This window comes from Rhodococcus sp. NS-SX18 (genome assembly GCF_057367935.1).
Map to the genome: position 1 here is coordinate 4,849,314 of NZ_CM170633.1, position 56,531 is coordinate 4,905,844.

Consider the following 56,531-nt stretch of genomic DNA (forward strand, 5'->3'; position numbering starts at 1 on the left):
CGAACTGCGAGCCCGGGTCACGCGGATCACCGCCGAGCGCGAGCTGCTGCGGGACGCGTTGCGGCAGAACGGGGTGCAGGTGCCCCGCAGCCACGCCAATTTCCTCTTCCTGGGCGGGCCGCGCACCGCACCGGCGCTGCAGCGAGCCGGCATCGTGGCCAAGTCCTACGCCGACGGCAGTGCCCGCATCGCGGTGGGCGACCGCGCTGCCGGCCGCGCGGTGCTGCGGACACTGCGAAAGCTGTGAGGTCTGCGTATGTCCACGATGCGGCCGCGCGCTGCGCGGATCCGTGCGGCCGGACGCGGAGCCGTTCGCACCGTCACCGCCGGCGCCGATCCCGATCGATACTTCCGGTGGCGGCGGGACCGTGACGGCGACCCGTTCGAGGTCCGGTTTCCCGGCTTTGCACCGATCCTGTTCACCGGCCATCCCGAGGGTGCCCGCGACATCTTCCGTGCGCCCGTCGATCTGGTGGAACCCCCGACACCGAATCCGATTGCGCCGATGGTCGGGGATTCGTCGCTGATTCTGATATCCGGAGAGCGGCACCGCCGGGAACGGAAATTGCTGACCCCGCCGTTGCACGGGGAACGGATGCGGGCGTACGGCGAGATCATCCGCGATTCGACGCTGGACGAGATCGCCGACTGGACTCCGGGACGCACCGTCGACTCGCGGGCTGCCCTGCGGGCCATCACCCTGCGCGTGATCCTGGAGGCAGTGTTCGGGCTCTCCGACGCCGACAGGTCGGCCGCATACACGCGGGTGGTCGCCGACTTCCTCGCCGCCTATACCGGTCCGCTGATGCTGGTTCCGCTGCTGCGCCACGGCATGTTCGGACGCGCCCCCTGGGACCGGTTCGTCCGCGCCCGCGACGAGTTCGATGCGCTGCTGACCGAAGACATCGCGCGCCGGCGCGCCGGACCCGAGGACGGCCGGCCGGACATCCTGAGCATGTTGCTCACCGCCACCTACGACGACGGGTCGCGGATGGACGATGCCGAACTGCGCGAGGAACTGCGCACATTGCTGGTCGCCGGCCACGAGACCACCGCGACCTCGGTGTGCTGGGCGTTGTTCCATCTGCACCGCCACCCCGACGTCCGCGCGCGGGTGATGGCCGAGGTGCGGAACCTGGGCTCGACGGCCACACCCGAGCAACTCGCGCGATTGCCGTACCTCACCGCGGTGTGCAACGAGACGCTGCGGTTGCATCCGCCGGTGCCGATCGTGCTGCGTCGGCTGACCGGGCCGCTGCACGTGCGTGGCGTCCCGGTAGCCCCGGGCGCGACGGTCGGTATCGCCTTGCCGCTTCTGCATTCGCATCCGGGCGTCTGGGAGCGGCCCGACCGGTTCGATCCCGGGCGCTTCGTCGGACGGCGTTACAGCCCGTTCGAGTTCGCACCGTTCGGCGGGGCGCATCGACGGTGCATCGGGTCCGCCCTTGCGGATTACGAGATGCCGATCGTGCTGGCGACCATCCTGTCGCGGGTCCGGCTGGCCCTGCCGGAACGGGACCGACGCCGTCGACCGCCGGTGTCGGTCCCGCACAACATCGCCACCGGACCGCGCCGGCCGATCATGCTCGACGTGTTGGGCCCGCGGCATGCGCAGGACCGTTCGGTCCGACGACCGGTCCCCCGTGGTACGGCGCCATGCTGACACAGCTCGCTACCCGCATCGTCGACCATCCGCGCCGAGTTCTCGCCATCGCACTGACGTTCATGGTGCTCGCCGGTGTACTCGGCACGGGGGTCTCCGCCGAACTGAAGGTCGGCGGTTTCAACGACCCCGACTCGGAATCATCCCTGGCCGAAAGCTTCCTCGACGAGCGCTTCGGCGGCTCGACACCGAACCTGATACTTCAGGTCACCGCCCGCTCCGGCGACGTGAACAATCCTGAGGTGATGGTGGCGGCGCAGCGGCTCGAGCGGCGGATCGCGGCGGAGCCGGAAGTGACCGTGGTCGGCTCCTACTGGACGACGCAGCTGCCGGATCTGCGCAGCGCCGACAGCCGGTCGGCGCTGGTGCTGCTGCACGTCGGCGGCAGCGCGGAACAGGCTGCACGGCACACCACGGCGATCCTCGCGGCGCTGCCCGCCGAGGACCCGGCGGTGCGGGTGGCGGCCGGTGGCAGGCTGGGGCTGACCGACGCCCTCGAGACCCAGGTGGCACAGGACCTGAAGTTGGCCGAATCGATCGCGCTGCCTGCGACGCTGCTGTTGCTGATCGTCGCGTTCGGCAGCGTGGTGGCGGCGCTGCTGCCGCTGAGCCTGGGCGTGGTTTCGATTCTGGCGACGATGCTGGTGCTGTTCGTGCTGGCCAAGATCACCGACGTGTCCGTCTACGCCCTGACTGTGGCCACGGCGTTCGGACTCGGCCTGGCTATCGACTTCGGGTTGCTGCTGGTGTCTCGGTTCCGTGAGGAGCGGGCCGCTGGAAAACTGCCGCGGGAAGCGGTGATCGAGTCGGTTGCGACGGCCGGCCGCACCATCTTGTTCAGCGCGGCCACCGTGACGGTGGCGATGGGTGGAATGCTCGTGTTCCCCCTCTACTTCCTGCGGTCGGTCGGGCTCGCGGCGATGGTGGTGGTGGGGACGGCGGCGGTGAGCGCGGTGGTGGTGCTGCCGGCGATCCTGGCATTGCTCGGTGGGCGAATCGACTCGTTGACGGTGCGGCGCCGCCGCGACCGTCTGGCGACGGATTCGCCGTTCTGGCGTCGCACCGCGGCGGCAGTGATGCGCCGACCGGTACGGGCCGCACTGCCGGTGCTGGTGCTGTTGCTGTTGCTGGGCACCCCAGCCCTGCATGCGCAGTTCGCAACCCCGGACGCGCGGGCCCTGCCGGCGGATTCGCCCGCGCGTGAGGTCACTACCGCGATCCGGGACGACTACGCCGCCGACAGCTCGGACGCGGCGACCGTGGTAGCGCGCGACGACGCGGCGGCGCTCGAGCGAGTGGCCCGCGAGGTGTCCGCGCTCGACGAGGTGGCTCGGGTGGACGGTGCCTTCGGCCGCTACCGACACGGGATGCCGGTGGCCGGTCCGGGCCCGCACAGCGCGCGCTTCACCGCCGGCGACGCGGGGTACATCCTGGTCGAACCGACGGCGGAGGCACACTCGGAATCGGCCCAGGACCTGGTGCGCCGGATCCGGACGCTGCCGACGGTGACCGAGAACCACTTCGCCGTCGGTGGTCCGACGGCGACGCTGATCGACAGCAATTCCGCAATCACCGCGCGGCTGCCGTTGGCGCTGACACTGCTGGCCGCGTCGACCTTCGTGCTGTTGTTCCTGTTCACCGGCAGCGTGATCGTGCCGATCAAGGCGTTGCTGCTCAACGTGTGCGTGCTCGTCGCGGTGACCGGGGTGATGGTGTTGTTGTTCCAGGACGGGCACCTGACCGCGATCACCGGCGTGACACCCGCACCACTGACCATCGGCATGGTGGTGCTGGTGTGCTGCATCGCATTCAGTCTGTCGGTGGACTACGAGATCTTCCTGCTGAGCCGGATCAAGGAGGCGCGCGACGGTGGGGCGAGCCTCACCGAGGCGACCATCGACGGCCTGGGTCGCGTCGGGCGGATCGTGAGCAGCGCCGCCGCCCTGCTCTCCGTGACCTTGCTGTCCTTCTCGACCGGGCTGTCGTTCCTGCAGATGTTCGGGATCGGCACAGCTCTCGCCGTGTTGATCGACGCCACCCTCGTGCGCGGTGTGCTGGTGCCGGCATTCATGCAAGTGGCCGGCGAATACAACTGGTGGGCACCGGGACCGCTGCGCCGGCTACATGCGCGGATCGGGCTGGGCGAGTCCCTGCGGGAATCGGCTCTCGCTGGGCCGCGGTCAGTGCGCTGACCGTGCGCGTCGACGGCGGGCGTGGAAGAGCCACCGGCAGGGACCGCCCAGTCGCAGTGCCGAACAGCGTCGCCCTTACTACCGTGACCGAGAACGCGCCTCGCGCCGTGGTGGCCGCCCCGAGCCGATCCATCCCGCCGTGCTCGACCCGCCGGTGCCCACACCCGCGCCGGTGTGCCGCGTGTCGACAACGCCTTCTCCTTCCCCGACCTGGGGTCGGCGGTGTAGCCCGGCCCGGCGAGGCCGTCATGAGCGAGGGCGCCGCGATCGCCGATGCCACGGATGCCTCACCCGCCCCACCTCGACAGGTTCCACGCGGCAGCATGCACTCGCCCGGTCCGCGACCACCGGCACGGTTCGTCCCGACCCACCCGCAAGCACCCCCCGGGGGGTGGGAATTGGCACCCTGGGGTGCCTACCGCAGGTAGCGGCCCCGGCAGATTGTGGTAGGCGATCAGCTGCGCAGTCGACGGAGCTCGATGATGCAGAAGATTCCGGTGAGCCCGGCGCTTGCGTGGCTGACCCAGCCCCCACACAGGGTCTCGACTGCGCGGTGTACCACCGAAACCCCGGGCTCGATACCCGATTGTCGCCAGGAGCCGAAGATGAATCCGCTTGCATCCCTCGAATCGAACAACCGATCGATCACGATCGAGTTCGGCGAGCTGCACCACGAAATCGACAACATCGACGCCGAAATCCTCGCGGCGATCGTGCGGCGCACGGAACTTGCTCGGAGGGTTGCCGCAGCCGAGCGAGTCTGCGGCAGCACCGGCACCCGGTACAAACGCGACCTCGCGGTGATCCACCGCTTCGGAGCGCTCGGGAAGCAAGGCCACTTGCTCGGCGGTCTGCTGATCCGGCTGGCACATTCCACAACCACTGCTGAACCTGCCCCCCAGATCCGACCAGAGGAGGGTTTCTCATGAGAAACCTCCGACTCGGAAACACCCGAGGTGCCGGGCCGGTAGCTGCGGCGGCAGCGCTCATGCTGCTGGCCGTCGGCCCGGCGTCCGCGACTCCGCCGGTCGCCACACCCGAGCCCGGCGGGATCATCCGCATGGACCTGGCCCCGGGAGAAACGTGGGAGTGCGAGGGGTGGAGTCTCGAGCCGCCGTACCTACAGGTGATACCGGACTTCTACAAGTTCGAGACCGGACCGAACCCGATGTTCTTCCGATACACCCCCGGCACCCGAGTGTTCATCCAGTGCATCGGCACGGGTGCGCCGTACTACTACGTCGGCCCCGTGGTGACCGCCATCCCGTAGAGCGCGCCGGGCACTGTCGACCTCGCTGAAAGCGGCTCGTTCCGACCGGATCGTGCCGGTCACGAGCTGTCCCGGACCCGGCAAGCAGTGCGATCACCTCGGACCCGCTCGCTGCCGCGGTCGTCGCCGAGGCCGCCGGTCCACGCGGACCCGAGTTCGAGGCGGTTGCTCGCGGTGCATTCCTGCACGGAATGCAGCAGGTGAGCTGGGCGCGCGGGGTGGTGGTGCCGGCCGGAGCGGTGTGGTGTGCATGGCGGGCGGCCACGACCTGTTGTGCGTCGACGGCTGTCGCGGTAACCTCGGATTAACAGTTACCAGTCGTCACACTAAAAAGGTGGAGACATGACCGCATCGCTCACCCGCCCGTCGGAAGCCGAGAGCAAGGGCTTCGTCCCCGGCGTCCCGCTGTCCGAGCGCGAGGAGACGGCGCAGCGCCTGCTCGCCTCGTCGGCCCGCAAGTCCTACGACCCGACGGTGGAGGTCGACTGGGAGGCCCCCGTCCCCACCGACAAGTACGGCATGACCCCCGAGTGGAGCACGCTGTACGGCACCGCGCTGTGGGACGAGATGACCGAGGAACAGCGCATCGAACTGACCAAGCACGAGGCCGCGAGCGTCTCGAGCGTGGGCTTGTGGTTCGAGATCCTGCTCATGCAGATGCTGCTGCGCGACGTCTACAACCGTGACAAGCACTCCCGCCACGTCCAGTTCGCCCTCACCGAGGTCGCCGACGAGTGCCGCCACTCCGTCATGTTCGGCCGGGCCGGGGAACGCCTCGGCATGCCGGACTACGGCCCGGCCCGCTACATCCACCGCCTCGGCCGGGTGTGGGGCGGATTCTTCCGCGGGGCCAACGCCTACGCGAGCGTCATGGCCGCGGAGGAGATCCTGGACATGATGCAGCGCGACTTCATGCGCGACGAACGCGTCCAGCCGGTCACCCGCACGGTCAGCAAGATCCACGTCCTCGAAGAGGCCCGGCACATCCGGTTCGCCCGCGAGGAGGTCGCCCGCCGGCTGGCCGGGGCGAGCCGCGCCCGCCTGCAGTTCGAGCGGATCAACACCGCGGTGACCGTGTACTTCGTGGTCAAGAGCATGATCCATCCCGACGTGTACAGCAACGCGGGACTCGACCGCGACCGCGCACTCGCCGAGGCCGCGAACAACACCCACTACCACGACCGTGTGCGCAAGTCCGGCGCCAAGCTCATGACGTTCCTCGACAGCGTCGGCCTGATCGGTGGACCGTCGAAGATTCTCTACAAGAAAGTCCACCTGCTCTGAGTCGTCACGTCCGAGGTCGCGCGAGGTCGAGGGGTCTCGCGCGACCTGGTCGTTCGGGGTCCCCGGTACGCACCCTCATCCGGTCGGCCGCTCGAGATCGTCTCGCTCCCAGCGGCCGAGATCGGCGGCCGCCTCGTAGGTGCTGCGCAGGAACCGCAGTAGTTCCGCATCGGGGTCGGCCGCGGTGCGCACCGCCTCGTACGGCAGCAGGAACTCCCCCAGCTCGGCGGAGTAGTACGCGGCGTCCGGACGCACCGGATGCTCGGCGAAACCCTCCGGCGCCGGATAGGCATAGGAATAGAAGGCGCCTTCGTCCGCGCCCCCGGGCCAGAATCCGCAGCTGCTGAGTTCGTGCGAATAGGCCTCGGTCATCACCCAGTCGGCGCAGTTGGGGATGCCTCCGGGGTGGGGCGGCGCGGTTCGCCCGGAGAAGCGCGTGCAGGCGAGATCCATCGCGCCCCAGAAGAAGTGCACCGGACTGACCTTGCCGAGGAATTCCCCTCGGAATCTGTGCAGGACGCGATCGGCCGCGAGCAGTTGCCGCCAGAAGAGGTGGGCCGCATCGGGGTCGTACGTGTTGTGCTCGTTGTCCTGCGCGAACGGGATCGCCGGATCCACCTCGTTGGGGGTGCCCTGGATCCGGGTGGGGATGCCCAGCTCGTCGAGGGCGCCGAGAACGCGTCCGTGGAAGTCCGCCACCGACTGCGCAGCGAGCGGGACGGAGCGGCTGCCGCCGTCGCTCGAGCGGATACGCAGGAGGTGCTCGCAGAAGTCGAACTCGAGGTCGAACGCGTTGTGCCGGTAGGGGATCGACGAGGTGCCCAGCCCACGAGGCGTGACGTACAGCGTCGCCTGCCACCAGTGGTTGACCATCGGCGCGTGGGCGAGCCGGATCTTGCCGACGATCTGCAACCACATGTGCAGGGTGTCCCGAGTCGCGGCCCAGTCGGCCGTGCGCAATCGCGGCCACGACCCTCCGGGAACCGATGTCGATTCGTTCACCACGCCTCCTCGGTTCGGAAATCGACCCTACTCGGCCGGACCGCCCGCCGGGCCTCGTCCACGGAATCTTGTCGCCGGCGCACCGATCCGGCAAGCCGGATGCGCGCAAATGCTGCAGCACCGTCACTGGCGGCGCAGAATTCAGGTAGGAACCGCGAGCCCTGCCCGGGAGCACCATGTCCACATCGTCCGACCTGCCCACGGTGGGGGTCGAGGAGGAATTCCTCCTCGTCGACGCGGAAACCGGAGAACCCGCCGTCAACAACTCCGACGTCGTCGAGCAGGCCCGCGTCCTCGGAGTGGAACTGCAGTACGAACTCGACCGGTGCCAGGTCGAGACGGCGTCGGGGGTCTGCCACGACGCCCACGAACTGCACGCCGACCTGTCCACCCGGCGGTCCCTCGTCGCCGAGGCCGCCCGCCGCTGCGGCTCCCGGCTGGTGGCGGTGGGTGTCCCGGTCGTCGGGTCCCGCGAGCTTCCGGTCACGGAGAAGCCGCGGTACCTGCGGATGGAACGTCACTTCGGCATGCTGGCCCGCGAACAGGGCATCTGCGGCTGCCATGTGCACGTGGCCGTGCCGGACCGAGCCACCGCCGTGCAGGTGAGCAATCACCTCCGGCCGTGGCTGCCCGCCCTGCTGTCACTGTCGGCCAACTCCCCGATCCACCGGGGAGTGGACACCGGGTACGCGAGCTGGCGCTCGATCCTGTGGTCGCGCTGGCCGAGTGCCGGTCCGCCACCGTACTTCTCGTCGGTGGAGGAGTACGACAACACCGTCGCCGCCATGCTGGAGTGCGGCAGCATCCTCGACAAGGCGATGGTCTACTGGGACGTCCGTCCGTCGGCCAATTTCCCTACCGTCGAGGTGCGGGTGTGCGACGTCCCCGTGACCGTCGCCGAGACGGTCCTCGTCGCTGTCCTCGTTCGCGCCCTGGTGCTCACCGCTCTGCGCGATCTCGATGCCGGCCGCACCGCCGTGGCCTTCTCCTCCGAAGTACTGCGGGCCGCGTACTGGCGCGCGGCCCGCGACGGCCTGCCCGGCGACGGCATCGACCTGCCCTCGACCGCCCGCCGCCCGGCGGTACACCTGCTCCGGGCGATGATCGAGCACGTCCGGCCGGCCCTCGAGGATCTCGGCAGCTACCAGCAGGCGCGCGAGGGTCTGCACGCCGTACTCGGCTGCGGCAACGGGTCCGTCCGGCAGCGACGGGTGTTCTCGACCGGCGGCACCGCCCGGGACGTGGTCGCCCAGCTCGCCGAGCTCACGTCCGCAGGGTGCACACACTGAGCCGCGGAACACACGCACTTATCCCTAGCTTTACGGTCTGGAATTGGTTACCGTCTGCGCCGTGCTCCTGCTGACCCGTCGCCGACACATCGACTTCGCCCGCACGGCGACGTCCACATGTCCGTGCCCGTAGGCCGGTCCCTTCCCCCGAACCGACTGTCGAGGAATCACATTCATGAGCACTGCCCCATCCACCGACCTGCGCGCGGTCGTAGACACGAACCGTGACGCCATCGCCGAGGACCACACCAGGGCCCACGCCGTCTTCCGAGCCGAAGCGCACGGGCACGACGCCGTCGCCAGCACCGTCGCCCTCGGCAGGTTCAGCGTGGAGGTCGACGAACCGCCGGCTCTCGGCGGGGAGAACACCGCGCCGAACCCCGTCGAGTACTACTTGGCCTCGCTGCTGTCCTGCCAGGTCGTGACCTACCGCGTCTGGGCGGACAAACTCGGGATCAGCGTCGACGACATCTCTGCGCGCGCCGAGGGCGACCTGGACGTGCGCGGGTTCTTCGGCTTCGACGACGTCCGCCCCGGATTCGGAGAGGTGCGGGTCGCCGTCACTCTGTCCGGACCGGAGCCGCGCGAACGCTACCTCGAACTGCAGGAAGCGGTGGACGCCCACTGCCCCGTCCTCGATCTGACCCGCAATCCCACCCCGGTGCGGACCGTCGTCGAGATCGCATGAATTCCGGGGAGCGCTGGTCGGCACCTCGCACAGCAGATAGTGTCGGGCGCGTGAGCCGGACACTGATACAGGCAATGCCGGGGCCCTCCGCCCGCTGCCACGCCGTGCGCATGTGTATGCGCGGGTGTCCGGCCGTCTGACCGGCCGCACCCGATCCTCGCCCGTACCGGGCATCCCGATCGCGCAACCGACGTGACGTCCCCGTGTCTCGTCCCGTGCGGGAACCGTCACGTCACCCCGAGACGATTGTCGAACGAACAACGGAGCAGCAACCCCATGAGCGAAACCCCCATCGATCCCGCAGCTTCCTGGAGCTTCGAGACCAAGCAGATCCACGCGGGACAGCCCGCCGGCGGCGACACCCGCGCCCGCGCCCTGCCGATCTACCAGACCACCAGCTACACCTTCGACAACACCGACCACGCCGCCGCCCTGTTCGGCCTGACCGAACCCGGCAACATCTACACCCGCATCATGAACCCCACCCAGGACGCGGTCGAACAACGCATCGCCGCCCTCGAAGGCGGGGTCGCCGCCCTGCTCCTCGCCTCCGGCCAGGCCGCCGAAACCTACGCCCTCCTCAACCTCGCCGCCGCCGGCGACCACATCGTCGCCAGCCCCTACCTCTACGGCGGCACCTACAACCTGCTGCACTACACCCTGCCCCGCCTCGGCATCGAGGTCACCTTCGTCGACGACCCCGACGACCTCGACCAGTGGCGCGCCGCGATCCGCCCCACCACCCGCGCCCTCTACGGCGAAACCATCGCCAACCCCAAGAACCACCTGCTCGACATCCCCGGCATCGCCGCCGTCGCCCACGCCCACCACCTGCCGCTGATCGTCGACAACACCGTCGCCACCCCCTACCTGATCCGCCCCCTCGAACACGGCGCCGACATCGTCGTGCACTCGGCCACCAAATACCTCGGCGGCCACGGCACCGCCATCGCCGGGGTCCTCGTCGACGGCGGCACCTTCGACTGGACCGGCACCGGCCCCGACGGCGCCCCCCGCCACCCCCAGTTCACCACCCCCGACCCCAGCTACCACGGCGTGGTCTACGCCGACCTCGGCGCCCCCGCCTACGCCCTCAAGGCCCGCGTGCAACTGCTGCGCGACCTCGGCGCCGCGGTCTCCCCGTTCAACGCCTTCCTCATCGCCCAGGGCCTCGAGACCCTGAGCCTGCGCATGGAACGCCACGTCGCCAACGCCGAGCGCGTCGCCGAATTCCTCGACCGCCGCCCCGAGGTCACCGCCGTCGCCTACGCCGGCCTGCCCTCCTCGCCCTGGCACGACCGCGCCCGGCACCTCGCCCCCCGCGGCGCCGGCGCCATCGTCACCTTCGAACTCGCCGGCGGCATCGACGCCGGCAAGCAGTTCGTCAACGCGCTGACCCTGCACAGCCACGTCGCCAACATCGGCGACGTGCGCTCGCTGGTCATCCACCCCGCCTCCACCACCCACTCCCAACTCACCGCCGCCGAACAACTCGCCGCCGGCGTCACCCCCGGCCAGGTCCGCCTCGCCGTCGGCATCGAGAACATCGACGACATCCTCACCGACCTCACCACCGGCCTCGAGGCCGCCGGCGCCTGATCCGGTCCCACGCACGCGGTCCCGCCCCGGATACCGGGGCGGGACCGTGCGTTTCGTGGCCGCGCCCTACTGGACGGGGACCGGGGCGGACACTTCGCCGAGCGCGCGGAGCGCCGGCACTCCGACCGGTTCGGTCGCCAGTAGCGGCACGACCGCGTGGCGCTCGGCGAGTTCGGTGCGGACCTTGTCGATCTGTTCGAGTTCGGCGACGGCGCGGCGGCGCAGCAGCGGCGCGGTGGGCGCGGCGGCGGCCACGGAGTTCTCGATCACCCACGCCCAGGGGTGGATACCGGCACGTTCGAGGTCGGCCTGGAGCCCCGCAGCCTCGAGCACGGGAGTGGTCTCGGCGAGGGTGATCAACAGGACCTTCGTCGAAGCCGGGTCCTGCAGGCGCATCATCGGGGTGACGGCGTGCAGACCCGGGCCCAGCTGCCGGGTGACGTCGCGGTGGTAGGACCCGGTGGCGTCGAGCAGCAGCAGGGTGTGGCCGGTGGGCGCGGTGTCGACGACGACGAACTTGCGCCGCGACTCCTGGACCACTCGCGAGAATGCTTGAAAAACCGCCACTTCCTCGGTGCACGGGGAACGCAGATCCTCGGCGAGGGTCGCCCGGCCCTGCTCGTCGAGGTGCGCACCCTTGGTGGTCATCACCCGCTCACGGTAGGCACGGGTGGCCTCGGCGGGATCGATGCGCGAGATGTGGAGGTGTTCGACGTCGCCGTGCAGGGTCTCGGTCAGGTGTGCGGCGGGGTCGGTGGTGGTCAGGTGGACCTCGTGCCCGCGTTCGGCCAGGGCCACGGCGACGGCCGCGGCGACCGTGGTCTTCCCGACCCCGCCCTTGCCCATGCACATCACGAGACCGTGCCCGTCCCGCTCGATCTCGTCGATCAGGGCGCGCAGCGGTGCATCCGCGACGTCCGGCACCGCGCCGATCTCCGGAAGGAGGTCCGTGCCGGCGTCGGCTGTCTCGAACAGCGTCCCGAGGGCCTCGAGACCGATCATGTTCGCGGCCTTGAGCTCGATCAGGTCCAGCGGCAGGGGTTTCAGCGCCACCGGCATGCCCGCCAACGCGGCCTGTTCGCGGCGGTGGATCGCGAGGGCGAGAGGGTCCGTGTCGCCGGACGGCGCCGGCAGGACGCCGTTGACGACGACGTGCTGGCGGCTCAGCCCGAGCGCGGCGAGTTCGCCGTGGGTGCGGTCGATCTCCGCGAGAGCGGAGCAGGTGGCGCGGGCGACGAGCACGAGCCGGGTGCGCTGCGGGTCCGCCAGGGCGTCGACCGCGGCGGCGTACATGGCCTTCTGCTTGTCGAGCCCGGCGAGCGGTCCGAGGCACGACGCGTCGCCCTTGCCCGCCTCGAGGAACTCGGTCCAGTTCCCGGGCAGCTGCAGCAGCCGGATGGTGTGGCCGGTCGGGGCGGTGTCGAACAGCACGTGGTCGAATGACGCGATCTCGCCGTCGGCGTCGGTCAGCAGGGAGGTGAACTCGTCGAACGACGCGACCTCGGTGGTGCACGAACCGGAGAGCTGCTCGGTGATCGAGGCGATCTCCGCGTCGGGCAGCAATCCCCGCACCGGTCCGACGATGCGTTCACGGTAGGCGTCGGCGGCCTGCTCGGGATCGATCTCGAGCGCCGACAGGCCCGGCACCGCGGGAATTGCGGTGAGCGCATTGCCGATCGTGAGGCCGAAGACCTGGCCGACGTTCGAGGCGGGGTCCGTCGAGACCAGCAGCACCTTCTTCCCGGCACCGGCGAGACTCAGCGCGCTCGCACAGGCGATGGAGGTCTTGCCGACCCCGCCCTTGCCGGTGAAGAACACGAACCGCGGCGGGTCGTTCAGGAACGTGGGGGTGGTCATCCGGTGCTCTCCTCGTCCTCGGCAGCTCAGCAGCAGGTGGCGTCGCCGGGCGTGCAGCAGGCATCGAGATTCAGCATCGTCGCGCCGACGGGCGCCTGCGCGGTGTCGAGTCCCGCCCACGCGGCGAGCTGGGTCCGATCGGGGTAGCGACCGGTGAGCACGGTGACGTAGTCGACGAGCACGAGCGGCAGACCGGCGGAGCCGGCGACCTCGAGGAAGCGCTTGACGCCGGGATTGTGCGCGAAGGCCAGCGGATCGTTGGCGAGGTTGTGGCGGGTGATGGTGGCACCCTGATCCTTCAGCCACTGCATGTCGGCCGTGAAGGTGACGAGGTTCCGGTCCACGTCGTCGCCGCACACGCCGGTGTTGCAGCACAGGGCCGGTTCGAAGACTGCGATGGTGCTCATGGTTTCTCCTGGTCGGATCAGCGGGTGGGGGATGCGGGGTCGAGCAGGCGGGCGGCGAGCGCGTCGACACGGGCGGCGATGTCGTCCCGCACGAGGCGCATCCGTTCGATGCCGTCGATGCCGCGCTCGGACGGCTCGTCGGTGTCCCAGTTCTCCACGTACTCCGCGTCGACGCGGGCGTCGCGGCCGAGGGTGACGACGAGGTCGACCGCACGCAGCAGCTGCGGATCGATCGGCTTGGGGTATTCGCCGTCCACCGGTGCGCCGACCTCCTCGAGCACCTGCACCGAGAGGGCGTTGAGCGCCGAACCCGGTGCCGTTCCGGCGGAGTGCACGGCGATGCGGCCGCCGGCGGCCTTGCGCATCAGCGCGGTGGCCATCTGGGACTTGCCGCCGTTCTTCACGCAGACGAACAGCACCGAGGGTGTGTGCACGTGAGGGTTTCCTTTCGACCGGGCCGGCTGTCCGTTTGACGCCGTGTTTCGACAACCGTCAATATAGACGCATGCCGAATCAACCGCCGCGCGGGGACGAGCCCTGCTGCCCGCCGCTCAGCCGCGAGCCGCTCACCTCCGATTGGGCCGGTGACCTGGCCCGCATGTTCAAGGCCCTGGGCGATCCGGTGCGCCTGCGGATGCTGAGCCTGATCGCCAGCCACGAGGGCGGCGAGTGCTGCGTGTGCGACATCTCACCGTCCTTCGACCTGTCGCAACCGACCATCTCGCACCATCTGAAGGTGCTGCGGGAGGCCGGCCTCCTCGACTGCGAACGTCGCGGCACCTGGGTGCACTACCGGGTCGTCCCCTCGGCCCTCGCCCAGCTGTCCGCGGTGTTGTCCGTCGAAGCCGGAATCGTCGCGAACTCGTCCTGCACGCCCGCCGCCGCCCTCGAGGAGGTCGTCTCGTGACCACCACCACCGACCACCCGGCAGTCGTCGGCAAGCTGTCCACCCTCGACCGGTTCCTGCCGGTGTGGATCGGCGTCGCCATGGTCGCCGGCCTGCTGCTCGGCCGCCTGATTCCCGGCCTCGGCGACATCATCTCCACCGTGGAGATCGACGGCATCTCGCTGCCGATCGCCCTCGGTCTGCTGATCATGATGTATCCGGTGCTGGCCAAGGTCCGCTACGACCGGCTCGACACCGTCACCGGCGACCGGCGGATGCTGATCGGCTCGCTGGTCCTCAACTGGATCGTCGGGCCCGCGCTGATGTTCGCCCTGGCCTGGCTGATGCTGCCCGATCTGCCCGAGTACCGCACCGGGCTGATCATCGTCGGTCTGGCCCGCTGCATCGCCATGGTCATCATCTGGAACGACCTTGCCTGCGGCGACCGCGAGGCCGCCGCCGTGCTGGTCGCACTCAACTCCGTCTTCCAGGTGATCATGTTCGCCGGCCTCGGCTGGTTCTACCTCTCGGTGCTGCCGGGCTGGCTCGGACTCGAACAGACCACCCTCGACGTCTCGCCCTGGCAGATCGCCAAGTCGGTGCTCATCTTCCTCGGCATCCCGCTGCTCGCCGGCTTCCTCACCCGGCACTTCGGCGAGAAGGCCAAGGGCCGGACCTGGTACGAGCAGAAGTTCCTGCCCAGGATCGGGCCGTGGGCCCTGTACGGCCTGCTGTTCACCATCGTGATGCTCTTCGCGCTGCAGGGCGAGCAGATCACCTCCCACCCGTGGGACGTCGCCCGCATCGCCCTGCCGCTGCTGGCGTACTTCGCGATCATGTGGGGCGGCGGCTACCTCCTGGGCGCCACGATGGGCCTGGGCTACGAGCGCACCACCACCCTCGCGTTCACCGCGGCCGGCAACAACTTCGAACTCGCCATCGCCGTCGCCATCGCCACCTTCGGCGTCACCTCCGGGCAGGCCCTCGCGGGCGTGGTCGGGCCGCTCATCGAGGTGCCCGTGCTCGTCGGCCTCGTCTACGTCTCGCTCGCCCTGCGCAAACGCTTCACCCCCTCCGCCACCCCCGCCGCTTCGTGAAGCCCGAGAGCCAGGGAGCCGACATGTCCGACCACTCGAACCGCCACCAGCCCGAACTGCTGATGCCGCAGGCGGTGCTCCAGCGTGCCGCCGAGCACCTCGCCGACAAGTACGACGGGATCTTCTCCCCGCAGACCGTCGAACGGGTGGTGTTCGAGTCCTATGCGGCACTGCGCCGCACCGCCACCGTCTACACCCATCTGACGGCACTCGCCCCGCGCTTCGCCGCCGAACGCCTGACCGCGCTGGCCCAGGCCGAAGGCGCCGTCGCCAAGGACGTTCCGGAGGTGCTGTTCGTCTGTGTGCACAACGCCGGTCGCTCCCAGATGGCCGCTGCCCTGCTCGATCACCACGCCGGTGGCCGCGTCCACGTCCGCTCCGCGGGCTCCGCACCGATCGCCGCGATCAACCCGGTGGTGGTCGAGGCCATGGCCGAGCTCGGCCTCGATCTCGGCGCCGAGTTCCCCAAGCCGCTCACCGACGACGTCGTCGCCGCCGCGGACGTGGTCGTGACCATGGGCTGCGGCGACGCGTGCGCCGTCTACCCCGGCAAGCGCTACCTCGACTGGTCCGTCCCCGACCCGGACGGGCAATCCCTCGAGGTCGTCCGCATCATCCGCGACGACGTCGACGCCCGGGTCCGCGCTCTGCTCGCCGACCTCACCGCCGTTCCCACCGCCTGACACCCGAAAGGTTCCCTCGATGACCACCAAGCCGTCCGTGCTGTTCGTGTGCGTGCACAACGCCGGCCGCTCCCAGATGGCCGCCGGATTCCTCACCGCCCTCGCCGGCGACGCCGTCGAGGTCCGTTCCGCCGGCAGCGCCCCCGCCGATCAGGTCAACCCCGCCGCCGTCGAGGCCATGGCCGAGCTCGGCATCGACATCTCCACCCAATCCCCGAAGATCCTCACCACCGACGCCGTCGAAGCCTCCGACGTGGTGATCACCATGGGCTGCGGCGACACCTGCCCGGTCTTCCCCGGCAAGAGCTACCGCGACTGGGTGCTCGAGGACCCGGCCGGCAAGGGCGTCGAGTCGGTCCGCCCCATCCGCGACGAGATCAGGGCGCGGGTCGAGGCGCTGATCGCCGAACTCGTCCCCGGCGCCGTCCGCAGCTGACCGAACGCAGGGCGTGCCCCGGCCGGATCCGCCGGGACACACCTGCGGCCCAGCCGGGTCGGCCACACTGGAGACCGGGTCGACTCCACCTTCCCCGCGAACCGAGAAGGGGTCTGTGATGACGGTACTGCCCATCGTCTGGCAACGCCTGGTCAGCCAGGGACAGACGTGCCGCCGCTGCGCCGGCACCGGTGAGCAGATCCAGCACGCGGTCGGCACGCTCGATCAGGCCCTGCGCCCGCTGGGCATCGCACCGCACCTCGAGGTCCGCGAACTCGACGACGCCGCCTTTGCCGCGAACCCGACCGAATCCAACCGCATCTGGATCGCCGGCCGCCCGCTCGAGGACTGGCTCGACGCCGACGTCGGCAGCAGCCGCTGCTGCTCGGTGTGCGGCGACTCCCCTTGCCGGACAGTGGCACTCGGACCAGTCACATTCGAAGAGATCCCCGAACGACTGATCGTCAAAGCCGCCCTGATCGCCGCGGCGAGCCTGCTCGACACCCCCGGCCAACCCTGACGGCCGAAACCGACGATCTGCGCACGCGATGACGAGGGAGACGATGAGCACGAGCGAGGTGGACGTCGTGGTGATCGGGGGCGGGCAGGCCGGCCTGGCCGCCGGGTACTACCTGCGCCGGGCCGGGCTCGAGTTCGTCGTCCTCGATGACCAGCCCACACCGGGCGGCGCGTGGCCACACACCTGGCCCTCGCTGCGGTTGTTCTCCCCCGCGGAGTACGCGTCGCTGCCGGGATGGCCGATGCCGTCGTGGCGGGACGGGTTCCCACCTGCCCGGCACGTGATCGAGTATCTGACCGCATACGAGCGCCGCTACAGTCTGCCGGTGCGGCGGCCGGTGCGGGTGCGGGCGGTCACCCGCGACGACGACGGGGAGCGGCTGCGGGTGGACACCGCGGAGCGGGTGTGGCGGGCACGGCGGGTGATCAGCGCCACCGGCACCTGGCAGCAACCGTTCTGGCCCGCTTGCCCCGGAGCCCGCACCTTCGCGGGCAGACAGTTGCACACCGTGCAGTACCGCATCCCGGGTGAATTCGCCGGTAGAGCGGTCGTGGTGGTCGGCGGCGGCAACTCCGGCGCCCAGCTGGTCGCCGAGATCTCGGAGGTCACCGGCACCACCTGGGTGACCACCCGCCCGCCGCGGTTCCTACCGGACGACGTCGACGGACGTGTGCTGTTCGAGATGGCGTCGCGGCGCGCGCTGGCGGCCGGGCGCCCCGATCCGGGCGGTATCGCCGACCTCGGTGACATCGTCATGGTCCCGGAGGTCCTCGCGGCCCGGGACCGCGGCGCGCTGGATCCGCTGCCGATGTTCGACCGGCTGACCCGGGACGGCATCTCGTGGGACGACACCGGGGAGAGCCGGCGCGCGGACGTGATCGTCTGGGCCACCGGATTCCGCCCCGCCCTGACGCCGTTGCGGCCGCTGCACCTGCGCGGGTCCGACGGTTCCATCGCCGTGACGGGCACCCAGGCGTTGAAGGAACCCAAGCTGCATCTGCTCGGCTACGGGGACTGGACCGGCCCCGGGTCGGCCACGCTGATCGGGGTCGGGCGCACCGCCAAGGCCGCCGTCGCCGGGCTGGCGCTGGACCCCAGCCCTGAGCCCCCCGTCGTTGATTCGTATCGGATTCCCAACCGTTTCAGGACGTGACTCTGGTTTCGGGCATGGGTGTGTCGCCCACACCCTGGCTGCGTGCCGAGCATCCCGCCCGCCCGGGTGTGGTGGACGACCGTCGACTCCGGTTCCGACCCGGGCCTCGCCGCCTCTTGTCACGCCTACGACAGGCGTGGTGAGCGACGCACGAGAACGGCCCACCGCACCCGGACGCTGCTCGCGGTCCGCACCTCGCTGGTCTCGGTCACCGCGGGCGGTTCGGGAGTGCGCCTCGGTTCTCGAGACTCCGGTGCACGGTGGTACGTCGCGTCGAGTGTGCGCGTGGCGGCCCGTTCGACCAGTAGGGGGACGAAGTCTCGGATGCGGCATCCGTCGAGCCGACCGAGCGTGGCCTCGATCAGGCCCCCCACCACCTCGGGGTCGAGGTCGGGGTAGCGCTGGCCGAGTCGGATTCGGACGACGTCGATGGCGTGCACTTCGCTGTCGTCCATGAGAAGTATTGTCCCGCAGAACAGGACGGGTAGGAACACGTTTCGATACCACTTCGATCTGCGCACCCGCGGCGGAATCAGGCCTCTCTGCACGAGGCCGGTGGGGTCTGTTCGGATCGTCGGCCGGCCCGAGGTCATGTCGAACACCTGCGGCGGTGGGCACGGGCCGGCGGCGGGTCACTCGATGACGAGATAGTCGATCGGGCCCGCCTCGTCGCTGTCGATAACGGCTGTCGCAGAGCCTCTCCCACTGTAGCGAAACGCTCGAACCGACTCCGCCCGAGGCCCTGTCCTCTGCACGGCGGGTCGTGCACGGGGGCAGGAACCGGGTTCGTCGTTGACGGTCGCCCTGTGTGCCCACCTTCGGCGCGCTTTCGCCCGGGGAAGGCACCTCGTGCAACCGAGCGAAAGCACGTGAGACCGTTTCCCGGACCACGCACCGTTCACCCCGGAGGGTGAGGAAGATCAGCACTTTCCCCGAGGTGGATGCGGGATCGGCGCATACTGCTGATGTCTCATCCAACCTGTGAAGGGGACCGCCATGTCCGAGGATCCTCTTGTGCGACACCGGTAACGCCGCCGTCGGTCACCCCGCCGCCACCGTCAGCCTGCGCGGCATGGTCAACGTCGTCGTCACCGTCGACGCCCTCGCCTCCGAACTGCACTCGGGCATGTTCGGGGGCGCCGCCCCGGACGCTCTCGCCGCCCTGGTGGCCATGCTGGCGACCCTGCGCGACACCGCAGGCAACACCACCGTCGAAGGCCTGGACAACACCCAGGCCTGTACGGATCAGACCTACCCGCCCGAACAGTTCCGTACGGACGCCGGCATGCTCGCCACCGACTCGCTGCTCGGCGACGGCACCGTCTCCGACATGCTCTGGGCACGCCCGGCCCTGACCATCCTCGGCATCGATTGCCCGTCGGTGCTCGGCTCGGCGGCCGCGATCGCCCCGCGAGCACGCGCCCGCCTGAATCTGCGCATCCCTCCCGGACTCGAACCAGCACAGGCCCAACAAGCCCTGAGCGCCCATCTGCACGCCGCCGCGCCGTGGGGAGTCGCCGTCGAAGTCGAAGTCGAAGCCTCCGGATCCCCATTCCGGGCCCGCACCGACGGACCCGCCTACCGGGCCCTCGCCGCGGCCATGCAGGAAGCCTATGGCCGGCCGATGGCCATGCTGGGACAGGGCGGATCGATTCCCCTGTGCAACGTCTTCGCCGACACCTACCCCGGCGCGGAGATCATCTTGATGGGCGTCGAGGAACCCCAAGCCCTGATCCACGCCCCCAACGAAAGCGTCGACCCCACCGAGATCGCGGCGATGTCCCTGGTCGAAGCCCGGTTCCTGCAGAACTACCCGATCACACATCCGTGACGCCCGGCCGGGACGACGCCGCCTCGGGTCAATCGAACACACGGTCGCGGTGAGCCGGCGATCGTGAGCGGGTACAGGGGCTGCCGGGTCGAGGCGGTGGTGGCGCTGGGACAGCGACCTCGGCCGGTCTGTCCCGCGGTCAGCCCCGGGATGCCGGACGTCCCGGGTCATCCGCATCGGTCGTCGCGTCCTGTTTCGTCACCGCTGGAGGCGGTCCCGTCGAAAAATCCCGCCAGCCGACGAGCACCGTGTGCACGGCCTCGGCGCCGTGCAGCGGTTCGGGCGGGGCGGGCAGGTCGGCGGGGTAGACGAGAAACGGAGTGCTCTGCGGTCCGCCCATGCCGCCGTGCGAACCGACCTGCTCCTCGAACGCCGCGACCTCGTCGGTGTCGGGCCAGTACGTGCCGCCGACCATGATGTCGGCAACGTTGTCGAAGGTGTCGGTGCGACGCACCTTCGCCAGCGCGTCGGGGCCCATCATCGCCAGCGGATTCCGGCCGGTGACCTTCCCGGTGGTCACGTCGACCTCGCCGTGGGGCCCGAGCACCACGGACCCGCCGGGAGCGGCCACGAGCAGGAAGCCGATCCCGGGATGCTCGCGCAGCCCGGTAAGCAGACCGGGGTGGGCGGCCTCGATGGCGTGGACGTCGGCACGTCCGGGCAGGTGCGGGAAGTAGACCAGACCGAGGTTGCCCGAGCCGAGCACGATCGGCTCACCCGCGCAGGCGTGCGCCTCCTCGGCGGCGGCCGGCGAGTGCACGCTGGCCGCGGCGTAGGCGCGCCCTTCCGACCCGGGCGGGGCGGAGACGTCGGATTCGCGCTCGTACCAGTGGCGCTTCGCCGGTTCGCGCCGGGTGGCCAGCCGGATGACCAACTGCCGCAGGGTTTCCCCGTAGCGTTGCAGAAAGGTCGCGCCCTGACTCTGCCCGTGGTCCGAGAGCACGACGACGCGGTAGGGCCGATCGGCCTGCGCCACCACGGCGAGCAGCAACTCGACGATCTCGTCGAGTTTGGTCAGCACCGCAAGGGTCTCGGGCCGGGAGATGCCGGAGTGGTGCGACACCTCGTCGTAGCCGATCAGGTCGACGTAGACGACGCTGCGCCCCTTGATCAGATCCCCGACCACCGCGGCGACGGCGACGTCGGTGGCGAGCACGGTCGCGAACGCCCGCACGAACGGATAGAGCCCGCCCCGCGGCACCCGCGGCTGGATGTCCTTCCGCTTCTGCCGCAGCGACTGGCGTAGTTCCCGTTGCAGTTCCGCGAGCATCCGGATGAACGTGCGCAGCGCGCTCGCCGGGTCGGCGAAGTAGTCGCTGTAGCCGACACCGCCGCCGAGGCGGGCACCACGCATGCGGCTGACGACGAGCACGTTGTCGTGCGCGCCGCCGGTGAACAGGTTGCCGCGGCTCGTACCGTCGTGCGCCAGCAGGCCGGGGATGTGGGTGCGTTCGAGTTCGCGTTGCTCGTTGTCGACCGGGTTGCTGAACACCGAGACGTGCTCGGTGGTCTTGTCGTACCAGCGGAACGCCGGCACGTTGTGGTTGGAGCCGTGTAGCACGCCCAGCTGGGTCGCACCCGTCTGACTGCTCCAGTCGGTGTGCCACGGCATCAGCCGGTGGGTCTCGCGCACCAACTTCGCCAGCGCGGGGGTCACACCGTCGGCGATCGCGCGACGCAGCACGTCGTAACCGAGGCCGTCGATCTGGATGCACAACAGCCCCGGGGACGCGTCCACGAGTGCGGTGTTGCGACGCAACCGGAACCGCTGTCGGCGCACCTGCATCAGCCGGTACGCGGTATCGGAACGGGACGCGATGGCGCCCGAGACGACGGAGGTGAACAGTGAGAGCAGCGCCGCGAGGTAGAACGCATCCCGGCGCTGGTCCACCGACGCGACCGGTACCAGGTAGAGCGTCAACAGCATGATCACACCGCCGGCCACGAACACCCCGACGAACAGCAGCACCGGACCGATCCACGACATCAACCGCATCATCACCGGCCACAGCGCCGCGTTCAGGAGGCCGAACACCAACGCGAGCGCCAGCGCGGCCGGCAGCGTCGGTAGCGGAGTGAAGCCCGACGGGTCCAGGGTGATGCCGTCGAGGATGCGGTCGAGCACGATGAGCGCGAGCGCCGACGACCCCCACAGCACCAGGAACTCGACGAGCACCCGCACCATGCCGCCCACCGTGCGCATCGCGGCCCCTTCCCTCGTCTGGAATCGTAAGGGTCGTGAGCACGCCACCGGGTCCGGATGCCGCCACATCCGGTGTGCGCTGGCTCGGACATGCCAGCGCGCTGATCATGGACCGCGGAACGGTCGTCCTGACCGATCCGGTGCTGACCGACCGCGTCGCGCATCTGCGCCGCCGCCGGGGGCCCACCCCGATCGGGCCGCACGTGCGCAACCCGGACGCCGTCCTGCTCTCGCACCTGCACGCCGACCACACCCACCTGCCGTCGCTGCGGCTGCTCGACCCGGACGTTCCGATCGTGGCCCCGTGGCGGGCGATCGACGGCCTGCCCGCCCTGCGCCGATTCGCCGACCGCCTGGTGCCGCTGCGGCCCGGCGACGAAACCCGGATCGGCACGCTCACCGTCCGGGCGGTGCCCGCCCGACACGACGGGCGGCGCTGGCGACGCGGCCCGGAACTCGCCCCGGCGATCGGGTACGTCGTCGAAGGGGACCGGCGGACCTACTTCGCCGGCGACACCGACCTGTACCCGGACCTCGCCGACCACGTCGGCCCAGTGGACCTCGCGCTGCTACCCGTCGGGGGCTGGGGTCCGACCCTCGGCAACGGCCACCTCGACCCGTCCCGGGCCGCGGTCGTCGCGTGCCTGGTGGCAGCGCGCCTGGCGGTGCCGATCCACTACGGCACGCTGTGGCCGATCGGCCTCGACGCCGTACGCCCCCGGCTGTTCTTCGGTCCGGGCGCCGAATTCGTCCACCACGCCCAGCGGGCGGGAATCGTCGCGGTGGAATTGCCCCCGGGTGGCGCACTCGGCGCACCGGGCGCCGGCCCCGGTGCGCCGGGACCACACCGCGTATGAACTCGGCCACCTCGGCTCACGGGATGCCGTAGGCGCGGTGGTCGGCCTCGCGCAGCGCGCTCACGTAGTCGCCGCGTCCGCGGCCGGTCCCGTCCGCGCCGGGCGGTCCGGCGAGCATCCCCCGGAACTCGCCGACGCTGCGATATCCCTTGCGGCGCATCCACTCGCGCACGCCGTCGAGCAGGACGGCGGCATACTCGGGACCGTGGCGCAACAACGCCGAGGCGGACTGCACGACGTCCGCGCCGGCGAGCAGGTACTTGATCACATCGGTGGCGTCCTCGACGCCGGTCGTCGCGGCCAGGTCGGCACGCACACGTCCCCGCAGCAACGCGATCCAGGTCTGCGGCAACCGGGTCTCGGCGGACGTCGAGAGGCTCACGCCAGGAACCACGGTGAGGGTTTCGGGATCGATGTCGGGTTGCAGGAACCGGTTGAACAGCACCAGCCCGTCGGCCCCGGCCTCGTCGAGGCGCAGCGCCATCTCACCGATCGAACTGAACTGGGGGCTCACCTTGACCGCCACCGGCACGGTGACGGCGTCCTCGACCCGGCCAAGGACGTCCAAGTGGCGTTGTTCGACGTCCCGGCCGCTGATGTGCGGATCACCGGGCAGGTAGTAGATGTTCAGCTCGATCGCGGCCGCGCCGGCATCCTGCATCGACCGGGCGTAACCCGCCCACCCGCCCGGGGTGACGCCGTTCAGGCTGCCGATCACCGGGACAGCGACCGCCTGCGCGGCGCGTTCGAGCAGACTCAGATAGCGGCGCGGTCCGTGGTCCTCGACGGTTTCCTCCGGAAAGTACGACAAGGATTCGGCGTAGCTCTGCGAACCGTGCTCGGTCAGTGCCGCATTGCGCTCCGCTTCGCGCAGCAGCTGCTCTTCGAACAGTGAATAGAGCACCACCGCCCCGACGCCTGCCTCGGCGAGCCGGCGGACACCGTCGACCGTCCGGGACAGTGGAGATGCCGCCGCCACCAGAGGATTCGGTAGGGACAGGCCCAGATAGCGCGTCGACAGGTCCATCAACGGTCCTTGCGGGCGTCGGCGGTGAAGTGGTGCGATCCTCGCGATGCCATGTCCTCGTACCGGTCCCAGCGCTGAGCGATCACCTCCTCGGCGAGACCGAGAAGTCGGTCGTATTCCTCTGGATCGGTGTTGGCGAGTGCGCGGTACCGCAGTTCACGACTGCGGTAGTCCTCGAGCGGAATCCTCGGCCGGTGGGAATCGAGCAGGAACGGATTCTCCCCGGCCGCCCGCAACATCGGGTCGTAGCGGATCAGCGGCCAGTGCCCGCTGGCTACCGCGCGATACTGCTGGTCCATCCCGTGACGCATGTCGATGCCGTGCGCGATACACTGACTGTAGGCGATCACGAGCGAAGGGCCTTCGTAGGCTTCGGCTTCCCGCATCGCCTGCAACGTGTGCTGCGGATCCGCTCCCATCGCGACCCGGGCCACGTAGACATTGCCGTAGGCGATGGCCTGCAACGCGAGGTCCTTCATCGGGACCGTCTTGCCGCCGGCGGCGAACTTCGCGATCGCCCCGAGCGGGGTGGCCTTGGACATCTGCCCCCCGGTGTTGGAATACACCTCGGTGTCGAGGACCAGGACGTTGACGTTACGGCCGCTGGCCAGGACGTGGTCGAGACCCCCGGCACCGATGTCGTAGGCCCAGCCGTCGCCGCCGACGATCCACACGCTACGCCGCACCAGATGGTCGAGCACACTGCGCAGGTCCGCCGTCGTAGCGGAATCCAGCTCTGCGATACGGGTTTCGAGTTCGGCCACCCGCTCCCGCTGGGCGCGCAGCTCGGACTCGCGCAGCTGCGGCGCCGTCAGGATGCCGTCGACGAGGTCGGCACCGATCGCCTCCCGCAGTTCGGTCAGGCGCCGCCGGGCGAGCCGGGTGTGCTCGTCGGCGGCCAGCCGGAACCCGAGCCCGAATTCGGCGTTGTCCTCGAACAGGGAATTGGACCAGGCGGGACCGCGTCCGTCCGCGTTGGTCGTCCAGGGGGTGGTGGGCAGATTGCCGCCGTAGATCGACGAGCAGCCCGTGGCGTTCGCGATCGTCAACCGGTCGCCGAACAGTTGGGAGAGCAGCTTGAGGTACGGGGTCTCCCCGCAGCCCGCACAGGCGCCGGGAAATTCGAACAGCGGCTCCAGGAACTGGGTTCCGCGGACGGTGCCGAAGTCCACCCGGGCCCGGTCGGCCGTCGGCAGCTTCTCGAAGAAGACGATGTTCTCGCGTTCGGGGGCCACCCGCGGTTCGCGGGGTGCGAGATTGATGGCCTTGGTGGTCGTCGCGCCGGGGGCCACGGCAGGACAGGCCTCGACGCACAACCCGCATCCGGTGCAGTCCTCGGCGTAGACCTGCAGGGTGTACCGGGCATCCGGCAGGCCCACAGCACCCAGGGCCGCCGAGCCGAACTGCTCCGGGGCACCGTCCAAGTGGGACTTGTCGTAGAACTTGGTGCGGATCACGCTGTGCGGACAGACAAAACTGCAGTTTCCGCACTGGATACAGGTGTCCGGGTCCCACACTGCGACCAGTTCCGAAATGTTGCGCTTCTCGTACGCGGTGGTGCCGCTCGGATAGGTACCGTCCACGGGAAACGCGCTGACCGGCAGGGAATCCCCGCGCCCGGCCATCATCTCCGCGGTGACGGTGCGGACGAACTCGGGCGCGTGCTCGGGCACGATCGGCGCCGGCACCCGTGTGGTGGTCACCCGATCGGGCACATCGATCCGGTGCAACTCTTCCAATGCCCGGTCCACCGCGGCCAGTTCGCGCCGCAGCACGTCGGCTCCACGGTTGCCGTAGGTCTTCTCCACCGACTTCTTGATCCGGGCGACGGCCTGCTCACGCGGCAGCACATCCGAGATCGCGAAGAAGCAGGTCTGCAACACGACATTGATCCGCCCGGCGAGCCCGACCTCACGAGCGATCCGGCCCGCGTCGACCGCATACAGCGTGATCCCCTTGTCGAGGATCTGTTCCTGGGCCCGGCGAGGGAGCGCGTCCCAGACCTTGTCGGGCCGGTGTCTGCAGTTCAGCAGCAGGGTCGATCCCGGCGCAGCCGGTCCCAAGACGTCGATCTTGTCGAGGAATCGGAACTGATGGCATCCGACGAGGTCCGCGCGGCTCACCAGATACGGTGCGCGGATGGGCCGCGGCCCGAAGCGAAGATGCGAAACCGTCTGCGAACCGGACTTTTTCGAGTCGTAGACGAAGTAGCCCTGTGCGTGCAGGTGTTCCTCGTCGCCGAGAATCTTGATGGTGTTCTTGTTGGCCCCGACCGTGCCGTCCGAGCCCAGGCCGTAGAAGATCGCCCGCACGGTGTCGGAGGATTCGATGTCGAAGGACGGGTCGTAGGTGATGCTGGTGCCGGTCACGTCGTCGTCGATGCCCACGGTGAACCGGCGGCGGGGCCGCTCACGGGCGAGCTCGGCGAAGACGCCGGCGACCATGCCGGGTGTGAACTCCTTCGACGACAGACCGTAGCGTCCGCCGCAGACCCTGGGCATGACGGCCCGCTCACCATCGGCATGCGCCTCCGCGAGGGCCGCGACGACGTCGAGATACAGCGGCTCGCCGTGCGAACCGGGCTCCTTGGTGCGGTCCAGCACGCCGAGCGTGCGCACCGTCGCCGGCAGTGCCGCCAGCAGCGCCTCGGCGGGGAAGGGCCGATACAGCCGCACCTGCACCACCCCGACCCGCTCACCGCGGGCGGTGAGCGCGGCAGCGGTTTCGGCTGCGGTGTGCGCACCGGATCCCATCAGCACCAGCACGCGGTCCGCCTCGGGATGCCCGGTGTACTCGACGATGCGCATGTCGCGTCCGGTGCGCTCCCCCAACTGCGTCATCAGCTCGTCCACCACCCCCGGAACCCGGGCATAGAACGGATTGACCGTCTCACGCGCCTGGAAGTAGGTGTCCGGGTTCTGCGCGGTGCCCCGGATGAAGGGCCGCTCCGGCGACAACGCGCGTTCGCGATGCTCTCGGATCAGCTCCTCGGGCACCAGGGCACGCAGGTCGTCGTCGGCCAGCGTCTCGATGGTGTTGAGTTCGTGGGAGGTGCGGAAGCCGTCGAAGAAGTGCACGAACGGCACCCGCGTCCGCAGGGTGGCGGCCTGCGCCACCAGCGCCAGATCGTGTGCCTCCTGCACCGACGCCGAGGCGAGCAACGCGAATCCGGTCTGGCGCACCGCCATCACGTCCGAATGGTCGCCGAATATCGACAGCCCCTGTGCGGCCAGGGACCGGGCAGCGACGTGCATGACCGCCGAGGTCAGCTCGCCGGCGATCTTGTACATGTTCGGGATCATCAGCAGCAGTCCCTGTGACGCGGTGAACGTCGTCGCCAGTGCCCCGCCCTGCAGTGCGCCGTGCAGCGCCCCCGCCGCGCCGGCCTCGCTCTGCATCTCCACCACACTCGGCACGGTGCCCCACAGATTCGGCCGGTGCCGGCTGGACCATTCGTCGGCCAGCTCGGCCATCGCCGACGACGGAGTGATCGGATAGATGCAGCACACTTCGTTGAGCCGGTAGGCAATCGACACGGCCGCCTCGTTACCGTCCACCGTGGCACGCGTCATGTCGGCTCCGGAAACATTTCGATCGCGTGGACCGGGCACTGCTCGAAGCACTCCGCGCAGCCGGTGCACTTGTCGTAGTCGTACCGGTAGCCGTGGCCGGCACCCAACTTGACGATCGCGTCCTCCGGGCACGCGCCGAGACAGCCGTCGCACTCGAAGCAGTTGCCGCACGACAGGCACCGGCCCGCCTCGAATGTCGCCGCCTCGGCCGACACCCCGCCGACCACCTCGTCGAACCCGGAAAGTCGTTGCTCAACAGCCAATTCCGGCTGCACCCGCCGATCCGCGTCGGCGAAATACCACAGGTGCAGCTGGTCGAACGTCGCGATCGGATGCTTGGCGGGCCGCTCGGCAGACGCCCGACGCAACCAGGCGTCGATGTGGTGCGCCGCCTTCTTCCCGTGCCCCACCCCGACCGTCACGGTGCGCTCGCCGGGCACCATGTCGCCGCCTGCGAACACCCCGGGGCAGCCGGTCATCAGCGACCCGTCCACCCGCACGCTGCCGTCGCGCTCGAACTCGACGCCGGGCAGCGTGCGCATGAACGCCGACTCCGTCTCCTGGCCGATCGCCATGATCAGGGTGTCCGCGGCCAGGGTCTCGAAACGCCCGGTCGGCCGTGGACGACCGGACTCGTCGAGTTCCATGACCTCGACCTGCAGTTCGGGACCGTCGAAGGCGGTGACCGTGCGCAGCCAATTGATCCGCACACCTTCGCGTTCGGCGTCCTCGGCTTCCTCCTCGTGGGCGGGCATCTGCTCGCGGGTGCGCCGATAGACGATGACCGCGTCCTCGGCCCCGAGCCGGCGGGCCACCCGGGCCGCGTCCATTGCCGTGTTGCCGGCGCCGTAGACGGCAACGTGCCGCCCGACGGCCGGGTTCTCCCCGGAGGCGACACTGCGCAGGAACGAGACCGCGTCGATCATCGTGCCCGCGTCGCAGGCCGGGATGTCGACCCGTTTGGCCAGATGCGCCCCGACCGCGACGAACACCGCGTCGAAACCACCCTCCGCGCGTTCCGCCGCGAGATCCTCGACCCGGTGGTTACAGGTCAACTGCACGCCCAGTGCTGCGACCCGCTCCAGCTCAGCTTCGAGCACGTCGCGCGGAAGACGGTAGTTCGGAATGCCGTAGCGCATCATCCCGCCGGCCTCGGCGCCGGCGTCACGGATCTCGACGTCGTGGCCGCGGCGGGCGAGGTGACAGGCGGCGGACAGCCCGCTCGGCCCGGCACCGATCACCAGTACCCGCTTGCCGCTGCGGGCGGGCGGCGGCTCGAACATCCAGCCCTGCTCCCGCGCCCGGTCACCGAGAAACCGCTCCACCGAATGGATGGACACGGCGCTGTCGAGAGTGGCGCGATTGCAGACGGATTCGCAGGGGTGGTAGCACACCCGGCCGTGGATGGCGGCGAACGGATTGTCGGCGACCAGTTGCCGCCAGGCCTGCTCGTACCGGCCGGCCTTCGCGTGCGCCAGCCACGCCTGGATGTTCTCCCCCGCGGGGCACCGGGCGTTGCACGGCGGCAACAGGTCCACATACACGGGCCGACGCCGGCGCACCGGGCCGGCGCGGGGACGGCCGTGCACCAGATCCGGCAGCGGCGTGAGTTCCTCCGACGGCCGGGCCGGACGCCCGCCCGTCGCCCCGCCACTGCGCTCGTCGGCAGTCATCCCCTCACGATAGGGCTCCGGCCGGGTGTCCGGCACCGGATTGCGGCGGTACGGACGTGCCGACGACGCGTCTCCGACGGATCGGGCCCGCTACGGACGTGCGTCCGTAGCGGGCCGTGGACGTCGCTCAGCAGCACGTCCCCGCGGCCGGCGCCTGCTGCTCGGCGGCGGCCGCTTCCCGCTCGACGACGGAGCCACAGCACACTCCCTCCGAGTTCTCGCCCTGGTCGAGCAACTTCGGGCTCGTACCGAAGGTCTCGCTGTCGGCGAGGACGGTGTAGACCTCCCACTTCTCCCCCGCCGGGCCGGTGACCCACACCTTGTCCTGGGTGGCGAAGCAGCAAATGGTGCCGATCTCCTCGTCCGTGAACATGCCTTCGTCCGTGAGGCGGGCGATCTCGGAGTGCACCTTCTCGCTCGAGTCGACCTCGACGCCGAGATGGTTGATCGAGCCGCCCTTGCCCGCGTTCTCGATCAGGACGAGCTTCAGCGGTGGCTCGGCGATCGCGAAGTTCGCGTAGCCGGGCTTCAGCTTGGCCGGCTCGGTGCCGAACAACTTCGTGTAGAACGTCACGGCCTCCTGCAGGTCGTCGACGTTGAGGGCGAGCTGGACGCGGGACATGATGACCTCCACCTGTGAGACATACATCGAATTCGTAGGTCAACTGTCACCACCTTTTTGACATATGTCAAGAGGGATGGATGATGGGGATATGCCCAAGGCGCTCCCGGTTGTCGACGTCTCCGCCCCCATCTGCTGCGCGCCGGTCTCGGCCGCACCGATGAACGAGCAGGCCGCCCTCGAGGTGGCGCTGCGACTCAAGGCACTCGCCGACCCGACCCGGATCCAGCTGATGTCGATCCTGCTCACCACACGGGAGGACGACGTGTGCACGTGCGACCTGGCGTCGGCCGTGGGGTTGACGGAGTCGACCGTCAGCCATCACCTGGGCCAGCTGCGCAAGGCGGGGATGGTGCAATCGACACGCCGCGGCATGAACGTCCACCACCGTGCCTGCAGCGACGCATTGCAGGCGCTACGTCTCGTCCTCGACCCCCACTGCTGCACCTGACCGACCGAATGTCACACCGGTTCGATCACATCGAACCGGTGTGACATTCGGCCACCCAGCTCCCGGCTCATACCGAGCCGAACAAAGCCTCCGCGTTGTCCCAGCACACCGCGCGGACCCATTCGCTGCCGAGGCCGAGCCGTTCGACCGCCTCGAGCTGATGGATGTACGGGTACGGGATGTTCGGGAAGTCGCTGCCGAACAGCACCTTCGATCCCAGCGCCCGCAGCCGCGGCAGCTCGTCGTCCGGGAACGGCATGGACTCCTGGGTGAAATCGGTGAACGCCATGGTCGTGTCCAGGTGCACCCGCGGATACTTCTCGGCCAGTTCGAGGAACTCGCGATACTCCGGCATGCCCATGTGCGCGACGATCAGCGCGAGCCGGGGGAACCGGTCCAGCAGTGCGGCGATCGGCCCGGGCCCGGTGTGCGCACCCGGCGCCGGCCCCGAGCCGCAGTGGATGACGATCGGCACGCCGGCGTCCTCGAGCAGTCCCCACACCGGATCGAGCAGCGGATCGTTGGGGTCGTAGTCGCCGACCTGGATGTGCGACTTGAACACCCGCGCGCCGTGCTCGAGCGCCGCAGCGACGTAGTCACCCGCCTCGGGCTCGGGGTAGAACGTCGCGGTGTGCAGGCAGTCGGGGGTGCGGGCGGCGAAGTCCACTGCCCAGGAGTTCAGCCATGCGGCCATCGCGGGCTTGTGCGGGTAGAGCATCGCCGTGAACCGGCGAACCTCGAAGCGCCGCAGCCGCTCGACGCGTTCCTCCTCGGCGTGCCGGTAGGTGATGGGCCATTCGCGGCCCACGAGCGGTCCGGCGGAATCGAAGTATCCCCACACCTTGTCCATGACGCTCTTGGGCATGAAGTGGGTGTGCACGTCGATCAGGCCGTCGAGGCCGTGCCGGTCCCGGAAGTCGGCTACCTGCTGCGCTTCGTCCATCCCCCGAAGGTAGCGGCCTCGCCGCCGGTGCGTCCTTTGGGCTGCCCCAGCCGCCCGAAGGACGCACCGGCGCCGAAGGCGCCTCAGAAGTACACGGCGATGCGACGGCCGTCGATCTCGTGCACGGCGATGTCCATGTCGTAGACCTTGCGCAGCACCTCGGGCCGGAGGATCTCGTCGACGTCCCCGTCGGCGACGACGGCGCCGTCGCGCATCGCGACGATGCGATCGGAGTGGCACGACGCGAAGTTGATGTCGTGGATCACCAGGATCACGGTCTTGCCCATCTCGTGGGCCATCCGTCGCAGCAGCTGCATCATGTGCTGCGAGTGTTTCATGTCCAGGTTGTTGAGCGGTTCGTCGAGCAGCACGTAGTCGGTGTCCTGGGCGAGCACCATCGCGACGAACGCGCGCTGCCGCTGCCCGCCGGAGAGCTGGTCGAGGAAGCGGTCCTCGAACCCGCCCAGGCCGGTGTACTCGATGGCGCGGTCGACCGCGTCGTGACAGGACGCCGACAGCCGGCCCTTCGAATGCGGGAAGCGCCCGAACTCCACGAGTTCACGCACCGACAACCGCACCGCGGTGGTGTTGTCCTGGCGCAGCACCGACAGTTTCCTGGCCAGCCCGTCCGAGGGGGTGGCCCGCAGGTCGAGCCCGTCGATGCTGACCGACCCGGCGTCGGAGTCGAGCAGCCGCGCGACGATGGTCAGCAGGGTCGACTTGCCGGCGCCGTTGGCACCGATGATCGACGTGAGGCCCCCGCGCGGGACGTCGAGATCGACGGGCCCGAGCACGGTGGTGCCGGCGTAGTTCTTGGCGAGATCCCGAACGGTGATCACAGACGTGCACCCCTCACGAGCAGGGAGATGAAGTAGATGCCGCCGACGAAGTTGACGACGACGATGAGGCTCGAGTTGTAGTCGAGCAGCCGGCCGAGGACGAACTGCCCGCCGACCAGGGCGACGATCGCGACGAGCGTTGCGGCGGGCACCGTCCAGCGGTGCCGGAAGGTGCCGACGAGTTCCCGCCCCAGGTTGGCCACCAGCAGTCCGAGGAACGTGATGGGCCCGACGAGCGCGGTGGACACCGAGACCAGCACCGCGACGACGATCAGCGTGCGGGTGACGACGCGCCGGTGGTCGACGCCGAGACCGATCGCGTGCTCCCGGCCCAGCGCGACGACGTCGAGCTGACGCAACATCGGCACCGAGAACGCCGTCGCTGCGACGACGAGCAGGGCCGACACTGCGAGCAGATCGACCTGCACGTTGTTGAAGCTGGCGAACAGCACGTCCTGCAGCGTCATGAAGTCGTTGGGGTCGATCAGCCGCGACACCAGCGACGACAGCCCACCGAACAGGGCACCGAGCACGATGCCCACGAGCACCAGCACGTACAGGTCGCGCGATCCGCGGTCGAAGAGCCATCGGAACAGCACGAGCGCGAAGCCGACCATGGCGAGCACCTCGACCCCGAACTTCAGGCGCGGATCCAGTGTCGCGAGGGCGCTCGCGCCGAACAGGAACACCACCAGGGTCTGCAGCAGCATGAACAGGCTGTCGAACCCCATCACACCCGGGGTGAGGATGCGGTTGGCGGTGACGGTCTGGAAGATCACCGCGGCGAAGGCGGTGGCGTAGCCGACGAGCACCATCGACAGCACCTGCCGGCTGCGGATCTTCATAGCGAAGTCCCACGAGCCGGTGACGAAGAGGAACAGGTACGCGCACACCGCCAGTGCGGCGACGACGCCGAGCACGACGAGCACGCGGGCAGGGTCCCGGCGACGGGTTGCGGAGGGTGCGGCGACGGCCGGGCTCATCGCGCACCTCGCCGGGTGCGCAGGATCAGTGCGATGAACACGACGGCGCCGACGACGCTCGCGACGGTACCGACCGGGATCTCGTACGGGTAGCGGATGACGCGGCCGACTACGTCGCAGGCGAGCACGAATCCGGCGCCGGCGAGCGCGGTGATCGGCAGGACGCGGCGCAGGTTGTCGCCGAGCGCCATGGTGACGAGGTTGGGCACGACGAGGCCGAGGAACGGGATGGCGCCGACGACGACGGTGACGACGGCGGTGGTGACGGCGACGACGACCATGCCGATGTTGATCACCAGCTGGTACGGGACGCCGAGGTTCTTCGCGAAGCCCTCGCCGAGGCCGGCCACGGTGAAGCGGTCGGCATACAGATAGGCGACGGCCATGACGGCGACGACGACCCAGATGATCTCGTAGCGGCCGCGCAGGATGCCGGAGAAGTCACCACTGGTCCAGGTGTTCAGGGCCTGCATCAGTTCGAGCCGGTAGGCGAAGAACGTGGTGACGGCCATGACGACGCCGCCGAACATGAGGCCGACGAGCGGTACGACGATCATGTCGGTGAACCGGACGCGGCGCAGCAACCGCAGGAACAGGAAGGTGCCGACGAGGGAGAAGGCGACGGCGACGAGCATCTTGCCGAGCACGGACTGTCCACCGAGGAACAGAGTCGCGACGAGGATGCCGAGCAGGGCCCATTCGACGGTGCCGGCGGTGTCCGGTGCGACGAACCGGTTGCGGGTCAGGTGCTGCATGATCAGGCCGGACACGCTCAGGGCGGCGCCGGCGAGCAGGATCGCGATCAGACGGGGCACGCGCGAGACGAAGAAGACCTCGAGGGTCGCCGTATCGCCGCGCAGCAGGTCGGCGGGGGTGACGTCGGCGACCCCGACGAACAGGGATGCGAAGGCGGCGGCGGCGAGCATCGCGGCGCCGATCAGGACGGGACGCAGACGCACGGCGGGGCCGGCGGCCGCACCCGGGGTGCGGTCGCCGGCCCTGCCGGTCGTTGTCGGGGAACTCACGAGCGGGCGGAGGTCATGCCGCCGCGGCCATGCCGACGGCCTGCCCGACGACGTCGATCTGCGACTGGACGGAACTCAGCGCGCTCGGCGCCATGTACCAGGTGTACAGGTCGAGGTAGGTGATCCGGCCTTCCTCGGCGGCGGTGGTGCCGCCGACGAGCGGGTTGTCGAGCACGCGGGACGCGTTCGGGCCGGTGGTGTCGCCGAGGGGCGCCTCTCGGTCCTGGACGAACATCAGATCGGGGTCGACCTGGGCGATGTACTCGAAGGAGACGGCATCGCCGTGGGCGACGTCGTCGGCGAAGGTCTCCGAGACGGGCGCGACGCCGAGGTCGTGAATGATCCCGTACCGGGAGCCGGGTCCGTACGCGGTGACCTCGGCGGCCTCGACGCGCAGGATCAGCCCGCGCAGGTTCGCCTGTTCGGCGCTCGCGGACACGGCATCGAACGATTCCCGGATTCCGCCGAACTTCGCCTCGAAGGCGTCCTCGGCTCCGAAGATGCCGGCGAGGTTGCGGTTCTGCTTCTCGACGCTGTTCAGGAAGTCCTTGGAGTCGACGGACAGGTCGACGGTGGGGGCGATCTCGCTGAGCGCGTCGTAGCTGGTGGCCGACCTGGCGGCGACGATGATGAGGTCGGGCTCGAGGGCGTTGACGGCCTCGAAGTCGGGCTCGAACAGCGAGCCGACCTTGGCGACGTCGTCACCTCGGTAACGCGCGAACGAGTCCGGCCAATTGGTGAGCGCGGGGACGCCGACGGCATCGGGCAGGTCGAGGTCGATCATGGACTGCAGCACGCTCTGGTCGAAGACCACGACCCGTTCGGGATCGACGGGCACCTCGGTCTCGCCCTGGGCGTGACTGACGACGATGGTCGCGCCGGTTTCTGCCGTGTCGGAGGATGTGTCGGAGGAGCAGGCCGAGAGCCCGAGCGAGGCGGCCGCGACTAGGGCGACGGCGGCGGACAACCGGATACGCATGGGCAATCTCCTTGAAAATTGAACTTCCGGGGTAGTCGGATCCGCTCACGAAGCCCGGCCCCACCCCGAACTGAGCGAAGCGTTGCCTAACTTAGCATGCCTTTACTTACCGTTGGCAAGATGTCGTGTCTCCACACGGACGAGCGCGCCACCACTACGGTCGGATCATGACCTCCACCACGTTCTCCGCCTGGGTCGCGCGCGAGCACGACGACGCGATCGACTTCGCCCCCGAGACCGTCGACGAGACGATGCTGCCCGACGACGGCATCACCGTCCGTGTCCTGCATTCGAGCGTCAACTACAAGGACGCCCTCGCCGTCGTCCCGCGCGGCGGCGTGGTCCGCAACTACCCGATCATTCCTGGCATCGACCTCGCCGGTGAGGTCGTCACCTCGGATCACCCCGACTTCGCGCCGGGCGACCGGGTCTTCGCGCACGGCTACGAGATCGGCACCGGACGGCACGGCGGCTACGCCGAGTACGCCCGCGTTCCCGCCGATCAGCTCGTCCGGCTCGGCGAGCTCTCCACGGCCGACGCCGCCGCCATCGGCACCGCCGGCTTCACCGCGGCGCTCAGCGTGCAGGCGCTACTGCGGCACGGACTCACCCCGGACGACGGGCCCGTCGTCGTCACCGGCGCCTCCGGCGGCGTGGGCACCGTCAGCGTCGATCTCCTCGCCGCCGCCGGATTCGAGGTGGTCGCCTCGACCGGCAAGCCGGAAGCCCACGACCTGCTCCTCGAGCTGGGCGCCGCGTCGGTGATCGGACGGCTCCCCGAGGACCCGGACGCGAAGCCGCGCCCGCTCGGCAAGGCGACCTGGGCGGGAGCCGTGGACTGCGTGGGCGGCGCGACCCTCGCCCACGTCCTCAGCACCGTGCAGTGGGGCGGCGCGGTCGCCGCGAGCGGGCTCACCGGCGGCGCCGCCTTGCAGACCACGGTGATGCCGTTCATCCTGCGCAGCGTCGCGCTACTGGGAATCGACTCGGTGCAACTGCCCATCGGCCCGCGGCGCGAGCTGTGGGAGCGCCTCGCGGGCGACCTGCGCCCCCGGCACCTGGCCGACATCATGCGCCGAATCCCCGCGCGCGAGCTGGTGTCCGTGCTCGACCTGGTGCGCGTCGGCAAGTTCACCGGCCGCGCGGTGATCGAGGTCGCCGGCGGCTTCTGACGCCTCGTCAGAAGAGCGTGAGCTCGACCTCCTCGACCACCTTCACCGTCCGGCGCACCGCCTTCTTCGCGGCGCGCGCAGGCGCGGCGGTCGGCTCGGGCCGCGCAGGCGCGGCGGTCGGCTCGGGCCGCGCAGGCGCGGCGGTCGGCTCGGGCCCGGCCGGTTCGGTTGCGGATGCGATCGGGGCGGCCGCCTGGGCGCGTGCCGCCTCGCCCGCCAGTTTGTCGGCGAGTTCGTTGAAGTGGTTGCCGACGTGCCCGCGCACCCAGCGGAACCGCACCGGCCCGGACCGCTCGGCGAGGACGCGGTCGATGGCCTGGACCAGGTCGAGGTTCTTCACCGGCGCGCCCGTCGCCGTCTTCCAGCCCTTGCGCTTCCATCCGGGCAGCCACTCCGAGGCGCACTTGATGGCGTACTGCGAGTCGGATTCGATGATCATCGGCTCCGGGCCGGGGTGGGCCTTCAGCGCCTCGAGCAGCGCCCGCAGCTCGGCGATCTGATTGGTGCCGGAGCGGTCCCCGCCCGCCCGGCTCGGCCCTTCGTGATTGACCCACGCCCACCCGATGGCGCCGCCCGGGTTTCGAAGGCACGAACCGTCGGTGCTCACGATGATCATGTGCCAGACCATATCCCGTGGCAGGGGCGACGTCGCGCCCGAGGCACCGACGCGCCGCGACCGTGCACGAATCGCGGCCTTCGTCGGGGTGTCGGCACGAGACGTGCACACTCGTGGCCGGCGCCGCCGGTCCACCCCTCGTCGCCCGGTACGGCGGCACAGTACGGTGGACCGGTGCCCGTCCCCGCTCCACCCAGCACCGGCGCGCTCGTCGTCCGCGCCGAGCTGCCCCGGCCGGTGGACGTCGCGCTGACGTTGCAGCCGCTCCAGCGCGGCCCCTACGACCCCTGCCACCGCCGCGACGGGCACGCGGTGTGGCGCACGTCCCGGTTGGCATCGGGGCCCGTCACCTACCGGCTCGTGCAGGACGGTCCGCGTGGCGCGCGCTGCCAGGCGTGGGGTCCCGGAGCCGGGGAGCTGGCGGACCGTCTTCCCTCCCTGCTCGGTGCCGAGGACGATCCGGCCGGGTTCCGGCCCGAACATCCGCGCCTGGCCGAGGCCCATCGACGTCTCCCTGCCCTGCGGATCCCGCGCACCGGCCGCGTGCTCGAGGCGCTGATCCCGGCGATCCTCGAACAGCGGGTGCACGCCGTCGCAGCGTTCGCGTCGTGGCGGCGGCTCGTCACGTGGTTCGGCGACGACCCGCCCGGCCCGGCACCGGAGGGTATGCGGGTGCCGCCGGCGGCCGAGACGTGGCGCCGCATTCCGTCGTGGGAGTTCCACCGCGCCAACGTCGACCCCGGCCGGGCCCGCACCGTCGTGCGCTGCGCCCAGCTGGACGACCGGCTCGAGCGGCTCGTCGACCTCGATCCCGCCGAGGCGCAGCGCAAACTGCACTCGATCCCGGGCGTGGGAATCTGGACCGCCGCCGAGGTAGCACAGCGTGCCTTCGGAGACGCGGACGCGCTGTCGGTGGGCGACTACCACCTCGCGAAGATCGTCGGCTGGTCGTTACTCGGCGCCCCGCTCGACGACGCCGGCATGGTGGAGTATCTGGAACCTCTTCGGCCGCACCGTTACCGGGCCGTGCGGCTGATCATGGCGACCGGCGGGGCGGGGCGGGTCCCCCGGCGGGGGCCGCGGACCCCGATCACCGATCACCGTAGGCGGTGAGCACGTCGGCCGTCGGACCGTACCCTGGTGGCATGTCCGACCCAGACATTTCGACCGCGCCCACGAGACTCGCGCGGCTCCCGAGCTGGCTGCTGACCCAGTCCGCGCGCCACGTACACCGAGTGGTGTCCGGCCGGCTCGGCCTGGCCGACGCCCGCGGCTACCACTACCGCGCGCTGGCGGCGCTCGAGGAGTACGGCTCGCTGTGTCAGGCGGATCTGGGCCGCCGGGCGGGGATGGACCGCAGCGACATCGTCGCCACCGTCAACGAGCTGGCCGATCGGCGGTTCGTCGACCGCAGTCCCGATCCCACCGATCGGCGCCGCAACATCATCAGCGTCACTCGCCGCGGGCGGCAGCACCTGCGCGCCCTCGACGACGTCCTCGTCGCGGCTCAGGACGAGGCGTTCGCATCGCTGGACCCGGCCGAGCGGGACCAACTCGCCGCCTTGCTCACGAAGGTGCTCGCGCACCACACCCGGCAGGCGAAGGACTCCTCACCGGAGCCCTCCACCTCGGACGCGCTCAGAGGGAGCGGGCGATGATCTGCTTCATCACCTCGTTCGCGCCGGCGTAGATCCGCTGCACGCGGGCGTCCTCGTACATCCGGGCGATGAGGTACTCGCGCATGTAGCCGTAGCCGCCGTGCAACTGCACGCAACGGTCGATGACCTCGCACTGCTTGTCGGTCAGCCAGTACTTGACCATCGCTGCATCGGCGGCGTCGAGTTCGCCCTTCAGGTGCTGCTCGATGCAGTGATCGAGAAACACCTGGCACGTGCGGGCGATGGTCCGGCACTCGGCCAGCTCGAACGCGGTGTTCTGGAACTCGAACAGGCTGTGCCCGAACGCCTGCCGCTCCTTGGTGTAGCGCACCGTCTCCTCGACCGCCCGGTCCATCGCCCCGGCCGCCTGCGCGCCGATGATCAATCGCTCCTGCACCAGCTGCGCCATCAGCTGCGCGAAGCCCTGGCCTTCGGTCTCACCGAGCAGGTTCGCAGCCGGCACCCGCACGTCGGTGAACGACAGCTCGGAGGTGTCGGCGCCGTGCTGGCCGACCTTGTCCAGCACCCGCCCGACCGCGAACCCGGGGCAGTCGCGCAGGTCGACGATCAGCAGGGAGACGCCCTTGGCGCCGGCCTTCGGGTCGGTCTTGACGGCGAGCACGATGACGTCGGCCGACGAACCGTTGGTGATGAAGGTCTTCGAGCCGTTGACCACGTACTCGTCGCCGTCCCGGAGCGCGGTGGTCTTGATGGCCTTGAGGTCCGACCCGGCGCCGGGCTCGGTCATGCCGATCGCGCCGAGGATCTCCCCGGTCGCCATGCCGGGCAACCAGGTCCGCTTCTGCTCCTCGCTGCCGTACTCGAGGATGTAGTGCGCGACGATGCCGCTGTGCACCGAGATGCCGAGCGCGAGATCACCCGAGTAGCCCTGCGCTTCGAAGACCGCGAGATCGTGCGCGAAGGTCCCACCCCCGCCGCCGTACTCCTCCGGGATCGAGCACAGCAGCAGACCGAGCTTGCCGGCCGCGAGCCACACCTCGCGGTCGATGCGCCGCTGGGTGTCCCACTTCTCGGCGCGGGCCATCACCTCGCGCTCGAAGAAGTCGCGGGCCAGTTCCGAAACCGCCTGGACCTCGTCGTCGTGCCAGGACGGCACGTGCTTCTTCACCATCGGTGTCCTTCAACCTTCCGTCCGGTGTGACCGAATGTCACACCGCGTCGATTCGATCGAACTGATGTGACATTCGGTCGATGCCGGTCGCCGCGGGTCGCCGCCGGTCGATGCCGATCACTGGGTGCGCAGCTCGCGCTTGAGAAGCTTGCCGCTCTGGTTGCGCGGCAGGGTGTCCACGAACCGGACGAGCTTCGGAACCTTGAACGGCGCCAGGCGCTGCTTGACGTGGTCGATCAGCTCGTTCTCGTCGGTGTCTGCGCCGTTGCGCAGCACGACGACGGCGGTGACGGCTTCGATCCACTTCTCGTCGGGGGTGCCGATGACCGCGACCTCGGCGACGGCCTCGTGGGTGTAGAGGGCGTCCTCCACCTCCCGGGACGCGACGAGGATGCCGCCCGTATTGATGACGTCCTTGATCCGGTCGACGACGGTGATGTAACCCTCGGCGTCACGGGTGACGAGATCGCCGGAATGGAACCACCCGTCACGGAACGCCTCCGCGGTGGCGTCCGGGTTGTCCCAGTAGCCCAGGCACAGCTGCGGCGACCGGTACAGCACCTCGCCGGGCTCACCGTCCGGCACGTCGTTGCCGTCGGCGTCGACGACGCGGGTCTCGACGAACAGCACCGCCTTCCCGCACGACGACGGCCGGTCCGCGTGTTCCTCCGGACGCAGAACCGTTGCCAGCGGCCCGATCTCGGACTGACCGAAGCAGTTGTAGAACCCGAGGTCGGGGTAGCGCTCGCGGAGCCGGTTCAGCACGGTGACGGGCATGATCGACGCGCCGTACTGTGCCTTCCGCAGCGACGACAGGTCGCGGGTCTCGAGATCGGGATGGTTCGCCAGCGGCACCCACACCGTCGGGGCGAGGAAGAGCGAGCCGATCCGCTCGGACTCGACGAGCCGCAGGATCTCCGGGATGTCGGGGGCGGGCAGCAGCGTGACCGTGGCGCCGACGGCCAGGTACGGCAGCATGAACACGTGCATGCCGGCGGAGTGGTACAGCGGCATGCAGATCAGCGGATTGTCGTCCGCCGCCAGGTCCAGCGCGACGATCGACGAGGTGTACTCGTGCACCAGCGCCCGGTGGGACATCATGGCGCCCTTGGGCTTCGAGGTGGTGCCGGAGGTGTAGAGCAGCTGCACGAGGTCGGCGTCGGAGACGGTCACGTCGAGTTCGGGCACCTCGCCCGTGCACGCGACGGCGAGGAGCGAGTCGTCGGTGTCGCGCAGCGGCACCACATGCTCGGCCGGGACGTCGCCGAGGACGGCGTCGAGGTTCTCGCGCAGCGCGGGGTCGACGAGGACGGCGCGCGCCCCGGACTGGCCGAGCAGGTAGCTGAGTTCCTCGCCGCGCAGCGCGTAGTTGATCGGCATGTGCACCAGGCCGGCCCGGGCGGCCGCGAGGTACCCGACGACGTAGGCGTCGGAGTTGGTGCCGTACGCGGCGACGCGATCGCCCTGCACCAGGCCCAGCGCACGCAACCGTCCGGCCGCCCGGGTGACCGCGTCGTCGAGCTCGCGGTAGCTGAGGGTGCGGTCACCGAACCGCAGGGCGGTGCGGTCGGGGAAGCGGGCGGCGCTGCGGTGCAGCACGCCGTCGACGGTGTTCGCGCGCGGGTCGAGGCTCATGGCCGACAGGTTATAGGACGTCCAACCAATTGACCAGACCGATCGATCGATAACGTCAGCGACCCTGCCACACCGGCCGGCGCTTCTCCACGAACGCCGTCATACCCTCCTGGGCGTCGCAGATCATCGCGTTGGTCGCCATCGTCTCGGCCATCGCCTCGTAGGCCTGCTCCTGCGACAGCTCGATCTGCCGGTAGAAGGCTTCCTTCCCGATCCGCACCGTCGCCGGGGACGCCGAGACGATCTTCGCGGCCAGGGCCGCCGTCTCGGACTCCAGGACCGCGGGATCGACGACGAAGTTGATCAGTCCCCAGTCCGCCGCCGTCGCCGCGTCGATCGTTTCGCCCGTGAGCAGCATCTGCATGGCCCGCTTGCGCCCCACGGCCCGGCTGAGCGCGACCATCGGCGTGGAACAGAAGAGGCCGATCTTCACCCCCGGGGTACCGAACACCGCGTCCGACGACGCGACCGCCAGGTCGCACGACGCCACCAGCTGGCAGCCGGCCGCGACGGCCGTGCCCTGCACCGACGCGATCACCGGCTGCGGCACCGACTGCACGGTCTGCATCATCTCGGTGCAGGTGTCGAAGATGATCCGCTCGTCCTCGAGGGTGCGGCCGATCATCTCGCGCAGGTCGTGCCCCGCCGAGAACACCGGGCCCTCGGCGCGGATCACGATCACCCGGGTCGCGGGCTCCGCGGACAGCGCGCGCAGCCCCATCGTGACCTCGCGCATCGCCGCCGCGGACAACGGGTTTCGCTGATCGGGACGGTTGAGGGTGAGCAGGCCGATGCCGGACGCCTCGTCGACGGCGATGAGAACGGCGGCGGGCTGGTCGGTGCGCGTATCGGTCATGCGCTCCTGCCTACACCACCGCGACGGGGGCGGCCACCCCCCGAACGTGGGTGAGCAGCCGCAGCAGCGCGGCCGCCACCTCGTCGGCGTGCTGGACGATCACCGAGTGCCCCGCGCCCTCGACCCGCACCAGTTCGGCGGCCGGCAGCCGCGCGGCGATGGCCCGCGAGTGCGCGAACGGCGTCAGCTCGTCGGCCGAACCGCCGAGCACCAGGACCGGGATCGCCGCCAGCACGGCCAGGGCCGCCGACTCGTCCAGCACCGCGAACGCCGCCAGGAAGCGCGAGAGCGTCACGATCGACGCCTCGGTGGCCAGGGTCGTCGCCAGCGACCGTGCCCACGAGTCCGCGCCGCCGCGACGGACCACCGGAGCGCACATCCGCCCGCCGACCCGCATCGATCCCTGCATCACCCGCGGCGCGCGGCGCACCGCGCGGTGAAGCACGGACACCGCCGGGTGCCGCAGATAGCGGCCGAGTCCCAGCTCGGCCAGGCCGCTCGCCGCGGTCGCCACGAGGGCGGCGCCCACGACGCGGCTCCCGATCCGCTCCGGGTACAGCCGCGCGTAGGCCATCGCCACCATCCCGCCCATCGAATGCCCCGCCAGCACGACCGGACCGTGGGGCACGACGGTGCGCAGCACGACGTCGAGGTCGTGGGCGAGCTGGTCGATCGTGTACGTCTCCGGCGCACCGACCCCCGACCGGCCGTGCCCGCGCTGGTCGTAGGCGACAATGCGGATCCCTGCCCCGGCCTGCCCGGCAAGGCGCTCGCGGACCGCCGACCAGCTGCCGGTGTGCAGGCAGTGCCCGTGCACCAGCACGACGGTGACGAGCGCGTCGACGGGTCCGTGCACCCGCACCGACAGAGGCACACCGTCGTCGGCGACGACGGTCACCCGACGCAGATCCGGTCCAGGCATCGCGGCCTCCCAGCGGTCGATCTGCCGGGAATGTCGCCGATGCCCGAGCGGGGCGTTACCGCCGCGACCGAATCGTGACCGGTGGTCAGCGTGGGGCGAGGGCCCGGACCATCTCCGTGGGGTCGCCCGCGGTGGTCATCGCGATCACGGGAGTGGTCACGCCCGCCTCGACGTACCGTTCGATGTGCTCCCGGCAGGCCTCGGGCGGCCCGTGCACGACCAGCTGGTCCACCACGTGGTCCGGGATCGCGGCGAGGGCCGCCGACCGCTCCCCCTCCGCCCACAACCGCCACATGCCCTCGAAATCATCGCTGCGTCCGAGGAATTCGTGGAAGGCACGGTAGACGGGGACGTTCATGTAGGCGGCGATCATGCGACGACCGATGCTGCGGGCGGTTTCGGCGTCGAAGCCGGGCAGGACGAAGATGCGGGCGACGATCTCCTTGCCCGCTCCGCCCTCGTGCACGTACGGCGCGACGGTGCGCACGTCGTCGGCCGAGAGCCAGTTGACGATCGCGCCGTCGGCCTCGCGCCCGGCGAGGCGCAGCATGCCCGGCCGCAGGGCGGCGAGCAGCAGCGGCGGGGCGGGCTCGGGGACGAGTCCGGCGCGGAACCCGCTGACCTCGAACGTGTCGTATTTGTGCGTGACCTTCTCGCCGGCGAGCGCGGCCCGCAGGAACTGCAGGGTGTCGCGGGCTCTCTTGAACGGCTCCTCGAACGGGGTGCTGTTCCACTTCTCGACGATCACGTTGGACGAGGTGCCCACGCCGAGGACGAATCGCCCCGGGGCGGCGGCGGCGAGAGTGGCCGCGGAGATCGCCAGGGTGGCCGGACCGCGCGTGAAGACCGGCACGATCGCGGTACCCAGGCGCAAGGTCGGCGCCCACACGCTGGCCAGCGCCAGGGGCGTGAAGGCGTCGGCCACGCTGCTCTCGGACGACCACACGTCGGTGTAGCCGAGGTCGGGCAGTTCGGCGATCAGATCTCGCTGGCCGGGCAGGGGAATGCCGTCGAGGGGGATCGTCAGGCCCCAACGGCGAGGCGTCGCATCATCGCTCATACGCCACACCTTAGGCTGCGCCGGTGCGTCCTTTGGGCTGCCAGGACCACCCGAAGGACACACCGGTCCGTATGCTGGCCCGTTGTGCAGGTCTCTCAGCTCTGGCGTTACCCGGTCAAGTCGTTCGGCGGCGAGCAACTGCAGTCGGCGACGATCGAGCCGGACGGCCTGCGCGGCGACCACCTGTGGGCGGTGATCGACGCCGAGACCGGCGCCGTCGCGACGGCGAAGAAGGTGCGCGCCTGGTCGCGGCTGCTCGAGTGCCGCGCCCGGTTGCTCGACGACGCCGATCCGTCGGATCCGGCCGTCCTCGAGATCACCCTGCCCGATGGTCGGTGCACCCGCGGCGACGACCCGCGGACCCCCGGCCTGCTGTCGGAACTGACCGGGCGGGCACTGACGCTGGAAGCCCGCCCGCGCACCTACGACGACGCGCCGCTGCACCTGCTCACGACGGCCGCCGTGGACGCGCTCGGCACGGGCGACCCCGCCGACATCGCACTGCGCCGCTTCCGGCCCAACGTTGTGGTCTCGACCGACGGCACCGGGTTCGTCGAGGACGACTGGCTGGGCCGGCGGCTCGAGGCGGGGACGGCCACGCTCGTGCCGACGCAGCGCACGGCGCGGTGCGTGATGGTGACGCTGCCGCACCAGGAGGTGCCGGCCCGGCGCGACATGCTGCGCACCGTCACCGAACGCAACCGCGTAGCGAATCGCCCCGACGCCACGCCGGCACCGTGCATCGGTGTGTACGCCGACGTGGCGTCGGAAGGCGTTCTCGCGGTGGGCGACTCACTGACCGTTCGCTGAGGCGGATCCGCGCGCCGACCGGACGTCGACGCGCGGAATTCACCACGCCGCTGTCGAGCCGGCGCGCGGCTCCAGGGAGAGCCGGATCAGCGGCCCGAGTCCTTCGCGGGCAGGATGCGGGTGCGGACCTCACCGAAACCGATCCGGGTACCCTCCGGCCCGGGTGCAGTGGCGGAGATCGAGATCTCGTCGCCGTCCTCGAGGAAGGTGCGGGTCTCGTCGCCGACCTGGACGGGTTCCTTGCCGCCCCAGGTGAGTTCGATGAACGCCCCGCGCTGGTCCTTCTCGGGTCCGGAGATGGTGCCGGAGCCGAACAGGTCGCCGGTGCGGGTGGCGGCACCGTTGACGGACGTGTGCGCGAGCATCTGCGCCGGCGACCAGTACATCTGGGCGTACGGCGGACGCGAGACGACGTGACCGTTCCACTCGACCTCGAGATCGATGTCCAGGCCCCACTTCTCGGTGCCCTTCAGGTACGGCAGCGGCTCCGGGTCCTGCACCGGGGTGTCGATGCGGGCAGCCTCGAGCGCGGCCAGCGGCACGATCCACGGGGAGATCGACGTCGCGAACGACTTGCCGAGGTTCGGGCCGAGCGGCACGTACTCCCATGCCTGGATGTCACGGGCCGACCAGTCGTTGAGGATCACCGCGCCGAAGCAGTGGTCGGCGAACTCGTCGGGGGTGACGGTCGAACCCATCTCGGAGCCCACGCCCACGATGAAGCCCATCTCGGCCTCGATGTCGAGGCGGGTCGACGGACCGAACACCGGTGCCGGATCGTTCGGGCCCTTGCGCTGTCCGCACGGACGCACGATGTCCACTCCCGACACGACCACGGTGCTCGACCGGCCGTGGTAGCCGACCGGCAGGTGCTTCCAGTTCGGCATCAGCGGCGACGGATTGTCGGGCCGGAACAGGCGCCCGAGGTTCGACGCGTGGTTCTCGGACGCGTAGAAGTCGACGTAGTCGGCGACGTCGATCGGCAGATGCAGGGTCACGTCCGCGACGGCGTGCACGGCCTCGGCGGGCACGTCCCCGGCGACGAGGTCCTGCAGCGCGGCCCGCACCTCGTCCCAGCGGGCGCGGCCCTGCGCCATGAACGCGTTGAGGGTCGGCTCGGCGAACGCGGGGTCGTCGAACACGACGGACAGGTCGAGAACGGAGTCACCGACGCGCACGCCGACGCGCGGCTGCGTTCCGGCCGTGGAGAACACGCCGTAGGGCAGGTTGTTCGCGCCGAAGAGCGAACCTTCCGGAATGTCGATGACGGTCATGCGAGAGATCCTTCGGTGATCGGGGACATCGTCGACGGAACCAGGCCGACCTCGACGAGGTCGACGAGCGGCTCCGCGATGCTGCAGGTGCCGAACGAGCGGAAGCTGTTGCGCAGCTCCTCGATGCGAGCAGGCGGCAGATCGTTCAGTCGCGCAGCGAGACCGGCGCCGTCCCGGTCGGCGAGCACCGCCGCGACGGCAGTGGTGTCCGCACCGTCGAGTACGGCGTCGACGGCGGCGAGTACGTTGAGGAATCCGTGCTGTTCGAATCCGGTGTGCGGGTCGGTGTTGCGGACCGCGTGGTGCAGGCCCGCCGTGGCCTTGAACGGCACCTTCGTGCGGACCACGGTCGAGAGGGCTTCGGCGAGTTCCCGTTCGTCGGGGTACGCCTCGGCGACCACCCCGCCCGTGCGGAACTTCGCCGCGTAACGCGACCCCACGAGTCCCTGGAGGATCTCGGCGCGGCGCTCGTCGCGCGGAACCTCCACGAACAGCGCGACGCCCGGGTACTGCGCGGCGATCACATCGAGAGCGACGAGCACACCGGCGGGACTCTCCCCGGCGGGCACGGCGATCTCGAGGGCAGCCACGGTGACACCGTCGACGTCGCGCAAGCTCTCCATCGCGGGAACGACGGCGGACGGCCCGCCCGGAACGGTCAGGCTCAGGGTGAGGTCGCCGCCGAACGGGCGCTTTCCGAGCGCCTCTAGCAACTCCGGGATCCGCGGCGCCGGGAACACGAACGTGCCCACCAGCCCGGCATGTTCGGCGATGCGGTGCGCGGCGTGGGCCGGCAGGGCGCGATCGAGTGGGGCGTTCCCGGGCGGGAACAGCGCGGCGTCGTCGCACAGCTCCGTCAGCAGGGCTCCGAGAGTGCTCACTTCTGCAGCCCCCGGTTCCAGCTGCCGGCATAGGCCGCGTCCTCGCACGCGAGCGCACCCTCGCCGAGTTCGAGCGGCCGGAACGTGTCCACCATGACGGCGAGCTCGTCGAAGAAGTCGACGCCGATGCTGCGCTCGTAGGCGCCGGGCTGCGGGCCGTGGGCGTGACCACCGGGATGGACGGAGATCGATCCCTGGCCGATGCCGGAGCCCTTGCGGGCCTCGTAGTCCCCGCCGCAGTAGAACATGATCTCGTCGGAGTCGACGTTGGAGTGGTAGTAGGGCACCGGGATCGCCAGCGGGTGGTAGTCCACCTTGCGGGGCACGAAGTTGCAGATGACGAAGTTGTTGCCCTCGAACGCCTGGTGCGCCGGCGGCGGCTGGTGGACCCGGCCGGTGATGGGCTCGTAGTCGTGGATGCTGAAGGTGTACGGGTACAGGCAGCCGTCCCAGCCGACGACGTCGAACGGGTGGTTGGGCACGAGGTAGCGGGTACCGACGATGCCGTGCGACGTGCGGTGCTTGACCAGGACCTCGACGTTGCTGTCCTCGACCTGGATCAGCTCGGTGGGCCCGTGCAGGTCGCGCTCGCAGAACGGTGCGTGCTCGAGGAACTGGCCGAACCGCGACAGGAAGCGCTTCGGCGGGACGATGTGGCTGTTGGCCTCGATGACGTAGGCGCGCAGCGGCTCGTCGCCGGTGGGGATCCAGCGGTGGGTGGTGGCCATCGGCAGCAGCACGTAGTCGCCGGCCTTCGCGTCGAGCACACCGAAGACGGTCTCGACGCGGGCGGTTCCCGACTCGACGTAGACCATCTCGTCGCCGACGACGTTGCGGTAGAGCGGCGACTCCTTCGCCGACACGACGTACGACAGGCGCACGTCCGCGTTGCCCAGGATCAGCCGGCGGCCGGTGACGACGTCGGTCTCGGCCCAGACGGTCTGCGGGAACAGATCGTGCAGCTTCAGGTGGCGCGGCTTGAGCGGGTGGTTCGGGGTGGTGCCCTGGTCGGGCAGCTTCCACTCGGTGGCGTCGACGATGGCCGACGGGATGTGCCGGTGGTACAGCAGCGCCGAGTCGGAGGAGAAGCCCTCCTCACCCATCAGCTCCTCGTAGAACAGTCCACCGTCCTCGTTGCGGTGCTGCGTGTGCCGCTTCGGCGGGATGACGCCGAGCTGTCGGTAGAACGCCATGGGTTTCAGCTCCTCGGGCTCGTGCTGACCGATCCGCGGTGAACCCCGCGGGATGTTAGTTAATACCTTAACTAGATTTCGGGCGTGAGCGCAACCACATCGGCCGGATCGGTCGTCAGTTGCGGCCGCGGATGTCGAACTGGCTGCGTTTGGTGATGAGCTTGTTGAGCAACATGACCAGGATGTGTTGCTCGGCGTCGGTGAGCACGTCGACCCAGGCCGCTTCCCGCTCGTTCTGCGCCCGGAACGTCTCCACGATCTCGCGTTCGCCGGTCTCGGTGAGCGACAACCGGACCGACCGGCCGTCCTCCGGGTCGGGGGTGCGCGTCAACAGACCCGCCTCGACCAGCGGTTTCGCCAGATTGGAGACGGCGGCGCGGCTCATGCCGGTGAGCTTGGCGGCCATCTTCGGTTCGATCGGACCGGCCAGCCAGGTGACGAACATCAGGCGGTAGGCCGACCACGACCGCCCCCGCGGGCGGTGCACGGCCGCCTCGAGGTCGTACGTGACGATGTCGGAGGCGCGGTTCAGCGTCAGCAGCACCTCGGTGGCCTGCTCGTGGTAGTCACCGTATCGATTGCCCAGACGCCGGTTCGCGAGCTCGACGAAGGACCAGTAGTCGAGTTCGCCGGCGTCCACTTCGGTCATGAACGCCACTTTATCCGAGGCCGACTATTTAGTACACGTATTAATCAATATGGGCGGCCTTGGCGGTGACCTGAACGTTCGCGTCACCGCACGCCCTTGCCGACACAGACCTCCTGTGCTGCACGCGTCGCCTTCAGCTCGTCGATGCGACGTTGGATGCGGCGCATCCCACGCAGCCAGCGATCGGCGTTGCTCGCGCGATTCACGTAGTACTGCGCGACCTCACGATGCGGCAGGATCAGGAATTCGTCACCGCCGAGAGCACGCACGACCTCGTCCGCCACCTGTCCGGGTTCGAGGACCCCGGATTCGAAGATCACCGAGCCGGCCTCGTCGGTCGGCAGCAGGTTCGTCCGCACTCCTTGCGGGCACAGGCATTGAACGATGATCCCACGGTCGCCGTATGTCGCAGAAAGCCATTCCGCATGGGCGACGGTTGCGTGTTTGGTTACCGAGTACGGAGCGGAGCCGAGCATCGTGAGCAGGCCCGCGGCGGATGCAGTCGCGACAAACCGGCCGCGGCCGCGTTCGAGCCACTCGGGCAGCAGTTCCCGTGCCGCGCGCACGTGCCCCAGCACGTTGACGTTCCAGGACCGCTCCCATGCGGACTCGGTGTCGTCCGGTCCGGTCTCGATGCCCGCGTTGGCGAAGTAGGCATCGATTTCGCCGAGTTCGGCCCGGGCTCGCGCGACGAGGTCGGCCACTGCCTGCTCACCCGCGGCATCCCCCGGTATCGCGACGCCCCCGATCTCGTCCGCGACGACGCGGCACTCATCGGCGGCGAGGTCGTTGACGACCACCCTCGCGCCCGCGGCGGCAAGGCGCTGCGCCAGCGCCTTGCCGATACCGTTGCCCGCCCCAGTGACGACGACACCCGCGCCACGGAGCCAGATGGGATTTCCCGTTGTGTCCACAGTCTTTGCCTTTCGCAGAACTGGCAGAACGCCGGACCGCCCGGCCGACACGCGGTCGGCCGGGCGGTCCGGGAACATGTCACATCTTGCTCATCGCGTCCGCACCCCCGACGAGCATCGCCGCGGTCACGCCGACGGCGGTCACGCCGGTCATCACGAGGGCGACGGCGGCCACCAGCGGGTATCCGCCGTTGGACCAGTACTCGAACAGGATGGTGCCCATGACCTGGGTCCGGGACGCGCGCACGAGCAACGACGCCGTGAACTCGTGGGTGAGCAGCACGAACAGCAGCGCTGCGGTACCGCCCAGGCTGCCGCGCATGAGCGGCAGCAGGATCTTCACGTTCGTGGCGACGAAGCCGGCACCACTGACGCGGGATGCCTCGAGATAGCTGTCGCCGAGCGCGAGCATCGACGACAGCTGCATCCGGGTCGCGAACGGCAGCATGAGCGTGACGTACACCAGGATCACGACCCACGGCGTGCCGTACAGGACGATCGGACCGGTGGTGTAGGTCAGCAGGAATGCTGCGCCGAAGATCACGGCCGGAACTCCGAGCGGCATCGATACCAGAACGTCGACGACGAGGCGGAGGACCGGATAGCGCCGGCCGCGCACGATCAGGCTGGCCGCGACGAAGCCCAACGGCAGCACGATCGCCATGGCCGCGAGCGAGAACATCAGGCTGTTGCCGACCGCGGCCGGCACGGCCGTGCCGGAGAAGATCGTGCGGAAGTTGTCGAACGTCAGGGTCGAGAAGTCGACGGTGCCGCGCCAGTATCGGGACAACGCGACGAACACGAGGGCGAGCAGCGGCAGGATCGTCGACAGCAGCGAGAACACCAGGATCACCGCGACGCCGGCCTTGGAGGGCCGCCCCTGTGACTTGAACGCCTTGCCGCCGTGGGTGACGAACCGGCGCTGATTGCCGAGCATCGCCTTCTGTGCGAACACCACGACGACGCCGACGACGAGCAGCGGCGACCCGAGCGCCGCGGCGGTCGCGAACTGCGCGGGACTGTCACTGATCTGGAAGTACATCTCGGTCGTGAGCACACTGACGCCGGAGTTGGTGCCCAGCAGCAACGGTCCGGTGAACTGGCCGAGGCCGAGCAGCAGCGCGACACCGGAACCGTAGATGAGGGTCGGGCGAAGCAACGGCAGCGTGATCTTGAAGAAGACCTTCCATTCCGGCATGCCGGAGACCTGTGCGGCCTCGATCATCTCGGAGTTGATGTTCTCGAATCCGGAGCGGACGAACATGTAGACGAACGAACTCAGCGAGAAGCCGGTGATGATCACGATCCACTCGATCGAGTAGATGTCGACCGGGCCCTCCTCGAGGTGCGACCACCACGGCAGGTTCCGCAGCAGCGCGTTGAGGTAGCCGGGTCGCGGCGACAGCAGGAACGCCCAGCCGACGATCGAGGCGACCGCCGGAATGACGATGGGCAGGATCGGCAGGATCTCGAGGAATGCGAATCGGCGGGGCAGACGGCTGGCCGCCCACGCCAGGGCGGTGCCCAGCACCATCGCGATGACCAGCGATCCGATCGCCAGTCCCAGTGTGTACCAGAGGATCTGGCCGATACGCGACAAGCCGAACGCCCGGGAGTACCCCGCGGCGCCGTCCTCGAACGCGGTCAGCTGCAGGCGCACGATCGGGAGGACGACCAGGTAGACGAGCAACGCGGTGAACGCGACGACACCCAGGCGTCGCGCCCCGGCGCGCACCGCCTCGTTCTGCCTGCCCCTCGGGGCGGGTGCGACCGGCTCGTACTCGTCGGTCCGCGGCAATGTGAGAATCGCCATCGTCCTCACCCCACCAGGGCGCTGACGAGCGCCTGCTGTTCCATCGGCAGTGCTCTGCCGTCGGTGTCGAAGGTCCGTCCGTCGACAGGGTCGAAGGCCAGGACCATCCGCGTGCCGCGTTCGATCATCCGCGGTGCGCGGAACGAATCGAACGTCGCCACCCGGGCGTGCAACTGGCGGCGCTGCGAGCCGTCGACCGCGACCGAGAGCATGACGTCGAGGTGCAGGCCGCCGTATTCGACGTCGTCGACATTGACGGCGATGCCCGCCTCACCGGGCTGCAGGTCCGCGACGTCCGGGACCAGGCGGACCTTCTCCGGGCGCAGGCGCACCACGAACGAGCCGACCGAGGCGGCCGCGCGCGGCTGCATGCCGTGGATCTCCGTGCCCAGCGCGTACCAGCGGCCGTCGACGTACTCGCACGGGACCCGGTTCGACATACCGGTGAAGCCCGCGACGTACTCGTCGACCGGCTCTTCGAAGACCTCCCGCGGTGGGCCCATCTGGACGATGCTGCCCGACCGCATGATCGCCATGCGGGTTCCCAGCGCGAGGGCTTCGCTCTGATCGTGCGTGACGAACACCGCGGTGAACGGCTTGCGCTGGTGCAGGTCGTGCAGTTCCGCTCGCACCTGGTCGCGCAGGCGCGCGTCGAGGTTGCTCAGCGGCTCGTCGAACAGCACCAGATCGGGATGCGAGACCAGGCCGCGGGCCAACGCGACGCGCTGCTGCTGACCGCCGGACAGCTCCGCGGGGAGACGGTCGAGCAACCGCTCGCAGTCGACGAGCGCCGCGGTCTCCTCGACGCGCCCGTTCGCGAGAGCGTCTGTGAGTTTGCGGGACACGAGCGGATAGGCGATGTTCTTGCGCACGGTCATGTGCGGCCACAGCGCGTAGGACTGGAACACCATTCCGATGAACCGCTTGTCCGGGGTGAGGTTGATGCCGCGCTTGCGATCGAACACCACCTGGTCGCCGAGAGTGATGGAGCCTCCGGCCGGCTGTTCGAGGCCCGCGAGGCAGCGGAGCGTCGTGGTCTTGCCGCAGCCCGACGGACCGAGCAGAACGAGGAACTCACCGTCCTCGATCTCGAGGTCGAGGTGGTCGACGGCAACGGTGGGTGGTTTTCCGTCGAAATTCTTGAGCAGCTGGCGTACGGAGACATGGGACACGGTGTACTCGCTTTCTGAACGAGCTGGGTTCAGGACTCGGTGGAGGAGAGCGCGGCGGATGCCGGCTCCTGCCTCGGATCGGTGGATGTCTCGCCGCTGCGCGCGACGCCTGCCGCGGCAAGAGCATAGAGGCGCTGGGCGTGATCGTCACTGCTCCCCCACAGGACACCGGAACTCAGAGCACGGCGGTAGTACAGGTGCGCTGTGTGTTCCCAGGTGAACCCGATTCCGCCGTGCACCTGGACGTTCTTCTCCGTGGCCAGTCGCGCGGCGTCGCCGCAGGTGATCGCCGCGATCGCAGCAGCCTCGGCCAGGTCGGCGTCGGTCCCCTCCACGACGGCCCACACAGCGTGGGCGACGGCCGACTCGGCGAGTTCGACGGCCACGGCGACCTCGGCGAGCATGTGCTTGATCGCTTGGAATCCGCCGATGACGCGGCCGAACTGGACGCGCCGGCCGGCGTAGTCGACGGCATCGGCCAGGCAGGTGCGCGCGACACCCAAGGTCTCACAGGCCAGGGCCACGACTGCCCTGTCGTGGATCCAATCGGGTCGAGTGCACTCCGCGAGGACCGTCGCCGGCGCAGCCTCGGCCTGGACCCGGGACAGGACCCGGGTCGCGTCGGTGGTGTGCATCCGCTCGGTGGTGAGCACGGCTGCGTCGACGGCGTAGAGGCCCACCGTCCCGGATTCGTCGGCGGCAGTCACCAGCACGGTGTCGGCGACGTCACCGTCCACGACGAAATCGGCTCGGCCGGTGAGGAACACGTCGTCGCCCACGTGTTCGGCCCGAAATCCGGAGTCCGTACCGGGTGCGGTGACGACCGTGGCGACGACGGCCTCCCCCGTCGCGATGCTGGTGAGCAGCTCCGTGGCGCGCGGCGCGCGGTCGCAGCGCGACAGCGCCGCGGCGGCAACGACGCCGCTGAGGACCGGGATCCGGCTCAGTTCCCCGCCGAGCAACCCGAGGACGGCGGCGACGTCGGCGAACGAGGCGCCGAGGCCGCCGGCGCCCTCCGGAACGGCGAGTGCACCCACGCCGATCTCGGTGCCCAGCACGGCCCACAGGTCACGATCCACCGGACCGTCGCGGTAGACGCGCTCCGAGCGTCCGTCGGCCGGGTCCGTTCGACGGATCACCGATCGGATGGTGTCGGTGAGCAGCGCGGTGTCCTCTGCCGCGGCCGAGCTTCCGAGAATCATGCTGTCGCCTTTCGTGGATGAGGGAGCTCCGGGTGCCCGGTCAGTCCGAGGAGGGGAGGGGCTTTGCCTGCTTCTGGCTGAGAACCTCGCCACCGACGGCGAGCGGTCCGGCGCCGCCGCGTACGACGACGACTTCGACGCCGCCGCCGGCGTACCGCTTGCCCATGGCGAGCTCGCCGCCCTGCACGGGTACGGCCGGTGACGCATCCACGCTCATCGGCTCGCCGCCGCAGAGCAGCGGTCCGGTCGCGCCGTCGTCGATGCGGACGACGATCACCTCTGCGGTACACACCGCGCTCTTCAAACGTTCACCGACGTTCATCGGGAATTCCTCTCGTGTCGGATCCGTGCCGGACCCGGTGGGGTTACTGGGAAGCGCCGAACAATCGCTCGAACTCGGCGCGGAAGGCCTCCACATCGGCGGCGGTGACGGTCCGCGAGTTGACCCAGATGTTCTCGGCCGGAGTCGCCGCCGTCGAGACGTCGGGCAGGACCGCGCCGGCCCGGTTGGCGACCGCCTCCTGGCCCGCCTTGGTCACCAGGAAATTCGCGAACAGTTGCGCCGCGTTGGGATGCGGGGCGGTGGCGGTGACCCCGGTGTAGAAGGCCGCACCGAACACCGGGTTCGGCATTGCCGACTCGACCGGGGCGCCGGCCTCCTTCTCGGCCGTCAGCGGAACGGTGAAGACGGTGGCGGCGAGCTCACCCGAGGTCAGGGCCTGGCCCATGGCCTGCGCACCCGGATAGGTGCGCGGCTGCTGCGCGGCGAGCTTCTCCACGAAGTCCGGGGAGACCGTATCGGCAAGGTAGTCGTAGAAGTCGACGATCGCTGCGGACACCGGCAGGATGACGCCGATCTTGCCGCCGGCCAGTTCCGGAGCGAGCAGATCCTCGTAGCTGTCGAGGCCGTCGGGGACCCGGTCGGTATTCCAACCGTAGGTGAGCACGGCCGCCGACGAGGTGAAGATCGTGTCACCGATCATGAACTTCTCACTGTCGAACTCGGCCGCATCGAACGCCGGGCCGGCGACCGGGACGTAATAGCCCTCCGCGATGCGCTGGTCGACCCACGGCCGGGCCGCGGAGGCGACGACATCGGCGACCGGCCGGCCGGTCGAGGCTTCCGCGGCCAGCTTGGTCTGCAGGTTCGCGTCGTTGTCGCGGACGATGTCGACGGTGATCCCGTACGCCGATTCGAAGCGGTCGGCGAGGTTCTCGAGATTGTCGGTCGCCTGCCCGGTGTAATACGTCACCGAGCCTTCCTGCTTGGCCGCCTCGACGACCTCCTGCCAGGTGGCGTCCCCCTGCGGGCCCAGGTCCTCCGTAGCGACCTCGCTGGTGGTGCCGGAACCGCAGGCGACCGCAGTGAACGTCAGCGCAGCAATCCCCAGTCCGGCGATCGAGCGGCGCAGCGTCGAGATTCTCATGGAACACGGCCTTTCGTGAAGAGCAATACCCGGGGGTAGTACACAGGGATGATGCTCGGATGGTGACGCCGAGGGTCGACTCAGGACGTCGGGGCAGTGGCGCGGGCCCGTGCTTCCCGCCAGGTCAATCCACGGTCGGCACGCGCTTCCGCCGGCAGTCCGAGCAGTCGCTCGGCGACGATGTTGCGCTGGATCTCGTCGGAGCCGCCGGCAATGCTGTACCCGGGCGCACCGAGCACATGGGCGTTCCACCCGAACGTGCCCGGAACGCCCGTGTCCGCGACGAGATCGCGTCCGAGGATGATGCGCGCGGCTTCGGAGACCGCGGCGAGCTTGTCGACCCACTGGATCTTGCGCACCGACCCGACCGCCGTCGGGGCGGTGTCGGCCTCCCGGGCCTGCCGGTCGCGCAGCATGTCGACCTGGGCGAGCTTCTGCCGCAGGTAGACCCGGGCGAGGAGTTCCCGCACCCTGGGGTCGGAGTCGCGCCCGAGGGTGCGGGCGGTCTCGACGAGCTGGTCGAACCGGCCGCCGACATTGGCCGAACCGGATCCACCCTCTCGCTCGAACGCCAGCGTGGTCAGCGCGACGGACCAGCCCTTGCCGACGTCACCGAGCCGCAGCGAGTCGGGGATGCGCACCCCGTCGAGGAAGACCTCGTTGAAGCTACTGCCGCCGGACATCTGCCGGATCGGACGGACCTCGACCCCCGGAGCGTCCAGCGGAACCAGGAATGCTGTCATTCCCGCGTGCTTGGGCTGGTCCGGATCGGTACGTGCGATGAGCTCACCCCAGTCGGCGAACTGCGCGCCCGAGGTCCACACCTTCTGCCCGGTGATCACCCAGTCGTCGCCGTCCCGCACCGCCCGGGTCCCCAGGTTTGCCAGATCGGAACCGGCATCCGGTTCGGAGAAGAGCTGGCACGCGAGCAGGTCACCTCTCAGCATCGCGGGCAGGAACTCGCGCTTCTGTTCCTCCGTTCCGAGGAGCCGAATGGTCGGTGCAATCAAATGCATTGTCACCGAGAACAATTCGTGCGGACGCAACGGGCAGTGATCGTTCTCGATGCGGGTGAAGGCTTCCGCGAGATGGACGCCGAGGCCGGCACCCCCGA

At 69.7% G+C, this 56,531-nt stretch carries 53 protein-coding genes and 1 pseudogene (2 of these 54 cut by a window edge); 22 read left to right on the forward strand and 32 right to left on the reverse strand.

What is annotated here, in order from left to right; all coding sequences use genetic code 11:
• The 6 genes from AC2IPW_RS22180 to AC2IPW_RS22205 form a co-directional block, all read left to right on the forward strand.
• Positions 1-247: the 3' end of a pyridoxal phosphate-dependent aminotransferase gene (locus AC2IPW_RS22180; RefSeq protein ID WP_054373798.1), read on the forward strand. Its footprint begins 761 nt before the window's first position; only the last 247 of its 1,008 coding nucleotides appear in the window; its start codon lies off the left edge, out of view; it ends in the stop codon at positions 245-247.
• Positions 248-256: 9 nt separating this feature from the next.
• On the forward strand, positions 257-1,663 hold the full coding sequence (locus AC2IPW_RS22185) for a cytochrome P450 (protein ID WP_003934876.1): 1,407 nt from the start codon (positions 257-259) through the stop codon (positions 1,661-1,663).
• Entirely contained in the window at positions 1,657-3,855 is a 2,199-nt protein-coding gene (locus AC2IPW_RS22190; RefSeq protein WP_486375701.1) for an MMPL family transporter, read from the forward strand. The genes AC2IPW_RS22185 and AC2IPW_RS22190 overlap by 7 nt, the downstream gene beginning before the upstream one ends.
• A gap of 605 nt (positions 3,856-4,460) precedes the next feature.
• Complete coding sequence (locus AC2IPW_RS22195; protein WP_416062009.1) at positions 4,461-4,784, forward strand: chorismate mutase; 324 nt, start codon at positions 4,461-4,463, stop codon at positions 4,782-4,784.
• Positions 4,781-5,125: a hypothetical protein gene (locus tag AC2IPW_RS22200; RefSeq protein ID WP_152975411.1), complete on the forward strand. Its 345-nt coding sequence runs from the start codon at positions 4,781-4,783 to the stop codon at positions 5,123-5,125. The genes AC2IPW_RS22195 and AC2IPW_RS22200 overlap by 4 nt, the downstream gene beginning before the upstream one ends.
• A gap of 342 nt (positions 5,126-5,467) precedes the next feature.
• Positions 5,468-6,409 carry an AurF N-oxygenase family protein gene (locus AC2IPW_RS22205; protein ID WP_165037528.1) on the forward strand — a complete coding sequence of 314 codons (942 nt, stop codon included), beginning with the start codon at positions 5,468-5,470 and terminating at the stop codon, positions 6,407-6,409.
• A gap of 75 nt (positions 6,410-6,484) precedes the next feature.
• Here AC2IPW_RS22205 and AC2IPW_RS22210 read toward each other — a convergent pair whose 3' ends face one another.
• Complete coding sequence (locus tag AC2IPW_RS22210) at positions 6,485-7,411, reverse strand: DUF5996 family protein (protein ID WP_416062011.1); 927 nt, start codon at positions 7,409-7,411, stop codon at positions 6,485-6,487.
• A gap of 176 nt (positions 7,412-7,587) precedes the next feature.
• Between AC2IPW_RS22210 and AC2IPW_RS22215 the strand changes: the two genes are divergently transcribed.
• The 3 genes from AC2IPW_RS22215 (at position 7,588) to AC2IPW_RS22225 (ending at position 10,987) form a co-directional block, all read left to right on the forward strand.
• Complete coding sequence (locus AC2IPW_RS22215; RefSeq protein WP_486375702.1) at positions 7,588-8,700, forward strand: carboxylate-amine ligase; 1,113 nt, start codon at positions 7,588-7,590, stop codon at positions 8,698-8,700.
• Between the two features lie 175 nt (positions 8,701-8,875).
• The gene (locus AC2IPW_RS22220) at positions 8,876-9,388 is read left to right on the forward strand and encodes an OsmC family protein (RefSeq protein WP_054373745.1); all 513 of its coding nucleotides are present in this window, start codon (positions 8,876-8,878) and stop codon (positions 9,386-9,388) included.
• Positions 9,389-9,664: 276 nt separating this feature from the next.
• Positions 9,665-10,987, forward strand: coding sequence for a bifunctional o-acetylhomoserine/o-acetylserine sulfhydrylase (locus AC2IPW_RS22225; protein WP_486375703.1), 1,323 nt, complete (start codon positions 9,665-9,667; stop codon positions 10,985-10,987).
• A gap of 66 nt (positions 10,988-11,053) precedes the next feature.
• Here the strand turns inward: AC2IPW_RS22225 and arsA are convergent, their stop codons facing one another.
• From arsA to AC2IPW_RS22240, 3 genes are read right to left on the reverse strand one after another with little or no spacing between them, the layout of a single operon-like run.
• Positions 11,054-12,844, reverse strand: coding sequence for an arsenical pump-driving ATPase (gene arsA, locus AC2IPW_RS22230; RefSeq protein ID WP_486375704.1), 1,791 nt, complete (start codon positions 12,842-12,844; stop codon positions 11,054-11,056).
• A 26-nt stretch (positions 12,845-12,870) separates the two neighbouring features.
• Positions 12,871-13,251, reverse strand: a complete 381-nt coding sequence (gene arsD, locus AC2IPW_RS22235) for an arsenite efflux transporter metallochaperone ArsD (RefSeq protein WP_486375705.1) — start codon at positions 13,249-13,251, stop codon at positions 12,871-12,873.
• Positions 13,252-13,268: 17 nt separating this feature from the next.
• Positions 13,269-13,685: an arsenate-mycothiol transferase ArsC gene (locus tag AC2IPW_RS22240; RefSeq protein WP_416062016.1), complete on the reverse strand. Its 417-nt coding sequence runs from the start codon at positions 13,683-13,685 to the stop codon at positions 13,269-13,271.
• Between the two features lie 71 nt (positions 13,686-13,756).
• On the opposite strand from AC2IPW_RS22240, the gene AC2IPW_RS22245 reads away from it, so the two are divergent.
• The 6 genes from AC2IPW_RS22245 to AC2IPW_RS22270 all read left to right on the forward strand — a co-directional run bounded on the left by AC2IPW_RS22245 (position 13,757) and on the right by AC2IPW_RS22270 (position 18,026).
• Positions 13,757-14,158 carry an ArsR/SmtB family transcription factor gene (locus AC2IPW_RS22245; protein WP_003934341.1) on the forward strand — a complete coding sequence of 134 codons (402 nt, stop codon included), beginning with the start codon at positions 13,757-13,759 and terminating at the stop codon, positions 14,156-14,158.
• Entirely contained in the window at positions 14,155-15,234 is a 1,080-nt protein-coding gene (arsB, locus tag AC2IPW_RS22250; RefSeq protein WP_003934342.1) for an ACR3 family arsenite efflux transporter, read from the forward strand. Before AC2IPW_RS22245 ends, arsB begins: the two co-directional genes overlap by 4 nt.
• Before the next feature lie 23 nt (positions 15,235-15,257).
• Positions 15,258-15,917 carry an arsenate reductase ArsC gene (locus AC2IPW_RS22255; protein WP_486375706.1) on the forward strand — a complete coding sequence of 220 codons (660 nt, stop codon included), beginning with the start codon at positions 15,258-15,260 and terminating at the stop codon, positions 15,915-15,917.
• A 19-nt stretch (positions 15,918-15,936) separates the two neighbouring features.
• Positions 15,937-16,353, forward strand: a complete 417-nt coding sequence (locus AC2IPW_RS22260) for an arsenate reductase ArsC (RefSeq protein ID WP_003934344.1) — start codon at positions 15,937-15,939, stop codon at positions 16,351-16,353.
• A gap of 118 nt (positions 16,354-16,471) precedes the next feature.
• Entirely contained in the window at positions 16,472-16,873 is a 402-nt protein-coding gene (locus AC2IPW_RS22265; RefSeq protein WP_416062018.1) for a DUF2703 domain-containing protein, read from the forward strand.
• Between the two features lie 43 nt (positions 16,874-16,916).
• Entirely contained in the window at positions 16,917-18,026 is a 1,110-nt protein-coding gene (locus tag AC2IPW_RS22270; protein WP_486375707.1) for an ArsO family NAD(P)H-dependent flavin-containing monooxygenase, read from the forward strand.
• 125 nt (positions 18,027-18,151) lie between these two features.
• On the opposite strand, the gene AC2IPW_RS22275 is transcribed toward AC2IPW_RS22270, so the two are convergent.
• Complete coding sequence (locus AC2IPW_RS22275) at positions 18,152-18,481, reverse strand: three-helix bundle dimerization domain-containing protein (protein WP_003934347.1); 330 nt, start codon at positions 18,479-18,481, stop codon at positions 18,152-18,154.
• A gap of 551 nt (positions 18,482-19,032) precedes the next feature.
• Here AC2IPW_RS22275 and AC2IPW_RS22280 point away from each other — a divergent pair.
• Positions 19,033-19,857 (forward strand): annotated as a pseudogene (locus tag AC2IPW_RS22280) (M20/M25/M40 family metallo-hydrolase); the annotation flags it as partial.
• A 139-nt stretch (positions 19,858-19,996) separates the two neighbouring features.
• Here the strand turns inward: AC2IPW_RS22280 and AC2IPW_RS22285 are convergent.
• Positions 19,997-22,060 carry an alkaline phosphatase family protein gene (locus AC2IPW_RS22285; protein ID WP_486375708.1) on the reverse strand — a complete coding sequence of 688 codons (2,064 nt, stop codon included), beginning with the start codon at positions 22,058-22,060 and terminating at the stop codon, positions 19,997-19,999.
• Positions 22,061-22,095: 35 nt separating this feature from the next.
• Here AC2IPW_RS22285 and AC2IPW_RS22290 point away from each other — a divergent pair, with 35 nt between their 5' ends.
• A complete protein-coding gene (locus tag AC2IPW_RS22290) occupies positions 22,096-22,917 on the forward strand; it encodes an MBL fold metallo-hydrolase (protein WP_486375709.1) in 822 nt (273 codons plus the stop codon).
• Positions 22,918-22,933: 16 nt separating this feature from the next.
• On the opposite strand, the gene AC2IPW_RS22295 is transcribed toward AC2IPW_RS22290, so the two are convergent.
• The 4 genes from AC2IPW_RS22295 to AC2IPW_RS22310 form a co-directional block, all read right to left on the reverse strand.
• The gene (locus tag AC2IPW_RS22295; RefSeq protein WP_486375710.1) at positions 22,934-23,944 is read right to left on the reverse strand and encodes a dihydroorotate dehydrogenase-like protein; all 1,011 of its coding nucleotides are present in this window, start codon (positions 23,942-23,944) and stop codon (positions 22,934-22,936) included.
• Positions 23,944-27,516, reverse strand: coding sequence for a pyruvate:ferredoxin (flavodoxin) oxidoreductase (nifJ, locus tag AC2IPW_RS22300; protein ID WP_486375711.1), 3,573 nt, complete (start codon positions 27,514-27,516; stop codon positions 23,944-23,946). Before nifJ ends, AC2IPW_RS22295 begins: the two co-directional genes overlap by 1 nt.
• A complete protein-coding gene (locus AC2IPW_RS22305) occupies positions 27,513-29,189 on the reverse strand; it encodes an NAD(P)-binding protein (RefSeq protein WP_486375712.1) in 1,677 nt (558 codons plus the stop codon). The genes nifJ and AC2IPW_RS22305 overlap by 4 nt, the downstream gene beginning before the upstream one ends.
• A 127-nt stretch (positions 29,190-29,316) precedes the next feature.
• Entirely contained in the window at positions 29,317-29,811 is a 495-nt protein-coding gene (locus tag AC2IPW_RS22310; RefSeq protein WP_486375713.1) for an ArsI/CadI family heavy metal resistance metalloenzyme, read from the reverse strand.
• A 91-nt stretch (positions 29,812-29,902) separates the two neighbouring features.
• Here AC2IPW_RS22310 and AC2IPW_RS22315 point away from each other — a divergent pair, with 91 nt between their 5' ends.
• Positions 29,903-30,262, forward strand: coding sequence for an Rv2640c family ArsR-like transcriptional regulator (locus AC2IPW_RS22315; protein WP_003934355.1), 360 nt, complete (start codon positions 29,903-29,905; stop codon positions 30,260-30,262).
• 67 nt (positions 30,263-30,329) lie between these two features.
• Here AC2IPW_RS22315 and AC2IPW_RS22320 read toward each other — a convergent pair whose 3' ends face one another.
• From AC2IPW_RS22320 to AC2IPW_RS22340, 5 genes are all read right to left on the reverse strand, one after another.
• Positions 30,330-31,205 carry an amidohydrolase family protein gene (locus tag AC2IPW_RS22320; RefSeq protein ID WP_486375714.1) on the reverse strand — a complete coding sequence of 292 codons (876 nt, stop codon included), beginning with the start codon at positions 31,203-31,205 and terminating at the stop codon, positions 30,330-30,332.
• Between the two features lie 83 nt (positions 31,206-31,288).
• Complete coding sequence (locus tag AC2IPW_RS22325; RefSeq protein ID WP_486375715.1) at positions 31,289-32,044, reverse strand: iron ABC transporter ATP-binding protein; 756 nt, start codon at positions 32,042-32,044, stop codon at positions 31,289-31,291.
• On the reverse strand, positions 32,041-33,027 hold the full coding sequence (locus tag AC2IPW_RS22330; RefSeq protein ID WP_235157033.1) for an iron chelate uptake ABC transporter family permease subunit: 987 nt from the start codon (positions 33,025-33,027) through the stop codon (positions 32,041-32,043). Before AC2IPW_RS22330 ends, AC2IPW_RS22325 begins: the two co-directional genes overlap by 4 nt.
• Positions 33,024-34,052, reverse strand: coding sequence for an ABC transporter permease (locus tag AC2IPW_RS22335; RefSeq protein WP_486375716.1), 1,029 nt, complete (start codon positions 34,050-34,052; stop codon positions 33,024-33,026). Before AC2IPW_RS22335 ends, AC2IPW_RS22330 begins: the two co-directional genes overlap by 4 nt.
• A 13-nt stretch (positions 34,053-34,065) precedes the next feature.
• Positions 34,066-35,031 carry a siderophore ABC transporter substrate-binding protein gene (locus AC2IPW_RS22340; RefSeq protein ID WP_486375717.1) on the reverse strand — a complete coding sequence of 322 codons (966 nt, stop codon included), beginning with the start codon at positions 35,029-35,031 and terminating at the stop codon, positions 34,066-34,068.
• A 167-nt stretch (positions 35,032-35,198) separates the two neighbouring features.
• On the opposite strand from AC2IPW_RS22340, the gene AC2IPW_RS22345 reads away from it, so the two are divergent.
• Positions 35,199-36,203: an acrylyl-CoA reductase family protein gene (locus AC2IPW_RS22345; RefSeq protein ID WP_054373027.1), complete on the forward strand. Its 1,005-nt coding sequence runs from the start codon at positions 35,199-35,201 to the stop codon at positions 36,201-36,203.
• A gap of 7 nt (positions 36,204-36,210) precedes the next feature.
• On the opposite strand, the gene AC2IPW_RS22350 is transcribed toward AC2IPW_RS22345, so the two are convergent.
• Entirely contained in the window at positions 36,211-36,819 is a 609-nt protein-coding gene (locus tag AC2IPW_RS22350; protein ID WP_486375718.1) for a ribonuclease H family protein, read from the reverse strand.
• Between the two features lie 174 nt (positions 36,820-36,993).
• Here AC2IPW_RS22350 and AC2IPW_RS22355 point away from each other — a divergent pair, with 174 nt between their 5' ends.
• Entirely contained in the window at positions 36,994-37,932 is a 939-nt protein-coding gene (locus AC2IPW_RS22355; RefSeq protein WP_416062029.1) for a DNA-3-methyladenine glycosylase family protein, read from the forward strand.
• Positions 37,933-37,964: 32 nt separating this feature from the next.
• Positions 37,965-38,477 (forward strand): MarR family winged helix-turn-helix transcriptional regulator, encoded by a 513-nt coding sequence (locus AC2IPW_RS22360; RefSeq protein WP_486375719.1) that lies wholly within the window; start codon positions 37,965-37,967, stop codon positions 38,475-38,477.
• Here the strand turns inward: AC2IPW_RS22360 and AC2IPW_RS22365 are convergent.
• The 5 genes from AC2IPW_RS22365 to AC2IPW_RS22385 form a co-directional block, all read right to left on the reverse strand.
• Positions 38,458-39,609: an acyl-CoA dehydrogenase family protein gene (locus AC2IPW_RS22365; RefSeq protein WP_486375720.1), complete on the reverse strand. Its 1,152-nt coding sequence runs from the start codon at positions 39,607-39,609 to the stop codon at positions 38,458-38,460. The two genes, AC2IPW_RS22360 and AC2IPW_RS22365, sit on opposite strands and share 20 nt — an antisense overlap.
• Before the next feature lie 117 nt (positions 39,610-39,726).
• Positions 39,727-41,244 (reverse strand): acyl-CoA synthetase, encoded by a 1,518-nt coding sequence (locus AC2IPW_RS22370; protein WP_486375721.1) that lies wholly within the window; start codon positions 41,242-41,244, stop codon positions 39,727-39,729.
• Positions 41,245-41,299: 55 nt separating this feature from the next.
• The gene (locus tag AC2IPW_RS22375) at positions 41,300-42,100 is read right to left on the reverse strand and encodes an enoyl-CoA hydratase (RefSeq protein ID WP_003934367.1); all 801 of its coding nucleotides are present in this window, start codon (positions 42,098-42,100) and stop codon (positions 41,300-41,302) included.
• 10 nt (positions 42,101-42,110) lie between these two features.
• Positions 42,111-42,998, reverse strand: coding sequence for an alpha/beta fold hydrolase (locus tag AC2IPW_RS22380; protein ID WP_003934368.1), 888 nt, complete (start codon positions 42,996-42,998; stop codon positions 42,111-42,113).
• A 109-nt stretch (positions 42,999-43,107) separates the two neighbouring features.
• Positions 43,108-44,082, reverse strand: coding sequence for an LLM class F420-dependent oxidoreductase (locus AC2IPW_RS22385; protein WP_003934369.1), 975 nt, complete (start codon positions 44,080-44,082; stop codon positions 43,108-43,110).
• Positions 44,083-44,166: 84 nt separating this feature from the next.
• Here AC2IPW_RS22385 and AC2IPW_RS22390 point away from each other — a divergent pair, with 84 nt between their 5' ends.
• A complete protein-coding gene (locus AC2IPW_RS22390) occupies positions 44,167-44,892 on the forward strand; it encodes an MOSC domain-containing protein (RefSeq protein ID WP_486375722.1) in 726 nt (241 codons plus the stop codon).
• An 86-nt stretch (positions 44,893-44,978) separates the two neighbouring features.
• Here the strand turns inward: AC2IPW_RS22390 and fahA are convergent, their stop codons facing one another.
• From fahA to AC2IPW_RS22445, 11 genes are all read right to left on the reverse strand, one after another.
• The gene (fahA, locus tag AC2IPW_RS22395) at positions 44,979-46,166 is read right to left on the reverse strand and encodes a fumarylacetoacetase (RefSeq protein ID WP_486375723.1); all 1,188 of its coding nucleotides are present in this window, start codon (positions 46,164-46,166) and stop codon (positions 44,979-44,981) included.
• Positions 46,163-47,047 (reverse strand): hypothetical protein, encoded by an 885-nt coding sequence (locus tag AC2IPW_RS22400; RefSeq protein ID WP_486375724.1) that lies wholly within the window; start codon positions 47,045-47,047, stop codon positions 46,163-46,165. The genes fahA and AC2IPW_RS22400 overlap by 4 nt, the downstream gene beginning before the upstream one ends.
• On the reverse strand, positions 47,044-48,240 hold the full coding sequence (locus tag AC2IPW_RS22405) for a cupin domain-containing protein (protein ID WP_486375725.1): 1,197 nt from the start codon (positions 48,238-48,240) through the stop codon (positions 47,044-47,046). Before AC2IPW_RS22405 ends, AC2IPW_RS22400 begins: the two co-directional genes overlap by 4 nt.
• A 115-nt stretch (positions 48,241-48,355) precedes the next feature.
• Positions 48,356-48,889: a MarR family winged helix-turn-helix transcriptional regulator gene (locus AC2IPW_RS22410; protein ID WP_486375726.1), complete on the reverse strand. Its 534-nt coding sequence runs from the start codon at positions 48,887-48,889 to the stop codon at positions 48,356-48,358.
• A gap of 83 nt (positions 48,890-48,972) precedes the next feature.
• The gene (locus AC2IPW_RS22415) at positions 48,973-49,803 is read right to left on the reverse strand and encodes an SDR family oxidoreductase (RefSeq protein WP_486375727.1); all 831 of its coding nucleotides are present in this window, start codon (positions 49,801-49,803) and stop codon (positions 48,973-48,975) included.
• 79 nt (positions 49,804-49,882) lie between these two features.
• The gene (locus tag AC2IPW_RS22420) at positions 49,883-51,616 is read right to left on the reverse strand and encodes an ABC transporter permease (RefSeq protein WP_486375728.1); all 1,734 of its coding nucleotides are present in this window, start codon (positions 51,614-51,616) and stop codon (positions 49,883-49,885) included.
• Positions 51,617-51,621: 5 nt separating this feature from the next.
• Positions 51,622-52,788 carry an ABC transporter ATP-binding protein gene (locus AC2IPW_RS22425; RefSeq protein WP_486375729.1) on the reverse strand — a complete coding sequence of 389 codons (1,167 nt, stop codon included), beginning with the start codon at positions 52,786-52,788 and terminating at the stop codon, positions 51,622-51,624.
• A 29-nt stretch (positions 52,789-52,817) separates the two neighbouring features.
• Positions 52,818-53,990 carry an acyl-CoA dehydrogenase family protein gene (locus tag AC2IPW_RS22430; protein ID WP_486375730.1) on the reverse strand — a complete coding sequence of 391 codons (1,173 nt, stop codon included), beginning with the start codon at positions 53,988-53,990 and terminating at the stop codon, positions 52,818-52,820.
• A 40-nt stretch (positions 53,991-54,030) separates the two neighbouring features.
• A complete protein-coding gene (locus AC2IPW_RS22435) occupies positions 54,031-54,312 on the reverse strand; it encodes a hypothetical protein (protein WP_486375731.1) in 282 nt (93 codons plus the stop codon).
• A gap of 43 nt (positions 54,313-54,355) precedes the next feature.
• Complete coding sequence (locus AC2IPW_RS22440) at positions 54,356-55,417, reverse strand: ABC transporter substrate-binding protein (RefSeq protein ID WP_486375732.1); 1,062 nt, start codon at positions 55,415-55,417, stop codon at positions 54,356-54,358.
• A gap of 80 nt (positions 55,418-55,497) precedes the next feature.
• Positions 55,498-56,531, reverse strand: the 3' portion of a protein-coding gene (locus tag AC2IPW_RS22445) for an acyl-CoA dehydrogenase family protein (RefSeq protein ID WP_486375733.1). Its footprint extends 211 nt past the window's final position; 1,034 of the gene's 1,245 nt are visible here — the last part of the coding sequence; its start codon lies off the right edge, out of view; it ends in the stop codon at positions 55,498-55,500.

Excerpts from the sequence above, each read along its gene's own strand:
- AC2IPW_RS22185 (WP_003934876.1), top strand. The coding sequence starts at position 257 with ATGTCCACGATGCGGCCGCGCGCTGCGCGGATCCGTGCGGCCGGACGC.
- AC2IPW_RS22190 (WP_486375701.1), top strand. The coding sequence starts at position 1,657 with ATGCTGACACAGCTCGCTACCCGCATCGTCGACCATCCGCGCCGAGTT.
- AC2IPW_RS22195 (WP_416062009.1), top strand. The coding sequence starts at position 4,461 with ATGAATCCGCTTGCATCCCTCGAATCGAACAACCGATCGATCACGATC.
- AC2IPW_RS22200 (WP_152975411.1), top strand. The coding sequence starts at position 4,781 with ATGAGAAACCTCCGACTCGGAAACACCCGAGGTGCCGGGCCGGTAGCT.
- AC2IPW_RS22205 (WP_165037528.1), top strand. The coding sequence starts at position 5,468 with ATGACCGCATCGCTCACCCGCCCGTCGGAAGCCGAGAGCAAGGGCTTC.
- AC2IPW_RS22215 (WP_486375702.1), top strand. The coding sequence starts at position 7,588 with ATGTCCACATCGTCCGACCTGCCCACGGTGGGGGTCGAGGAGGAATTC.
- AC2IPW_RS22220 (WP_054373745.1), top strand. The coding sequence starts at position 8,876 with ATGAGCACTGCCCCATCCACCGACCTGCGCGCGGTCGTAGACACGAAC.
- AC2IPW_RS22225 (WP_486375703.1), top strand. The coding sequence starts at position 9,665 with ATGAGCGAAACCCCCATCGATCCCGCAGCTTCCTGGAGCTTCGAGACC.
- arsA (WP_486375704.1), bottom strand. The coding sequence starts at position 12,844 with ATGACCACCCCCACGTTCCTGAACGACCCGCCGCGGTTCGTGTTCTTC.
- arsD (WP_486375705.1), bottom strand. The coding sequence starts at position 13,251 with ATGAGCACCATCGCAGTCTTCGAACCGGCCCTGTGCTGCAACACCGGC.
- AC2IPW_RS22245 (WP_003934341.1), top strand. The coding sequence starts at position 13,757 with ATGCCGAATCAACCGCCGCGCGGGGACGAGCCCTGCTGCCCGCCGCTC.
- AC2IPW_RS22255 (WP_486375706.1), top strand. The coding sequence starts at position 15,258 with ATGTCCGACCACTCGAACCGCCACCAGCCCGAACTGCTGATGCCGCAG.
- AC2IPW_RS22260 (WP_003934344.1), top strand. The coding sequence starts at position 15,937 with ATGACCACCAAGCCGTCCGTGCTGTTCGTGTGCGTGCACAACGCCGGC.
- AC2IPW_RS22265 (WP_416062018.1), top strand. The coding sequence starts at position 16,472 with ATGACGGTACTGCCCATCGTCTGGCAACGCCTGGTCAGCCAGGGACAG.
- AC2IPW_RS22270 (WP_486375707.1), top strand. The coding sequence starts at position 16,917 with ATGAGCACGAGCGAGGTGGACGTCGTGGTGATCGGGGGCGGGCAGGCC.
- AC2IPW_RS22275 (WP_003934347.1), bottom strand. The coding sequence starts at position 18,481 with ATGGACGACAGCGAAGTGCACGCCATCGACGTCGTCCGAATCCGACTC.
- AC2IPW_RS22285 (WP_486375708.1), bottom strand. The coding sequence starts at position 22,060 with ATGCGCACGGTGGGCGGCATGGTGCGGGTGCTCGTCGAGTTCCTGGTG.
- AC2IPW_RS22295 (WP_486375710.1), bottom strand. The coding sequence starts at position 23,944 with ATGGACCTGTCGACGCGCTATCTGGGCCTGTCCCTACCGAATCCTCTG.
- nifJ (WP_486375711.1), bottom strand. The coding sequence starts at position 27,516 with ATGACGCGTGCCACGGTGGACGGTAACGAGGCGGCCGTGTCGATTGCC.
- AC2IPW_RS22305 (WP_486375712.1), bottom strand. The coding sequence starts at position 29,189 with ATGACTGCCGACGAGCGCAGTGGCGGGGCGACGGGCGGGCGTCCGGCC.
- AC2IPW_RS22310 (WP_486375713.1), bottom strand. The coding sequence starts at position 29,811 with ATGTCCCGCGTCCAGCTCGCCCTCAACGTCGACGACCTGCAGGAGGCC.
- AC2IPW_RS22315 (WP_003934355.1), top strand. The coding sequence starts at position 29,903 with ATGCCCAAGGCGCTCCCGGTTGTCGACGTCTCCGCCCCCATCTGCTGC.
- AC2IPW_RS22320 (WP_486375714.1), bottom strand. The coding sequence starts at position 31,205 with ATGGACGAAGCGCAGCAGGTAGCCGACTTCCGGGACCGGCACGGCCTC.
- AC2IPW_RS22330 (WP_235157033.1), bottom strand. The coding sequence starts at position 33,027 with ATGAGCCCGGCCGTCGCCGCACCCTCCGCAACCCGTCGCCGGGACCCT.
- AC2IPW_RS22340 (WP_486375717.1), bottom strand. The coding sequence starts at position 35,031 with ATGCGTATCCGGTTGTCCGCCGCCGTCGCCCTAGTCGCGGCCGCCTCG.
- AC2IPW_RS22345 (WP_054373027.1), top strand. The coding sequence starts at position 35,199 with ATGACCTCCACCACGTTCTCCGCCTGGGTCGCGCGCGAGCACGACGAC.
- AC2IPW_RS22350 (WP_486375718.1), bottom strand. The coding sequence starts at position 36,819 with ATGATCATCGTGAGCACCGACGGTTCGTGCCTTCGAAACCCGGGCGGC.
- AC2IPW_RS22360 (WP_486375719.1), top strand. The coding sequence starts at position 37,965 with ATGTCCGACCCAGACATTTCGACCGCGCCCACGAGACTCGCGCGGCTC.
- AC2IPW_RS22365 (WP_486375720.1), bottom strand. The coding sequence starts at position 39,609 with ATGGTGAAGAAGCACGTGCCGTCCTGGCACGACGACGAGGTCCAGGCG.
- AC2IPW_RS22370 (WP_486375721.1), bottom strand. The coding sequence starts at position 41,244 with ATGAGCCTCGACCCGCGCGCGAACACCGTCGACGGCGTGCTGCACCGC.
- AC2IPW_RS22375 (WP_003934367.1), bottom strand. The coding sequence starts at position 42,100 with ATGACCGATACGCGCACCGACCAGCCCGCCGCCGTTCTCATCGCCGTC.
- AC2IPW_RS22385 (WP_003934369.1), bottom strand. The coding sequence starts at position 44,082 with ATGAGCGATGATGCGACGCCTCGCCGTTGGGGCCTGACGATCCCCCTC.
- fahA (WP_486375723.1), bottom strand. The coding sequence starts at position 46,166 with ATGACCGTCATCGACATTCCGGAAGGTTCGCTCTTCGGCGCGAACAAC.
- AC2IPW_RS22405 (WP_486375725.1), bottom strand. The coding sequence starts at position 48,240 with ATGGCGTTCTACCGACAGCTCGGCGTCATCCCGCCGAAGCGGCACACG.
- AC2IPW_RS22410 (WP_486375726.1), bottom strand. The coding sequence starts at position 48,889 with ATGACCGAAGTGGACGCCGGCGAACTCGACTACTGGTCCTTCGTCGAG.
- AC2IPW_RS22420 (WP_486375728.1), bottom strand. The coding sequence starts at position 51,616 with ATGGCGATTCTCACATTGCCGCGGACCGACGAGTACGAGCCGGTCGCA.
- AC2IPW_RS22430 (WP_486375730.1), bottom strand. The coding sequence starts at position 53,990 with ATGATTCTCGGAAGCTCGGCCGCGGCAGAGGACACCGCGCTGCTCACC.
- AC2IPW_RS22435 (WP_486375731.1), bottom strand. The coding sequence starts at position 54,312 with ATGAACGTCGGTGAACGTTTGAAGAGCGCGGTGTGTACCGCAGAGGTG.
- AC2IPW_RS22440 (WP_486375732.1), bottom strand. The coding sequence starts at position 55,417 with ATGAGAATCTCGACGCTGCGCCGCTCGATCGCCGGACTGGGGATTGCT.